Annotated in this window: 54 protein-coding genes and 1 tRNA gene (1 of these 55 cut by a window edge); 28 read left to right on the top strand and 27 right to left on the bottom strand. The window is 68.3% G+C overall.

Features of this window, described 5'->3' with window-relative positions:
- Positions 1–471, bottom strand: the 5' portion of a protein-coding gene (arsH, locus tag Q8N19_RS10050) for an arsenical resistance protein ArsH (protein WP_305590259.1). It extends 270 nt beyond the left edge of the window; 471 of the gene's 741 nt are visible here — the first part of the coding sequence; it begins with the start codon at positions 469–471; its stop codon lies beyond the left edge, outside the window.
- Between the two features lie 96 nt (positions 472–567).
- Between arsH and Q8N19_RS10045 the strand changes: the two genes are divergently transcribed.
- Both Q8N19_RS10045 and Q8N19_RS10040 read left to right on the top strand, forming a co-directional pair.
- Entirely contained in the window at positions 568–1,062 is a 495-nt protein-coding gene (locus Q8N19_RS10045) for an arsenate reductase ArsC (protein WP_305590257.1), read from the top strand.
- A 37-nt stretch (positions 1,063–1,099) separates the two neighbouring features.
- The gene (locus tag Q8N19_RS10040) at positions 1,100–1,828 is read left to right on the top strand and encodes a dienelactone hydrolase family protein (protein ID WP_305590255.1); all 729 of its coding nucleotides are present in this window, start codon (positions 1,100–1,102) and stop codon (positions 1,826–1,828) included.
- A gap of 3 nt (positions 1,829–1,831) precedes the next feature.
- Here Q8N19_RS10040 and Q8N19_RS10035 read toward each other — a convergent pair whose 3' ends face one another.
- Positions 1,832–2,299, bottom strand: a complete 468-nt coding sequence (locus Q8N19_RS10035; protein ID WP_305590253.1) for a hypothetical protein — start codon at positions 2,297–2,299, stop codon at positions 1,832–1,834.
- 105 nt (positions 2,300–2,404) lie between these two features.
- Between Q8N19_RS10035 and Q8N19_RS10030 the strand changes: the two genes are divergently transcribed.
- Positions 2,405–2,578: a hypothetical protein gene (locus Q8N19_RS10030; RefSeq protein ID WP_305590251.1), complete on the top strand. Its 174-nt coding sequence runs from the start codon at positions 2,405–2,407 to the stop codon at positions 2,576–2,578.
- A gap of 12 nt (positions 2,579–2,590) precedes the next feature.
- Here the strand turns inward: Q8N19_RS10030 and Q8N19_RS10025 are convergent, their stop codons facing one another.
- From Q8N19_RS10025 to Q8N19_RS10015, 3 genes are all read right to left on the bottom strand, one after another.
- Entirely contained in the window at positions 2,591–3,727 is a 1,137-nt protein-coding gene (locus Q8N19_RS10025; RefSeq protein WP_305590249.1) for a PHB depolymerase family esterase, read from the bottom strand.
- A gap of 91 nt (positions 3,728–3,818) precedes the next feature.
- The gene (locus tag Q8N19_RS10020) at positions 3,819–4,493 is read right to left on the bottom strand and encodes a spermidine synthase (protein ID WP_305590247.1); all 675 of its coding nucleotides are present in this window, start codon (positions 4,491–4,493) and stop codon (positions 3,819–3,821) included.
- 99 nt (positions 4,494–4,592) lie between these two features.
- Complete coding sequence (locus Q8N19_RS10015) at positions 4,593–5,849, bottom strand: cytochrome P450 (RefSeq protein WP_305590245.1); 1,257 nt, start codon at positions 5,847–5,849, stop codon at positions 4,593–4,595.
- A gap of 106 nt (positions 5,850–5,955) precedes the next feature.
- Here Q8N19_RS10015 and Q8N19_RS10010 point away from each other — a divergent pair, with 106 nt between their 5' ends.
- The gene (locus Q8N19_RS10010) at positions 5,956–6,762 is read left to right on the top strand and encodes an RNA methyltransferase (RefSeq protein WP_305590243.1); all 807 of its coding nucleotides are present in this window, start codon (positions 5,956–5,958) and stop codon (positions 6,760–6,762) included.
- Here the strand turns inward: Q8N19_RS10010 and Q8N19_RS10005 are convergent.
- The gene (locus Q8N19_RS10005) at positions 6,759–6,905 is read right to left on the bottom strand and encodes a hypothetical protein (RefSeq protein ID WP_305590241.1); all 147 of its coding nucleotides are present in this window, start codon (positions 6,903–6,905) and stop codon (positions 6,759–6,761) included. The genes Q8N19_RS10010 and Q8N19_RS10005 overlap by 4 nt on opposite strands.
- 153 nt (positions 6,906–7,058) lie before the next feature.
- Here Q8N19_RS10005 and Q8N19_RS10000 point away from each other — a divergent pair, with 153 nt between their 5' ends.
- On the top strand, positions 7,059–7,646 hold the full coding sequence (locus Q8N19_RS10000) for a TetR/AcrR family transcriptional regulator (protein WP_305590239.1): 588 nt from the start codon (positions 7,059–7,061) through the stop codon (positions 7,644–7,646).
- Between the two features lie 4 nt (positions 7,647–7,650).
- On the opposite strand, the gene Q8N19_RS09995 is transcribed toward Q8N19_RS10000, so the two are convergent.
- Positions 7,651–8,166, bottom strand: a complete 516-nt coding sequence (locus Q8N19_RS09995; protein WP_305590237.1) for a CinA family protein — start codon at positions 8,164–8,166, stop codon at positions 7,651–7,653.
- 102 nt (positions 8,167–8,268) lie between these two features.
- Between Q8N19_RS09995 and Q8N19_RS09990 the strand changes: the two genes are divergently transcribed.
- Together Q8N19_RS09990 and Q8N19_RS09985 are read left to right on the top strand one after the other, a co-directional pair.
- Complete coding sequence (locus Q8N19_RS09990; protein ID WP_305590236.1) at positions 8,269–9,276, top strand: FAD-binding oxidoreductase; 1,008 nt, start codon at positions 8,269–8,271, stop codon at positions 9,274–9,276.
- Between the two features lie 58 nt (positions 9,277–9,334).
- The gene (locus Q8N19_RS09985) at positions 9,335–10,159 is read left to right on the top strand and encodes a transglycosylase SLT domain-containing protein (protein WP_305590234.1); all 825 of its coding nucleotides are present in this window, start codon (positions 9,335–9,337) and stop codon (positions 10,157–10,159) included.
- A 541-nt stretch (positions 10,160–10,700) separates the two neighbouring features.
- On the opposite strand, the gene Q8N19_RS09980 is transcribed toward Q8N19_RS09985, so the two are convergent.
- Together Q8N19_RS09980 and Q8N19_RS09975 are read right to left on the bottom strand one after the other, a co-directional pair.
- Positions 10,701–11,900: a CaiB/BaiF CoA-transferase family protein gene (locus Q8N19_RS09980; RefSeq protein WP_305590232.1), complete on the bottom strand. Its 1,200-nt coding sequence runs from the start codon at positions 11,898–11,900 to the stop codon at positions 10,701–10,703.
- A 112-nt stretch (positions 11,901–12,012) separates the two neighbouring features.
- Positions 12,013–13,806 carry an ATP-binding protein gene (locus Q8N19_RS09975; protein WP_305590230.1) on the bottom strand — a complete coding sequence of 598 codons (1,794 nt, stop codon included), beginning with the start codon at positions 13,804–13,806 and terminating at the stop codon, positions 12,013–12,015.
- Positions 13,807–13,967: 161 nt separating this feature from the next.
- Between Q8N19_RS09975 and Q8N19_RS09970 the strand changes: the two genes are divergently transcribed.
- Complete coding sequence (locus Q8N19_RS09970; RefSeq protein ID WP_305590229.1) at positions 13,968–15,107, top strand: DUF2336 domain-containing protein; 1,140 nt, start codon at positions 13,968–13,970, stop codon at positions 15,105–15,107.
- Between the two features lie 48 nt (positions 15,108–15,155).
- On the top strand, positions 15,156–15,941 hold the full coding sequence (locus Q8N19_RS09965; RefSeq protein ID WP_305590227.1) for an NUDIX hydrolase: 786 nt from the start codon (positions 15,156–15,158) through the stop codon (positions 15,939–15,941).
- 18 nt (positions 15,942–15,959) lie between these two features.
- Here Q8N19_RS09965 and Q8N19_RS09960 read toward each other — a convergent pair whose 3' ends face one another.
- The 3 genes from Q8N19_RS09960 to Q8N19_RS09950 form a co-directional block, all read right to left on the bottom strand.
- Positions 15,960–16,451 (bottom strand): Hpt domain-containing protein, encoded by a 492-nt coding sequence (locus tag Q8N19_RS09960; RefSeq protein WP_371133826.1) that lies wholly within the window; start codon positions 16,449–16,451, stop codon positions 15,960–15,962.
- A gap of 121 nt (positions 16,452–16,572) precedes the next feature.
- Positions 16,573–17,355: an NAD kinase gene (locus Q8N19_RS09955; RefSeq protein WP_305590224.1), complete on the bottom strand. Its 783-nt coding sequence runs from the start codon at positions 17,353–17,355 to the stop codon at positions 16,573–16,575.
- A gap of 66 nt (positions 17,356–17,421) precedes the next feature.
- The gene (locus Q8N19_RS09950; protein WP_371133831.1) at positions 17,422–18,549 is read right to left on the bottom strand and encodes a DUF2336 domain-containing protein; all 1,128 of its coding nucleotides are present in this window, start codon (positions 18,547–18,549) and stop codon (positions 17,422–17,424) included.
- A gap of 128 nt (positions 18,550–18,677) precedes the next feature.
- Between Q8N19_RS09950 and glpK the strand changes: the two genes are divergently transcribed.
- The 4 genes from glpK (at position 18,678) to Q8N19_RS09930 (ending at position 25,514) form a co-directional block, all read left to right on the top strand.
- A complete protein-coding gene (glpK, locus tag Q8N19_RS09945; protein WP_305590220.1) occupies positions 18,678–20,174 on the top strand; it encodes a glycerol kinase GlpK in 1,497 nt (498 codons plus the stop codon).
- 74 nt (positions 20,175–20,248) lie between these two features.
- Positions 20,249–21,016 carry a class II aldolase/adducin family protein gene (locus tag Q8N19_RS09940; RefSeq protein ID WP_305590218.1) on the top strand — a complete coding sequence of 256 codons (768 nt, stop codon included), beginning with the start codon at positions 20,249–20,251 and terminating at the stop codon, positions 21,014–21,016.
- Positions 21,017–21,252: 236 nt separating this feature from the next.
- Positions 21,253–22,395, top strand: a complete 1,143-nt coding sequence (locus Q8N19_RS09935) for an efflux RND transporter periplasmic adaptor subunit (protein ID WP_305590216.1) — start codon at positions 21,253–21,255, stop codon at positions 22,393–22,395.
- A complete protein-coding gene (locus Q8N19_RS09930; RefSeq protein WP_305590214.1) occupies positions 22,392–25,514 on the top strand; it encodes an efflux RND transporter permease subunit in 3,123 nt (1,040 codons plus the stop codon). Before Q8N19_RS09935 ends, Q8N19_RS09930 begins: the two co-directional genes overlap by 4 nt.
- Before the next feature lie 192 nt (positions 25,515–25,706).
- On the opposite strand, the gene Q8N19_RS09925 is transcribed toward Q8N19_RS09930, so the two are convergent.
- A complete protein-coding gene (locus tag Q8N19_RS09925) occupies positions 25,707–26,252 on the bottom strand; it encodes a cytochrome c family protein (protein ID WP_305590212.1) in 546 nt (181 codons plus the stop codon).
- A gap of 242 nt (positions 26,253–26,494) precedes the next feature.
- On the opposite strand from Q8N19_RS09925, the gene Q8N19_RS09920 reads away from it, so the two are divergent.
- The 4 genes from Q8N19_RS09920 (at position 26,495) to Q8N19_RS09905 (ending at position 30,611) form a co-directional block, all read left to right on the top strand.
- Positions 26,495–26,851, top strand: coding sequence for a CZB domain-containing protein (locus Q8N19_RS09920; RefSeq protein ID WP_305590210.1), 357 nt, complete (start codon positions 26,495–26,497; stop codon positions 26,849–26,851).
- A gap of 148 nt (positions 26,852–26,999) precedes the next feature.
- Positions 27,000–28,415: a murein L,D-transpeptidase gene (locus Q8N19_RS09915; RefSeq protein ID WP_305590208.1), complete on the top strand. Its 1,416-nt coding sequence runs from the start codon at positions 27,000–27,002 to the stop codon at positions 28,413–28,415.
- A gap of 34 nt (positions 28,416–28,449) precedes the next feature.
- Positions 28,450–28,977: a YcbK family protein gene (locus Q8N19_RS09910; protein ID WP_305590206.1), complete on the top strand. Its 528-nt coding sequence runs from the start codon at positions 28,450–28,452 to the stop codon at positions 28,975–28,977.
- A gap of 83 nt (positions 28,978–29,060) precedes the next feature.
- Positions 29,061–30,611 (top strand): class I adenylate-forming enzyme family protein, encoded by a 1,551-nt coding sequence (locus tag Q8N19_RS09905; RefSeq protein ID WP_305590205.1) that lies wholly within the window; start codon positions 29,061–29,063, stop codon positions 30,609–30,611.
- Positions 30,612–30,632: 21 nt separating this feature from the next.
- Here Q8N19_RS09905 and Q8N19_RS09900 read toward each other — a convergent pair whose 3' ends face one another.
- The gene (locus Q8N19_RS09900; RefSeq protein WP_305590203.1) at positions 30,633–32,531 is read right to left on the bottom strand and encodes a DEAD/DEAH box helicase; all 1,899 of its coding nucleotides are present in this window, start codon (positions 32,529–32,531) and stop codon (positions 30,633–30,635) included.
- An 80-nt stretch (positions 32,532–32,611) separates the two neighbouring features.
- Positions 32,612–32,687, bottom strand: a tRNA-Thr gene (locus Q8N19_RS09895).
- A gap of 284 nt (positions 32,688–32,971) precedes the next feature.
- On the opposite strand from Q8N19_RS09895, the gene Q8N19_RS09890 reads away from it, so the two are divergent.
- From Q8N19_RS09890 to Q8N19_RS09880, 3 genes are all read left to right on the top strand, one after another.
- Positions 32,972–34,201, top strand: a complete 1,230-nt coding sequence (locus Q8N19_RS09890) for an acetyl-CoA acetyltransferase (protein ID WP_305590201.1) — start codon at positions 32,972–32,974, stop codon at positions 34,199–34,201.
- A 79-nt stretch (positions 34,202–34,280) separates the two neighbouring features.
- Positions 34,281–35,099 (top strand): DUF1295 domain-containing protein, encoded by an 819-nt coding sequence (locus tag Q8N19_RS09885; RefSeq protein WP_305590199.1) that lies wholly within the window; start codon positions 34,281–34,283, stop codon positions 35,097–35,099.
- A gap of 86 nt (positions 35,100–35,185) precedes the next feature.
- A complete protein-coding gene (locus tag Q8N19_RS09880; protein ID WP_305590197.1) occupies positions 35,186–36,148 on the top strand; it encodes a helix-turn-helix domain-containing protein in 963 nt (320 codons plus the stop codon).
- Here Q8N19_RS09880 and Q8N19_RS09875 read toward each other — a convergent pair.
- The gene (locus tag Q8N19_RS09875; protein ID WP_305590195.1) at positions 36,145–36,558 is read right to left on the bottom strand and encodes a nuclear transport factor 2 family protein; all 414 of its coding nucleotides are present in this window, start codon (positions 36,556–36,558) and stop codon (positions 36,145–36,147) included. The two genes, Q8N19_RS09880 and Q8N19_RS09875, sit on opposite strands and share 4 nt — an antisense overlap.
- Positions 36,555–38,033, bottom strand: a complete 1,479-nt coding sequence (locus Q8N19_RS09870; protein ID WP_305590193.1) for a carotenoid oxygenase family protein — start codon at positions 38,031–38,033, stop codon at positions 36,555–36,557. The genes Q8N19_RS09875 and Q8N19_RS09870 overlap by 4 nt, the downstream gene beginning before the upstream one ends.
- Positions 38,034–38,356: 323 nt before the next feature.
- On the opposite strand from Q8N19_RS09870, the gene Q8N19_RS09865 reads away from it, so the two are divergent.
- Positions 38,357–38,539 carry a YdcH family protein gene (locus tag Q8N19_RS09865; protein ID WP_305590191.1) on the top strand — a complete coding sequence of 61 codons (183 nt, stop codon included), beginning with the start codon at positions 38,357–38,359 and terminating at the stop codon, positions 38,537–38,539.
- 53 nt (positions 38,540–38,592) lie between these two features.
- Here Q8N19_RS09865 and cysD read toward each other — a convergent pair whose 3' ends face one another.
- From cysD to Q8N19_RS09850, 3 genes are all read right to left on the bottom strand, one after another.
- On the bottom strand, positions 38,593–39,528 hold the full coding sequence (cysD, locus tag Q8N19_RS09860; protein WP_305590189.1) for a sulfate adenylyltransferase subunit CysD: 936 nt from the start codon (positions 39,526–39,528) through the stop codon (positions 38,593–38,595).
- A gap of 7 nt (positions 39,529–39,535) precedes the next feature.
- Positions 39,536–40,969, bottom strand: coding sequence for an NADP-dependent isocitrate dehydrogenase (locus tag Q8N19_RS09855; RefSeq protein ID WP_305590187.1), 1,434 nt, complete (start codon positions 40,967–40,969; stop codon positions 39,536–39,538).
- Positions 40,970–41,072: 103 nt separating this feature from the next.
- Complete coding sequence (locus tag Q8N19_RS09850) at positions 41,073–41,603, bottom strand: gluconokinase (protein WP_305590185.1); 531 nt, start codon at positions 41,601–41,603, stop codon at positions 41,073–41,075.
- A 76-nt stretch (positions 41,604–41,679) separates the two neighbouring features.
- Here Q8N19_RS09850 and Q8N19_RS09845 point away from each other — a divergent pair, with 76 nt between their 5' ends.
- Positions 41,680–42,699 (top strand): SDR family oxidoreductase, encoded by a 1,020-nt coding sequence (locus tag Q8N19_RS09845; protein WP_305590183.1) that lies wholly within the window; start codon positions 41,680–41,682, stop codon positions 42,697–42,699.
- On the opposite strand, the gene Q8N19_RS09840 is transcribed toward Q8N19_RS09845, so the two are convergent.
- The gene (locus Q8N19_RS09840) at positions 42,664–44,496 is read right to left on the bottom strand and encodes a glycoside hydrolase family 15 protein (RefSeq protein WP_305590181.1); all 1,833 of its coding nucleotides are present in this window, start codon (positions 44,494–44,496) and stop codon (positions 42,664–42,666) included. The two genes, Q8N19_RS09845 and Q8N19_RS09840, sit on opposite strands and share 36 nt — an antisense overlap.
- Positions 44,497–44,667: 171 nt before the next feature.
- Here Q8N19_RS09840 and Q8N19_RS09835 point away from each other — a divergent pair, with 171 nt between their 5' ends.
- The 5 genes from Q8N19_RS09835 to Q8N19_RS09815 are packed head-to-tail and all read left to right on the top strand — an operon-like array spanning position 44,668 to position 50,176.
- Positions 44,668–45,927 (top strand): D-arabinono-1,4-lactone oxidase, encoded by a 1,260-nt coding sequence (locus Q8N19_RS09835; RefSeq protein ID WP_305590179.1) that lies wholly within the window; start codon positions 44,668–44,670, stop codon positions 45,925–45,927.
- An 11-nt stretch (positions 45,928–45,938) separates the two neighbouring features.
- Positions 45,939–47,090, top strand: coding sequence for a DSD1 family PLP-dependent enzyme (locus Q8N19_RS09830; RefSeq protein WP_305590178.1), 1,152 nt, complete (start codon positions 45,939–45,941; stop codon positions 47,088–47,090).
- A 27-nt stretch (positions 47,091–47,117) separates the two neighbouring features.
- Positions 47,118–48,527 (top strand): amidase, encoded by a 1,410-nt coding sequence (locus tag Q8N19_RS09825; RefSeq protein ID WP_305590176.1) that lies wholly within the window; start codon positions 47,118–47,120, stop codon positions 48,525–48,527.
- An 11-nt stretch (positions 48,528–48,538) separates the two neighbouring features.
- A complete protein-coding gene (locus tag Q8N19_RS09820) occupies positions 48,539–49,003 on the top strand; it encodes a GNAT family N-acetyltransferase (RefSeq protein WP_305590175.1) in 465 nt (154 codons plus the stop codon).
- 51 nt (positions 49,004–49,054) lie between these two features.
- Positions 49,055–50,176 carry a glutathione S-transferase family protein gene (locus Q8N19_RS09815; protein ID WP_305590173.1) on the top strand — a complete coding sequence of 374 codons (1,122 nt, stop codon included), beginning with the start codon at positions 49,055–49,057 and terminating at the stop codon, positions 50,174–50,176.
- Between the two features lie 10 nt (positions 50,177–50,186).
- On the opposite strand, the gene Q8N19_RS09810 is transcribed toward Q8N19_RS09815, so the two are convergent.
- Genes Q8N19_RS09810 through Q8N19_RS09785 form a run of 6 tightly spaced genes read right to left on the bottom strand, consistent with a single transcriptional unit; the run spans position 50,187 to position 54,637 of the window.
- Complete coding sequence (locus Q8N19_RS09810) at positions 50,187–50,366, bottom strand: hypothetical protein (protein WP_304753770.1); 180 nt, start codon at positions 50,364–50,366, stop codon at positions 50,187–50,189.
- Positions 50,363–50,539, bottom strand: coding sequence for a hypothetical protein (locus Q8N19_RS09805; protein WP_305590171.1), 177 nt, complete (start codon positions 50,537–50,539; stop codon positions 50,363–50,365). Before Q8N19_RS09805 ends, Q8N19_RS09810 begins: the two co-directional genes overlap by 4 nt.
- Before the next feature lie 55 nt (positions 50,540–50,594).
- Positions 50,595–51,386, bottom strand: coding sequence for an ABC transporter permease (locus Q8N19_RS09800; RefSeq protein ID WP_305590169.1), 792 nt, complete (start codon positions 51,384–51,386; stop codon positions 50,595–50,597).
- Positions 51,386–52,336, bottom strand: a complete 951-nt coding sequence (locus Q8N19_RS09795; RefSeq protein WP_305590167.1) for an ABC transporter permease subunit — start codon at positions 52,334–52,336, stop codon at positions 51,386–51,388. Before Q8N19_RS09795 ends, Q8N19_RS09800 begins: the two co-directional genes overlap by 1 nt.
- Positions 52,333–53,490, bottom strand: a complete 1,158-nt coding sequence (locus Q8N19_RS09790) for an ABC transporter ATP-binding protein (protein ID WP_305590165.1) — start codon at positions 53,488–53,490, stop codon at positions 52,333–52,335. Before Q8N19_RS09790 ends, Q8N19_RS09795 begins: the two co-directional genes overlap by 4 nt.
- 34 nt (positions 53,491–53,524) lie before the next feature.
- Positions 53,525–54,637: a polyamine ABC transporter substrate-binding protein gene (locus Q8N19_RS09785; protein ID WP_305590163.1), complete on the bottom strand. Its 1,113-nt coding sequence runs from the start codon at positions 54,635–54,637 to the stop codon at positions 53,525–53,527.
- A 129-nt stretch (positions 54,638–54,766) separates the two neighbouring features.
- Between Q8N19_RS09785 and Q8N19_RS09780 the strand changes: the two genes are divergently transcribed.
- Positions 54,767–55,054 (top strand): DMT family protein (locus tag Q8N19_RS09780; RefSeq protein ID WP_371133830.1); only part of this gene is annotated, 288 nt, incomplete at its 3' end.

Genomic DNA, 55,054 nt, shown 5'->3' with positions numbered 1-55,054 from the left:
CCGTCCCAGCAGGCGCAGCGCGTTGACCGCGTTGAACGACTGCGACCCGCCGCTGACCTGCATGACCGCAAGGGTGCGGCCCTGGGTGGGCCTGACGCTGCCGACCTCCAGCGGAATCCAGTCGATCTGCGCCTTCATGATCCCGGTAATGGTCCCGTGCCGCTCAGGGCTGCACCACACCTGGCCCTCAGACCACAGGGACAGGGCGCGCAGTTCCTGGACCTTCGGATGGTCGGGGGAGACGGAGTCGGGAAGGGGCAGGCCGGCAGGATCGAAGGTCCGGGTCTCGGCGCCCAGTCGCTGCAGGATGCGCGCGGCCTCTTCAGTGGCCAGACGGCTGTAGGAGCGCTCTCTCAGCGAGCCATAGAGCAGCAGGATGCGCGGCGGATGGGAGGCCCGCCGCCCAGGCTCCAGCTGCTCGATCTGCGGGGGCGGAAGAAACTGTGACTGAAGGGCGGGAAGATCAGACATCGGGCCTCAAGAGAACGGAACTGGCGGCTTCAAAGCGCGTGAAATTTCCTATATCCCGGAACCATCGAAACCAACCTTGGCTACGGGACCGCGCGCATGACTGAGAAGACCTACAACGTCCTGTTTCTCTGCACCGGCAATTCCGCACGCTCGGTGATCTCCGAAGCGATCCTGAACAAGGAAGGGGCGGGGCGGTTCAAGGCCTTTTCCGCGGGCTCCATGCCCACGGGCCGGGTGAACCCCCATGTCCGGCCGATCATTGAGGCCCGCGGATTTGGCCTGGAGGACTTTCGATCCAAAAGCTGGGACGAGTTCGCCACCCCAGACGCGCCCCGGCTCGATTTCATTTTCACCGTCTGTGACAACGCCGCCGGCGAGGTCTGCCCCATCTGGCCGGGCCAGCCCATTTCAGCCCATTGGGGCGTCGAAGACCCCGCCGCTGTGGAAGGGACCGAGGCTGAAATCGCAGCCGCCTTCGCCGAAGCCGCCCGGCTGCTGGGGAACCGCATTCGCCTGTTCGTGAACCTTCCGCTCGCCTCGATTGACAAGATGTCCCTGCAGGCGAAGCTGAAGGACATCGGCCAGGCCTGAGGCAGGTCAGGGTCAACATCCCCCTCGGAGCTCCGCCATGATCGAACAGACCCACGAGATCGCGACTCCGGACGGCCCCATGACCACCTTCGTGGTCCATCCCGAACGGGGTGGGCCTCATCCGGTGATCCTGTTCTTCATGGACGCCCCGGCCATCCGTGAGGAGTTGCGCGACATGGCCCGGCGCCTGGCCACGGTCGGCTACTACGTCATGCTGCCCAACCTCTATCACCGGGCCGGCGTACTTGAGATCGGCGACCTGAATGACGAGGCGACCCGGACCCGGATGGTCGACCTGATGAACGGCCTGACCATCCCTATGGTCATGGCCGACTCAGACGTCCTGCTGGCGTTTGCAGATCAGGATCCGGCGGCGGGCGAAGGCCCCGCCGGCTGCCTCGGCTACTGCATGAGCGGTCAGTTCTCGATCAACGCCGCGGCCCGACATCCTGAGAGGATCGCCGCGGCGGCCTCGCTCTACGGCACCTATCTGGTCACCGATCGCGACGACAGTCCCCACAAGGTCGCCCACAAGACCGAGGCCGAGCTCTATTTCGCCTGCGCCGAGACCGACCGCTGGGCGCCTCTGGAGACCGTGCGCGCCTTGGCCGAGGCCCTGGAGACCCGCGAGGCGCCCACCGAGGTCGAACTCTATCCGGGCACGTCCCACGGCTTCGCCTTCCCCCAGCGGGCGGCCTATGACAAGGCGGCCGCCGAGCGCCACTGGGAGCGGCTGATCACCCTGTTCGGCCGCAATCTGGGCTAGGGTTCACCGCCGATTGACGGTCAGGGCCACCACGGCGGCGCCGGCGGCGACGATCAGGGCGTCCTCCAGCAGGCCGCTGGGGGTCTGGCCCATCTTCGCCATGGCCCGCTTGCGGCCGGCCAGGGTCAGATAGGCCAGGGGGACCACCGTAGTCACGGCCACCGCCGCGCCAGCCCGTTCGCGCCCCCGAGGCGCCAGGGCCGCGCCCGCGATGCCAGCGCTCATCACCCGGGCCAGCAACCCGAGGAAGACCGTCCGGTCAGGCGCCGACTTCATCTTGTCGCCGAAGAGTTCGCCCACCCCCATGGCCAGGGCGCCGAACTTGAACAGCGGATGGTCCAGCAGGACCAGGGCGCCGGGCGTGCGACGGCCGGCGAGCCTGGCCGTCGCCAGGGTGGCCATGGGGGTCATCGACCGGGCGCTGGCGACGGCGCCGATGAGGGCGGAGGGGAGGAGGCCTAGCGATTTCATCCCGGCTAAACCCCGAAGCCGGGCCAAGGTTCAGCCCCGAGGTCAGGAGGGATCGCATGGGGCGTGGCTGGCGTTGCACCTGGCGACTGACCACTGGAGAGCGCCATGCCTGATCCTGAAATCCTGCCCGACCCTGATGGCCAGCCCCCGACCCAGCCCAGTGAACTGCCGGCCGGGGGGCGACCGGGCCTGGACATTCCCGAACTGCCGGACGAAGGCGACCCGTTGGAGAACGACGTGGAGATTGGCCCCGGCGGGCTTGAGATCGGCCCCAGATAGAGGGGCCTCGCCTCAGCCCATGAGACCCGCGCTTCTCAAGGCCTTGGCGATCACCGCCTGCACAGAGGCAGGGACGTGGCCTGAAACCGACCGCATGACCATTTCGCCCACCCCCTCGTGTTTGGCCTCAGGCGTGGGCGTGGGCGCGGCTGTGGCGTCCGACGCCGCTGCTGCCGCATCAGGGGCCAGCCCCCAGAAGCGGAGACTCTCCAGGGCGGCGGAGACGCCGGCTTCAAGCATGTAGGGAGCCGTCGCGCCGACGCCTTCCGGTCCGCCCGTCGCAAGCGGCGTCCCATGGCCGAGGTCATCGATCAGATGGCGCTCCAACAGGACCACGCCGTTCTGGGGTGAACGCCAGATGGCCTGGCTGCGACCAGCCAGGGACAGGGTTTCGTCGGGCTCAACGGCCAGCCCCAGCGTCCCGGCCCACTGGCGGACGAGCGCCTCGGCGTTGGCGGGAGTCACGGTGGAGTCTGCGGCCCCCTGCCAGATGGATACCCGAGGCGTCCGGTCGCCCTGGGGGCCGGCCCCGAGCACGAGGGCGGCCAGGGCCGCGGCGTCCCGATCGTCAGACCGCCGCATGACCTGCAGAGCCTCGCCGACGCTGGTGGCGACGCCATAGGGCAGGCCAGCGACAATGGCCCCGCCAGCGAAGACATCGGGATAGGTCGCCAGCATCACCGCGGCCATGGCCCCTCCGGCCGACAGCCCAGAGACGAACACCCGACCGGCGTCGGCCTCGAACCTGGCCGTCGCATGGGCTGTCATGGCGGCGATCGAGGCGGCTTCTCCCCCGCCTCGGGTGATATCGGACGGGGAGAACCAGTTGAAACAGCGGTTGGGATTGTTGCCGGAGACCTGCTCGGGGGCCACCACGGCGAACCCGAAGCGATCGGCGAGGGTGAGCCAGCCAGAGTCTTGCGCGAAGGCTTCGGCGCCCTGGGTGCAGCCGTGCAGGACCACGACCAGCGGGGCGTCACTGGGCAGGCCCTGCGGCGTGTAGCTCAACATCCGCAGGCCGCCGGGGTTTGTCCCAAAGGCTGTCGTCTCCACCATCCGTCGCGGGCGGTCAGCCCCGCGCCGGGATGTCCCGGCGGCGACCAGTCTGGCGCGCTTAAGCATGGCGGTGGTGTCTGCGAGGCTCGGCATAGCGGTTCCTGTTGGCGGTAGCGTACAGAGAGGTAATGCTGCGGTGCAGCATTAAGTCGCCTTGGAGCCGTATTTCTTTTTTCCCCGACCCCTAGCCCCGCACGCCGAGCCAGATCACGTGGCGGGCGCCACGGCCGCCCTTGCGCGCCGGGACCTTGACCACCTCGGTCGCCAGCCCGGTGCGCTTCATCCGGCGGGTGAAGCCCTCGTCCGGGGCGGAGGACCAGACGGCCAGAACGCCGCCGGGGCGCAGGGCGGCCCGGGCGCGGGCGAGGCCAGGCAGGTCATAGAGGCCGTCGTTGGCCCGCCGCGTTAGGCCTTCGGGGCCATTGTCCACATCCAGCAGGATGGCGTCCCAGGCAGCCGGCGCCGCGTCGATCAGGGGGCCGACGTCGCCGGTGTGTATGTTGACGCGGGGATCATCCAGGCAACCCTGAAAGACCTCGCTCAGAGGGCCGCGAGCCCAGGCGACCACCTCAGGAACCAGCTCGGCCACCGAAACCTGGGCGTCCGTTGGCAGGACGGCCAGGGCGGCGCGCAGGGTGAAGCCCATGCCGAGGCCCCCGATCAGCACCCGTGGGGCCGCGCGCCCGGCCAGCCGGTCCCAGGCCAGCGTCGCCAGCGCTTCTTCCGATCCGCTGAGCCGGCTGTTCATCAGCTCGATGGACCCGGCCATGATGGAGAATTCGACGTCGCGGCGCATCAGGCGCAGTTCGCCGCCCCCGTCGGGCATTTGGGCGGTGTCGAGGCAGATCCAGGGCTTCATGGCCTTCGCATACCGCCTGCCGGCGGCCCCGCCAAAGCAAAAGCCCCGCCGCCTGGAGGGGCGACGGGGCTTCGGACGTCCGCTGGAGACGGGCGCTGACTAGAGGCGCGAGGGGATGACCACCTTCATGGATTCATAGCCCTTCACGAAGGTCGAGAAGACGCGCTTGGGCTCTTCCACCACCTGGATGTCGGGGAAGCGCTTCATGATCTCTTCCCAGATGATCTTCAGCTGCAGCTCGGCCAGGCGGTTGCCCACGCAGCGGTGGATGCCGAAGCCGAAGGAGATGTGCTGACGCGGACGCTCGCGGTCGATGATGTAGCTGTCGGGGTTGTGGATGACCTCGTCGTCGCGGTTGCCCGAGACGTACCACATGACGACCTTGTCGCCCTTCTTGATGGTCTTGCCGCCCATTTCGAAGTCCTGGGTGGCGCGGCGACGCATGTGGGCCAGCGGGGTCTGCCAGCGGATGGTCTCCGAGACCATGGACGGGATCAGCTCGGGATTGGCCCGCAGCTTGGCGTACTGGTCGGGGTTCTGGTTCAGCGCATACAGGCTGCCGGTGATGGTGTTGCGGGTGGTGTCGTTGCCGCCGACGGTCAGCAGCACGATGTTCCCGAAATACTCCCGGGGGGTCATGTTCCGGGTCTCAGGGCCATGGGCCAGCATGGAGATCAGGTCGCCGGCCGGCTCCGCATTGACCCGCTGGTTCCACAGCTCAGTGAAGTAGCCATGGTACTCGATGAAGATCTGCATCTTCTCTTCGAGGGTGTCGATCAGCCCATGGCCGGGCACCGCGGTGACCACGTCGGACCAGTAGGTCAGCTTGCGGCGGTCTTCCTGCGGCATGTCGAACAGGGTGGCCAGGGTCATGGCCGTGAGTTCCATCGACACCTTGTCGACCCAGTCGAACTCCTCGCCGATCGGCAGGCTGTCGAGGATCTTGGCGGCGCGCTCGCGGATCAGGGGCTCGAGGATCGCCAGGTTCATCGGCGAGACGGCGGGGCTGACGGTCTTGCGCTGGACGTCGTGCTTGGGCGGGTCCATGGCGATGAACATCGGCAGCGGACCTTCTTCCCCATCCTGGTCGGCGATGGTGATGCCGGGCTCGGAGGAGAAGACCTGGTGGTTGGTGTCCACCGCCATGATGTCGTTGTACTTGGTGATCGACCAGTACGGCCCGTACTCGCTCTCGGCGGTGAAGTGGACCGGGTCTTCCTTCCGCAGCCGCTCGAAGATCGGCCACATGGCGTTGGCCTGGAACAGCTCAGGCTGAGCCGGATTGAGCTGATCAAGGGGGGTGGCGTAGGCCTTGGCCCGCGCGTCCTTCAGAATATCAACCGTACCGTCAGCCATGGGAATCCTCCAGATTTTGACCCACGATAGGCTAAAGATGACGCCGGCGTCAACTTTTCCTGTTCGCCCAGGGCGGGATTCTTCGCCGCAACTTGAGGAGCGCCGCTTGCCGCCGTCTTTCACGGTCATCTCGGACCCCGCCGATCCCCGGGTGGAGCCGTTCCTGGACGTCCGCGAGCGGGATCTGGTGGGACGCCGGGGCCTGTTTGTGGCCGAAGGCGAGGTGGTGTTGCGGCATCTGCTGACCTCGTCCCTCTGCGAGCCGGTGGCCCTGCTGGCGGCCGCAGATCGGGCGGATCGCCTGGCCGAACTGATCGGCGCGAACGGTCCGGCCGCGCCGGTCTATGTGGCTGAGCAGCGTGTCATGGACGCCATCGTCGGTTTCCCGATCCACCGGGGTCTGCTGGGCCTTGGTCGGCGGCGGGCGATACCGAGTGCGAGCCGTCTGATCGAAGCCCTTGCTCCCCAGGCGCGGGTCGCCGTGGTCCATGGCATCGGCAACCACGACAATATGGGGGGGCTGTTCCGCAACGCCGCAGCCTTTGGCCTGGACGCCGTCCTTCTCGATCCGACCTGCTGTGATCCGCTGTACCGCAAGGCGCTGCGGGTCTCCGTCGGCGCAGCGCTCATCATGCCCTACGCCAGGCTGGGGCCAGCCGACGATCTGGTGGCGCTGTTGGAGGAGGCGGGGTTCGAGGTGGTCGCCCTAAGCCCTTCTGGGCGACAGGACCTCAAGGACTATCGCCCGGCGAAGCGGACGGCTGTGGTGTTTGGGGCCGAGGGGCCGGGATTGCCGCCCGACATCCTGAGTCGCTGCGCAACCTTGCGCATTCCTATGGCCGGCGGCTTCGACTCGCTGAACGTCGCCACCACCAGCGGCATCGTCCTGCATCACCTGACCAGCAGGCTTTAAAGCGCGGCGGCCGGCGCCAGGATCAGCATCCAAAGGAGCGCCGAGGCGGTCAGCACGAAGATGACGCTGCGCCGAACCGGCCAGCGCCCACGACCGTCCTGCTCGCCGCTGTGATAGGTGTCGTTCCGGATCGCCTGGGCCATCGTCCTTCATCCAGTTCTGCAAGTCACAGCAAAACGCCGCGCCTCCAGGCGGGTTCCAAACCGCCGCAGGTCCGGCCCCTGGACTTCGCTTCGGTTGTCCGGCTCAATCATTGGTGAGCGAGGGTTTTGCGTAACACCAGGGTTGGGAGCCGTATGGCCTGGTCCGACGTCGCCGCCCGTCGGCGCTATCATGTGGGAAACCTCCGGGCGCAGCTGCTCGAGGAGGCCCGCGCCATCGTGGAGGAGGGGGGCGTCGCCCAGCTGAACCTTCGCACCCTGGCCGGACGCGCCGGCATCGCCGCAGGCTCGGTCTATCATCACTATTCCGGCAAGGCTGAGCTCCTGGCCGAACTGGCCGCCGCCGGGTTCCAGGAGCTGGAGCGCCGTCTCACGGCCGCCCAGGACTCCGCGGTGGAGGGCACGCGGATCCGCACCCTGGCCCGGGCCTATTTCGCCTATTCGAAGACCGACAGCGCCATGTTCGGGCTGATGTTCGATCCTGCGGTGGCGACCCATCCGGGCGTTGAACAGGCCAGGACCCGTTGTTTCGCCGTGCTCCAGGCCGCCGTCGCCGTGGCCCTGCCGGCCCGCAAGGACGCCGATCAGATCGACAAGATCGCCTGGGCGGTCTGGGCCTGCGGCCATGGGGCCGCCTCTCTGCGGGCCTCCGACGCCGATCGCGCCGACGAGCTCATGGAGGATGTGATCCAGGGGCTGGAGCTGCTGTTCGGACGGCGCTGAACCGTCAGACGGCCAGGATATCCTCACGCATCATGCGCAGCGCGGTCTCGAGAGCCGCCTGGCGCACCCTGGCCCGGCCGATTTCGCCAAACCGCATCCGTAGGTGGCGTGGACTTGAGCCCCGGCGGGCGCTGGCGAAGTGAACCAGTCCGGCCTCTTCCTCCGGCGAGGGGCCGGCGTCCGTAAAGCCGGTGATGGCGGCGACCACGTCGGCCTGAGACCGATCCAGCGCCCCCTGGGCCAGCGCCAGGGCGGCGGCCTCCGAGACGGCTCCTTCGATGTCGAGAATCGACTGGCGCACCCCCAGCAGTTCGTGTTTCGCCGCATCCGTATAGACGACGAAGCCCCGCTCGAAGGCGTGGCTGCAGCCGGGAATGTCGGTGAGCAGGGAAGCGAGCAGCCCGCCGGTGCAGCTCTCCGCCGTGGCGAGCTTGAGGTCCCGGTCGCAGGCCAGCCGCAGAACATCATGCGCCAGGTCATCGATCGGCTTGGGAACGGTCAGGGAGAGCGCTTCGGCCATGGGCTGAACCTCCGTGCGGGACTGCTGCAACCCGGAGTGATAGCCGCCGGTTCCGCTTGATTTTCCGCCCCCAGATGGGTCGTTAGCCGCATGAGCTCCCCTTTGAGAGTCGCCGTGGCCGGCGCCGGCGTCTTCGGACTGGCCAGCGCCCTGTCGCTCGCCCGGGCCGGGGCGGTGGTCACCGTGCATGACCCAGGGCTGGACCAGTCCAACGCCTCCGCTGTGGCCGCAGGGATGCTGGCGCCGCTCAGCGAAGCCCTGACCGATCCCACAGTCGCGCCCCACCTTGACCTTCTGATGGCCGCCCAGGACCTATGGTCTGACTTCGCCGCCACCCATGGCCTTGAGCTGGACAGGTCCGGCGCCGTTCTCGTCGGCGATGATGCGCGGCGATCGGCCCTTAGCGCGGCGGCTGCGGAATTGGGGGTCTCCCTGCCTGCTGCGGATACCGCCGCCGCCCCCGCCCTGGCGGGAAAAGGAGCGCGCGGCTGGGGCGGCCTGAGGGTTCCCGGCGACTGGCGGGCCGACGCAGCGGATCTGCGCCTCCTGATCCAGGCCGCCCAGGGTCTGGGGGTCACGCTCGTTTCCGAGCCGCTGAGACCTGGCGAGCAAGACCTGCTGGTGGTGGCCACCGGCGCCTCTCGCGATTTCCTGGACGCCGCCCCGGAGCTGGCGGCCCTCACGCCAATCCGGGGGCACATCCTGCGTTATGGCGCCCTCGACTATCAGGGCCCGGTCCTGCGGGGGCCGGGCGCCTATGCCGCCCCGTCGCGCCATGGCCTGCTGGTTGGCGCCACGATGGAGGTGGGGGAGGGCCGCGAAGGCGTTGATCTGGAGGTGGCCGCTGGCCTCGCCGTCCAGGCCGAAGCAGTCTTTCCTGGGCTGATCGGCCGGGCCTGGACGGCGGCGGCGGGCGTGCGGGCCGCCACCCCGGACGGTCTCCCCCTGGTCGGCCTCTCCGCCAACCCTGGGGTCATCCTGGCCTGCGGGGCCCGGCGCAATGGTTGGCTGCTCGCGCCCCTGGTCGGGGCGATGGTCGCGGCCCTGGCGCTGGGCGAGGCGCCGGGCCCCTGGGCCGCGCGGCTGAATCCGCGACGCTTCGCCACCTGAGACGCCTCGGCGAACGTGGTTAGCGGGCCGTTAACCATGTGTGCGCCATTCAGGAACCATGTCCGTCCAGGGTCTCAGAGGTGTGGTCGAAACCGCCATCCAGCGCGCGTCCAGCGCGACGGGGGTGGATTTCACCTTCCTAATGGGCACCGCCCACCGGGAGAGCGGCTACAATCCCACCGCCAAGGCCAAGACCTCCTCGGCCGCAGGGCTCTTTCAGTTTGTCGAGCAGACCTGGCTGGCGACGTTGAAGCAGCATGGCTCCAAGTACGGCTACGCCCGCTACGCCGACCTGATCCAGAAGGGGTCAGACGGCCGCTACCGGGTCGCCGGCGCCGAGGCGCGCAAGACGGTCATGGACCTGCGCTTCGACCCTCACGCCGCCTCTCTGATGGCCGGCGAACTGACCTCGGACCACGCCGCCTACCTCAAGGGGCGGGTTGGGCGCACGCCCACCGCCGGCGAACTCTACGCCGCCCACTTCCTGGGTCCGCATGGTTCAGCCAAGCTGATTGAAGCCACCCGCTCGCAGCCTGGCGCCAGTGCGGCGTCGCTGTTCCCTGAAGCCGCCCGGGCTAATCGGTCGATCTTCTACAAGGGCGGTCGCCCGGCCACGGTGGCGGAGGTCTACGCCAATCTCACCCGCACCGGCGGGGCTGGACAGGCGGTCGGGCCCCGGGAAAGCGCCCCGCAGGACACCGGCTTCATCCAATATGCCTCGGCCCGCCGCGCCGAGGCCATGCGCGAGCAGGAGGTCCTGGTGGACTTCATCCTGCGCGGCTCTCAGCCTGCCGAAGGCGCCGGCGTGGGTCAGAGGCTCGGCGGCTCGCTGTTCTCCACCGAAATGCTGCGCATGCTGTCCGAGGCCCGCGACGATAGCTAGGCGGCGCAGACAAATTGGTGACGGTCAACTTTTGCAGGCTTAGCCTGGGGTTATGATCCCGAAGCCGACCTTGGCCGCCGCCATTGTGATGGGGCTAGCGGCTCCCTCCGCCGTAGTGGCCGAAGTTGCATGCTATGACGCTAAGGTCCGAGCTCGAGCCACTGATCAAATACCTAGCGAGATACCCGGCTGCGGCGTCGACTGCATTATTGTGTCCTGGCCCTGGTTCGTGGACTTGCGCGTGAAACGGATCATCGACGGCGCCCTCTCCGCCAAGAGAGTCAGGGTGTTGACGGTTCAGCATACCTATCACGTCGCACGCGAGACCACTTGGCTGCTTCGCAGGAATGCCGCTGGCGGCTTTAATGCCCTGTCTGAGGAAGACGGGGCGCCGCTGGCTCGATGTCCAACTGAAGTCGCCCCTGTCGAGCCCCACATCCGGCCAAGTGACGGACAGACCCTCGACGACCTCCGCGACACAGGCATTCGGTTGTTCGGCCGCCATGCCAAGTGATTGCTCCCAGCCCCAGACGAGCTGAAACTAGGCGACCGCCGCGCCCGCCTGCAGCATCGCATCGATCGCCTCAGCCCCGTAGCCCAGTTCCGCCAGAACCTCTCGGGTGTGCTGGCCGAGGCCAGGGGGCGGCGGCCTTCGGCTGAGATCGACGCCGGGGAACTGAGCCGGCGCGGCCGGCGAGTCTCCAAAGCCGCCTTGCGCGTTTTCCACCTGCACCAGTGCGCCGGAGGCGCGGACCTGCGGATCAGCGGCCACCTCGGCCGGCGTCTGCACCGGCGCCCAGACCAGATCGGCGGCGTCCAGCCGGGCGGTGACCTCGTCCCACGCCAGGGCGCCGAAGGCCTGGTCGAACTCGGCGGTCAGGGCCGCGGTGTTGTCCTTGCGCAGGCGGCCCGAAGCGAACCGCGGATCCTCCAGCAGGTCTGGCCGGCCGGCGGCCTTGGCCATGACCGCCCAGTCCACCGATCCGCCCCGGGGGTTGGTCACGAACCAGCGGCCCTCGGCGCTCTGGAAGAAGTTGGCCAGGGGGTTGAGCGGCTCGCGCCGCGAGCGGTTGGACGACAGCCGGCCAAAGCGCAGCTGCACCGCCAGGTCCGAGCCTACCGTATAGGTCCCCGTGGCCAGCAGGGAGGTCTGCACCATGCGCCCGACGCCCGTCTGCTCGCGCTCATAGAGGGCCGCCAGGATGGCCGAGGTGGTGGCCAGCGACGTGATGTGGTCGCCAAAGCCGGTGCGCAGCAGGAAGGGGTCTTCCCCCTTGGGCGTGGTCATCCGCGCCACCCCGGCGCGGGACCAGAAGGCGGTGACGTCGAAGCCGGGCTTGTGGGCGTCGGGTCCTTCCATGCCGTAGCCGGTGACGAGGGCATAGATCAGCCGCGGATTGGCCGGGCGCAGGCTGGCCTCATCCAGGCCCGCGCGCTTCAGGGAGGCTGGCCGGACATTGGTGATGAAGACGTCGGCGCCGGCCGCCAGCTTCGCCACGGCCTCGCGCCCCTCGGGCTTGCCGATGTCCAGGACGATGGAGCGCTTGCCCCGGTTGTCCATCTCGAAGGTGGGGTTGGCGCCCAGGTCGCTCTTGGCGTCGGCGAAGACGTGCCGCATGTCGTCGCCGCCCGGCCGCTCGATCTTGATCACCTCGGCGCCCCAGTCCCCCAGGATGCCGGCGGCGCCGGGCGCGGCGATATAGGTGGCGAACTCCACCACCTTCAAACCCTTGAGTATCACGAGCGCTCCGTCCTCCGCCTGTGGCCGCGCCTTGACCGGCGCAGCTCCCTGTTGGCGCCATACTGACCGGGGCCGGCGAAGGGGGAAAGGCGTTCTGCGCGGTGACCCTGCGTCAGGCGATCTTGCGGGCGAGGCTCCGGCGGGAGGCGGCGGTGGCGTCGGCCACGGCCCGGGCCACGGCGGTGACGCTGACCGGCTTGCGCAGCACCGCATCGGCGCCGGCCCGGGTGCATTCCAGGGCCTCGCCGGCATCGCCGCCGATCACCGCAATGATCGGCAGGTCGCAGGCCGGGGCGTCGAGGGCGCGGATGGCGGCGGTGGCCTCCGGCCCGTCAAGGCCAGGCATCCGGCCATCTATCAGGGCCAGGTCGAACTCGCAGACCCGGGCAAGGTCCACCGCCCGACGGCCGTCCTGGGCGTGGACCACCTGGTGGCCCAGCTGCTCCAGCACCGCGCGCATCATGGCGGCGTTCAGGCTGTCGTCCTCAGCCATGAGAATCCGCAGCGTGCGCCCCTCGGCGGGCGCCTCGTCGGGCGCTTCGAAGGTGAGATCCAGAGGGGCGGCGGCCAGGGGGTCGAAGGGCAGGATCAGGCCGAAACAACTGCCCACCCCAGGGGCGCTGGTGGCGGTCAGCTCCCCGTTCATGAGCCGGGCGAGCTGCCGCGAGAGGGACAGGCCAAGGCCGGCGCCCGGCACACCTGCGCTCGTACGCTCCACCCGGTGGAAGGCCTCGAAGGCCTGGGCGAGTTCGCCGTCCGACAGGCCTGGGCCGGTGTCGGCGATCTCGATGAGCACGCGGCCCTCTGGCGTCAGGCTGAGCCGCGCCTCCACCCGGCCGCGGACGGTGAACTTGATGGCGTTGCCGACCAGGTTGGCGAGGATCTGCCGCACCCGGGCCGGATCACCCAGGGCCGCGCCGGGGCCTGCGGCCAGTTCAGGGGCCACATAGACGCTGAGCTCCAGACCTTTGGCGCCCGCATGGGGGCGGTTCAGCAGCATCAAGTCGCGGACGAGGCCCGGCGCGTCCAGTGGCCGGACGTCAACCGCCAGACGACCAGCCTCGGCGGTCTCTGAGTCCAGGGTGGTGTTGAGTACCGCGATCAGATCGCTGACCGCGTCCAGGGCCGCCGACAGCTGCTCCCGCGATGGGGCGGCCCGACCATTGCGCCCGGCGGCGGCGGCCAGGACGTGGGACACCCCGGTCAGGCCGTTGCGGATTTCGTGGCTGAGAGTGGCGACGAGGTCGGACTTGGACTGGGCCAGCCGGCTGGCCTCCTCGACCTTGCCCGCCCGCTCGGCGATCAGCACCTCGCGCTCGGCGGCCATGGCGAACTGCCGGCGCAGCACCCGGTTGAGCATCAGGGCGAGGGCGAAGGCCAGGGCCACGCCGCCCCAGGCCAGGGTGGCGGCGTTCTGACTGTGCGGACTGGCGAACAGGGCGATCAGCGGACCGGCGGCGGCGGCCGCGCCCACCACCAGCAGGCTGGGCAGCCAAGGCGCGGTGAAGAAGATGCAGATCACCGCCGCGGCCGTGGCCATCAGCAGCAGGGTCTCACGCATGGGGCCCGCGCCGTCGGCGAAGGCGGCGACCTGGGCCACACAGCCGGCCCAGACCAGGCCTGTGACAATATGGACCCGCGAGCGGGCCCGCAGATCTTCCGCGCCCGGGGTGCGCAGCCAGCTGACGGCGGCGTAGGTCGCGCCGCAGGCCATGGCGAACAGGGCGAAGCTGGCGGTCATCCAGGCGGCGTTGTCGGCATAGGAGCCGGCCCAGACGAAGACCGGCATGCTGACGACGAAGGCCACCAGCGCGTAGGGCAGCAGCGCGGCCTGGGCGTCCAGGGCCTGTTGCGCCACAGATGCGCCGCCGCGTGGGGCGAACCGAGCAGAATCGTTGGATGACACGGGCTTGGTCCTTTGCGGTGACGCCCGCGAAGGTAGTGGGTCAGGGTTGGCGGGGGGTTACGCAACAGCGTTAATCCACAGGCGGGTGCGAAACCGTCCGTTAAGCCTAATCGACCATTGTCATGAGACGGGGCGGGAGTCCCGGCGCAGGGGAGGGGCACATGACCACGACGCGGGCGGCGCTCACCGAGGATGACATACGCACCCTGGTGAAGGGCGCGACCCCGGACGAGCGGGCATTGGTGGCGCACAAGCTGTGCCGGCGCATCGACACCCTGCCTTTGACGCCCGAAGAACAGGTCCTGGCCCAGGACATCCTGCGGGTCATGGCCCAGGACGCCGCCGAGCTGGTGCGCCGGGCCCTGGCGGTAACCCTAAAGAGTTCGCCGCTCATTCCCCACGACGTGGCTCTGAAGCTGGCCAGGGATGTGGAGAGCGTCTGTCAGCCGATTCTGAGCTTCTCGCCGGTCTTCACCGATGAGGAGCTGGTCGAGATCGTCCGTCTCGGCGGACCGGTCCGCCAGGTGGCCATCGCCAAGCGGCCACGCCTGTCGCGCCGCCTGACTGACGTCATCGTGGAGACCGGGGTGGAGCGCGCCGTGGAGGTCGCCTGCTCCAACGACAACGCCGATTTCGCCGACCAGACCCTGATGAATGTTCTGGCCCGCTTCGAGCGGTCGGAGCGGGTGCTGGCGGCGGTCGCCTACCGTCAGACCCTGCCGCTGTCGGTCACCGAGAAGCTCATCGACCTGGTGGGCGATCAGGTCCGCGACCACCTGCTGGCCCATCATCCGGTCTCACCGGAGCTGGCCCTGCAGATCGCCACCGGCGCCAAGGAGCGGGCGACGCTGGATCTGGTGGACCAGGCCGGCCGCGCCGCCGACCTCAAGGCCTTCGTCGCCCACCTGCACCGCAACGAGCGCCTGACGCCATCCCTGCTTCTGCGCGCCCTGGCCCACGGTCATATGGCCTTCTTCGAGTGGGGCCTGGCCGAACTGGCCGGGGTGCCACACCACCGCACCTGGCTGATGATCCATGACGCTGGCCCCCTGGGGTTGAAGGCCATCTATGAGCGCGCCGGCATGCCCGCCCGCCTGCTGCCGGCCTTCCGAGCCGGGGTGGACACCTTCCACGCCATGGAATTTGAGGGCGGCGCCCGGGACCGCGACAAGTTCCAGAAGAAGATGCTCGAACGCTTCCTCACCCAGCCCCATGTGGGCGCCCGAGAGGACGCCGACTATCTCCTCGATCGCATGGACCGGATGGCCGAGCGCGCTGCGCCGGCGTTGCAGTCGGCCTGATCCGAGCTTTTCCTTGGCGAATGGGTGCGCCGGGCTCAGATATCGCCCATGACCCATGATCCCGCGGGCGGCCTGGTGCGTCCGGCCTCGACCCTGCTCCTGATCCGCGACGACCCCGCCTTTGAGGTGCTGATGGTCGAGCGGCACCATCAGATCGACTTCGCCTCAGGGGCGCTGGTCTTTCCAGGCGGCAAGTCCAGCCCTGGCGACCATGATGAGGCCTGGCGCGAACACGCCCTCGGCTGGGTCGAGCATGGCGCGGATCAGTCTGGCCTGCGGATCGCGGCCATCCGTGAGGTGTTCGAGGAGGCCGGTCTGTTGCTGGCCCGCCGGGCCGATGGCGGCCCGCTCGAGGTCGAGCCTGCGCCCCTTGAGCTGCGCAAGTCGGTGGATCGGGGCGAGACGCCGTTTTTGGATGTGGTGCGGGCGGCAGGCGCGCAGCTGGACCTGTCGGCGCTGACCGTCTTCGCGCGCTGGATCACCCCGCCGGTGACGCCGAAGCGTTTCGACACCTGGTTCTATGTCGCCCATGCGCCGGCCGACCAGCTGGCGGTGTGCGATGGGCGCGAGACGGTGGACGCCTGCTGGTACGCGCCCAACGAGGCGCTCGGCGCGGCCGAGCGGGGGATCCGGAAACTGGTCTTTCCGACCCGGATGAACCTGCAACGGCTGGCCCGGGCGGCCAGCGCGACGGCGGCCATCGATCAGGCCCGGGCGCGGCCTCTGGTGACCGTGCAGCCGGAAATCCACGAGGGCCCCGACGGCCGGCGATTAGTCCTGCCTGAGAGCGCCGGTTATGGCGCGGTCAGTGAGCCGTTTATCCCAGGAATGTAGGGGTTTGGAGGAAGGTCCTCAGACGAGGCCCGAGGCTGACACCCGGCGCTCGAGCTCTTCGACCAGGATCTTGCCCACCGGATGGTCGTCGGTCTTGATGCCGTCGCGGACCGCGGCCTTGATGCCGTCGATATGGGCGTCGATCAGGACCATCGGCGCTTCCATGCGCTTGTCCTTGTCGTCGATCAGCTTGCACAGCGAACCGGCCATGCGGGTGATCAGCGGGAATTCGTAGGTGGCGCCGAGGCCCTTGAGGTCGTGGGCCCGCAGATAGAGGGTTTCCAGGGTCTCAGGCGTGGCGCCGTCTGTTTTCACCTGCTGACGGGCGGCCTCCAGCTTGGTGACCTCATCCTGCAGCCAGGCGGCGAAATTGCCTGAGAGGCTCTTGAGCGCAGCTTCAGCCTTGGCGATCGCGCTGGCGTCGACCGCGCCGAAACGTCCCCCGACCTTCAGGCGAAGCGTATTGGGGACCTGGATCACCTGACCCGTATTCTGCTGACTCACTGCCATCTCCTTTTGGGATGATTGCCAACGATTCTAGGCAGGATAGCTTAACAACGAATGAGGCGATTGCGCGCTAAGTCTCGCTATGCATGTGACGAAAGCGTCGGAGGATAGGCGGCTTTCTCAACTAGGCCGAGAACTGCTCGGCCAGAACCCGTTCTTCGAGGCTTCGACCTGCGTCAAACAGCATCACCAGGCTGATGTCGCGGTTCTCCGCCACATGCACTTCTAGCACGTCACGAACTTCGAAATTGTCGGCCACCGCGCTCACGGGCCGCTTGTCGGCTTCCAGGATCTCGAAGCTCACGCGGGCGGAGTGCGACAAAAGCGCGCCGCGCCAGCGACGGGGTCGAAAGGCGCTGATCGGGGTCAGGGCCATCACCTTGGCGTCGAGGGGGATGATCGGGCCATGGGCTGAGAGATTGTAGGCCGTGGAGCCGGCCGGCGTGGCCACCAGGGCGCCATCGCAGGACAGCTCATTGAGGCGAACCTTGCCGTCCACTGAAATGCGCAGCTTGGCCGTCTGGCGGGTCTGGCGAAGCAGGGACACCTCATTGATCGCCAGCGCCCGATGCTGGCGGCGGCGGGAATCCACCGCCACCATGCTCAGGGGGTGAATCAGGGCCCGCTCGGCGGCGTTGATCCGGTCGAGCAGGTCGTCGGGGCTGTACTCGTTCATCAGGAAGCCCACTGATCCCCGGTTCATCCCGTAGATCGGCTTGGGCGCCCCCATATTGCCGTGCAGGGTCTCGAGCATGAAGCCGTCACCCCCCAGGGCGACGATCACCTGGGCCTGGTCCTGCGGCACTTGGCCATAGCGTGCGGTGAGCGCCTTCAGGGCGTCCTGGGCCTCAGGCCGGTCGCTGGCGGCGAAGGCCACCCGGGTCACAAAGGGTTCGGCTCGGAACATGGGCCGCCAAAAGCGTGCAGGGGGCCGTGCTTGTCAAACCCCGATCTTGCAACAGGAACGGGCGGCTCAGCCGGCCTTTGGAGTCATGGTGCGTCGGAAGGCCATGGCAGCCAGGTCCGGGGCGAAGGGACCAAAGGCCGCCAGGGCGCGACGGGTCCCTTCGCCGCCGCCGCCGGGCTGGCCGCCATTGAGTTCGCGGACCAACTCCAGAATGGTGGGAAAGGCGCTGCGGTCGATCCCCACGGCCGCGCAGGCCAGGGCCAGATGTTCGGGTTGCTCGCCGTCCAGGGCGCGCCGCACCATGTCGGGCGGAAAGTCGCCCAGCGTCGCCAGGGCGCCGGCGAACAGAGATAGTTTTCCCTCCCGCAGAGCGCGAAGCAGGTAGCCCGGGCGCAGCTGACCGGCGGCCACCAGCTTGGAGATCAGACGCCGCTCCATCTCCTCGCGTTCGCCGTCCTGCTCCCAGACGATGGCGTCGGCGGTTGGGTCGGCGCCGGGCGCGCCGGCATGGGTCTCGCCCACCGCCTGGCCAAGGGCGGCCTCCAGCGCCGCGGGGTCGAGGCGAAATCGGGTGGTGAGGGCCTGGCGCAGGGCCTGGCCGACCCAGACATAGAGCTGCAGGGCCAGATCATCGGTCAGCTCAGGCCGACGCACCAGGGGAGAGCGCAGCGCCGCCACCCGGCGCGCGGCCTTCACCAGCAGGGCCATGTCCTCAGGTCCCAGCGCCGTCTGGACATTGCCGGCGAGCGCCGTGAGGACGGCGGGCTCGCCCTGTTGCAAGATGGCCGAGACCACCGGGGATGCGAGCCCCGGACGGCGCGCCACCTCGATCTGATGCTCGATGGTGGCCTCGATCAGCAGGCGAACCAGATCCTGGTCGTCCAGAAGGGGGCTCGAAGCGATGATGGGGCGGGCGATCTCGATGTCGTCGAGGGCCAGGACGTTGATCAGGGCGGCCGGCGCCCAGTCCACGTGGGCCAGCTTCTCGGCCAGGCGGCGGCGGATGTCCCGTTCGGCCTCCACCACCAGGCTCATGAAGATCGAATTGAGCAGATCCTGAACCGCCGGAGCGGACATGACCTGGGCGCTCTCGGCCACATCACACAGCTCCACGACCGCCAGCAGCAGTCGCTCCCGGTCCGCGGGCGTTCGACTCCTGGCCAGGCTGAGGATCTCTTCCGTCCGCGCGAGCACGCTCAAGGCGATCTCCAGGTACTAGGCTCGTTGCGGGGAATCTGAAGCTCGCACATGAAAACATGCTTAAACCGCGGCCAACCAAAATGCCGCAGGGGCCGCCCAGTTGGCGCCAGGAGGAGATGCAAGTGACCAGCCCCCTTATCCTGGCCCTCGACCAGGGCACCACCAGCACCCGCGCCATTCTGTTCGATCTGGCCGGCAAGGCGCTGGGCGAAGCGTCCGCGCCCCTGGCGCAACACTATCCGGCTGATGGTTGGGTGGAGCACGACGCCGTTGAGATCTATGAGGCGGCGGTCCGGGTGATGGGCGCGGCTGTCGCTGACGCCGGCGCTGACATGGCGCAGGTGGCGGCCATCGGAATCACCAACCAGCGCGAAACGGTCGTCCTTTGGGACAAGGCGACAGGCGCCCCGGTCCACCGGGCGGTGGTCTGGCAGGATCGGCGGACCGCCGAGGCGTGCGAGTCCCTGCGCCAGCGCGGGGTCGAGGACCATGTGACCGATGTCACCGGCCTGCTGATCGATCCCTATTTCAGCGGGACCAAGCTCGCCTGGCTGCTGGATCATGTCCCCGGCGCCCGGGACCGCGCCGAGGCCGGCGAGCTGCTGGCCGGGACCATTGACACCTGGTTGATCTGGAAGCTCACCGGCGGGGCCGCCCACGTCACAGACGCCACCAACGCCTCCCGCACCCTGCTGTTCGATATCCGGGCCCAGGCCTGGTCAGAGGCGATGCTGGAGCTGTTTAATGTCCCCCGCGCCATCCTGCCGGAGGTGCGTGACTGCGCCGGTCTGTTTGGCGAAACCCTGCCGGAGCTTCTGGGGCGGTCGATCCCGATCTGCGGCGTCGCCGGCGATCAGCAGGCGGCTCTGATGGGGCAGGGTTGCATCGCGCCGGGTCAGATGAAGGCGACCTATGGCACCGGCTGCTTCCTGCTGGTGAACACCGGGACCCACGCGCCGCGCTCCCAAGCCCGGTTGCTGACGACGGTGGCCGCGCGGATCAGCGGCCAGACCACCTATGCCCTGGAAGGCGCCATCTTTATCGCCGGCGCGGCCATTGGCTGGCTGGTGGAGGGGCTGGGGATTGAGAGCCCGGCGGCCGCCGAGGCCCTGGCGCGGAAGGCCAGGCCCGGAAACGGTGTCGTCCTGGTGCCCGCCTTCACCGGTCTTGGGGCCCCCTGGTGGGACGCCGAAGCTCGCGGCGCCCTGACCGGCCTGACCCGGGACGCCGGCTTGGCCGAGATCGCGCTCGCCGCCTATGACGCCTGCGCCTACCAGACCGCTGACCTGATCGAGGCCATGCAGGCCGATGCGCCAGACGCCTTTGGCGCCGGCACGGAGCTTCGGATTGATGGGGGCATGTCCCGTAGCCCCTGGTTCGCCCAGCGGCTGGCCGACCTGACCCACCAGAGCGTCGCCCGGGCGAGCTATGAGGAGACCACCGCACTTGGGGCGGCTCTCTTCGCAGGCCTCGGGGCCGGGCTCTATCCGGATGTGGAGGCCGCCGCAGCGGCCCGGCCGCGCACCGAGCCTGCTGAGCCGACCCTGTCCGCCTCGGAGCGGGCGGCCGGCCGCGCGCGCTGGCGCGACGCCGTTCGCCGGGCGCTGAGCCACGGGTGAGCGTCCTGGCCCTTGACGCTAGGAACCGCGGGGAGGACTTTAGCGTCGAAGAACAAGAACCAAGGGAGGCCGCCATGGCCGATGGATCTGCTGGCGTCATGTCGCTGCAAGGCAAGGTGAGCACCGAGGAGTGGCAGGCTCGGGTTGAGCTGGCCGCCCTCTACCGGCTGGTGGCCCTGCATGGGTGGGACGACCTGATCTACACCCACATCTCTGCGCGTATTCCTGGCCCCGAACACCACTTCCTGATCAATCCCTACGGGATGCTGTTCGAGGAGATCACCGCCTCGTCCCTGGTGAAGATCGACCTTGCGGGCAACATCCTCCAGGACACGCCCTACTTCATCAATCCGGCGGGCTTCACCATCCACTCGGCCATCCATGAGGCCCGGGAGGACGCCAAGTTCGTGATGCATCTGCATTCGGACCAGGGCGTCGCGGTGGCCGCCCAGCGGGAAGGCCTGCTGCCCCTGTCGCAGCATGCCCTGATCGTTCTGCCGCGTCTGGCCTATCACGACTATGAAGGCATCGCCCTGAACCTGGACGAGCGTGAGCGTCTGGTGGCCGACATTGGCGACAAGACCCTGATGCTGCTGCGCAACCACGGCACGCTTTCGGTGGGCGACTCCGCCGCTGACTGCTGGATCGGCATGTTCTATCTGGAACGGGCCTGCAAGCAGCAGGTCATGGCCTTGTCGGCGGGCCGGGAGAACGTGCTGTTCGCCCCGGAAGCCGCCCAGGCCGAGGTGAAGTCTCAGGTCGCTCGGGGCATCGGCGGCAAGCTCGCCTGGCCGGGCTGCCTGCGCCGGCTCGATCGCGAATCGCCCGGCTACGACGCCTGAGGCCGCGGCGAACCGGGGGCGGCCCGCGCCCGGATCGCCGATCGCTAATTTCATAGGCGCCGCCGTGCATCTTTTCGGCTCGCGCGCCCGAACACTATAACCAATGGCCATACGTTTCCGTCGCGAAACGTATGGCCATCTCTATGTCATCAGACCAAGCCTATGCCTGAAGGCTGAGTCCCGTAGTCCATGTCCCGCTTGTCACACGCTCCATCTCCGGGGCGACGGAGCCCCCATTGCTGAGACGTCACTTCTTCCTCGTCGGCGCGCTGGTGATCCTGGGGCTGATGGTGGTGGTCGGGGGCCTGCGGATGGGCTTCGGCGCCGCCACCCCACAGGCCAAGGGGCCGGGCGGACCAGGCGGACCCGGGGGTGGGGGCGTCCCGGTCGCCGCGACCCTGGTGCAGAACCACACCTTCAACGACACCGTGGAGCTGCTGGGCGTGGCCAAGGGGCGGCAGTCGGTCACCCTGACCGCAGCGGCGACCCAGCTGGTCGAGCGGGTGCGGTTCACCGACGGCCAGTATGTGGCCCAGGGCGCGGTTCTGGTGGAGCTGAAGGACGCCGAACAGAATGCCGGGGTCGAGCAGGCCCGCGCCCGGGTCGCCCAGGCTGAGCGGACCCTGGAGCGCTGGCGCACCCTGGCTGAACGCGGTTTCGCCTCCAAGGCCGCGGTGGACGAGCATGAAGCCGCCTACCTCACCGCCCAGGCCGATCTCTCGGCCGCCCAGGCCCGTCAGGGCGACCGGCTTATCCGCGCGCCCTTCGCCGGCGTAGTCGGCCTGACCGACATCGCGCCCGGCGCCCTGGTCAACCCGGGTGCGGCTATCGTCACCCTGGATGACCTCTCGGCGGTGCGCGTCGATTTCCAGGTGCCTGAACGCTATCTCTCCGGTCTCGCCGCCGGCCAGACCATCCGCGCCCGGACCGACGTCTATCCCGACATGGTGATCACCGGGCGGATCGACACCCTGGACACCCGGGTGGACGAGGCGACCCGCGCCATCACCGCCCGGGCCATCTTCCCCAACCCGGACGGCTATCTGAAGCCCGGCATGATGATCCGCGTGGCCCTGTCCCGGGGGCAACGCGAAAGCCTGGCCGTCCCCGAAGCGGCGCTCGCCGTGCAGGGCGCATCGGCCTTCGTCTTTGTGATCTCTCAAGGCGAGGGGCCCACCCGGGCCGAGCAGCGCCCGGTGGTCTCCGGCGCCCGCCAGGACGGTTTCGTCGAGATCCGGGACGGCCTCGCGGCCGGGGACCGGATCGTCGCCAACGGCGTCAACAAGGTGACCGGCGGCCAACCCGTCCAGGTGGCTGAAACCCTGGATGCGGCTGATGTGGCACGTGTGCAGGTCGCCAGCGAACGGCCAGGCGCATGACGCTCTCCGACCTCTCCGTCCGCCGCCCGGTCTTCGCCGCCGTCGCCTCGATCATCCTCTGCGTCGTCGGCCTGGCCTCCTTCACCCAGCTGACGGTCCGGGAACTGCCGGCGGTCGATCCCCCGGTCATCTCGATCAGCACCGACTACCGGGGCGCCTCGTCTGAGGTGATCGAAGAGCGGATCACCGAGGTCATCGAGCGCCAGGTCGCCGGGATCGAGGGCGTCGACCGGATGACCTCCGGCTCGCGGGACGGCTCCTCGCGTATCAACATTCAGTTCAAGCTCAGCCGCGACCTCGACGCCGCGGCTAACGACGTGCGTGACGCCGTCTCCCGGGTTTCGGCCAACCTGCCGCTGCAGGCCGACCCGCCGCAGATCCGCAAGGCTGACGCCGACGCCCAGCCGATCATGTTCCTGGCCCTGTCCTCGACCACGCTCAACCGGCTGCAGCTGACGGACTACGCCCAGCGCTACATCGTCGAGCGCGTGTCCACCGTGCCGGGCGTGGCCCAGGTCGGCGTCGGCGGCGCCCAGAACTACGCCATGCGCATCTGGCTCGATCCCCAGGCGATGGCCTCGCGCGGCATCACGGTCAACGACGTCGAGACCGCGCTGAACTCGCAGAACCTCGAGCTGCCGGCCGGTTCCCTGGAGTCTGCGGCCAAGGACTTCACCATCCGCGTCGCCCGCGGCTATTCCACCCCTGAGGAATTCGCCAACCTGCCGGTCCGCACCGCCGAGGGCGGCGGCTACGTCACCCGCCTGGGGGATATCGCCCGGGTGTCGGAGGAGGCGGACGAGCGGCGCCGGATGTTCCGCTCCAACGGCCGCGATCAGGTGGGCATCCCCATCACCCGCCAGTCCCAGGCCAACGATCTCGAAATTTCGGACGGCGTCCGGGCCATCCTGCCGGAACTGAACCGCGGCCTGCCGGAGGGCACGAAGCTCGACGTGGCGGTGGACTTCACCATCTTCACCCGGCACGCCCTCGAGGAGGTCTGGTACACCATGGCCATCTGCCTGGCCGTGGTCGGGTTGGTGAACTTCATCTTCCTGGGCACCTGGCGGGCGGCCATCATCCCGACCATCGTCGCCCCGATCTGCATTCTCTCGACCTTCATCGTCCTGGCGCCGCTCGGCTTCTCGCTCAACCTGTTGACCCTGCTGGCCCTGGTCCTGGCCATCGGTCTGGTGGTCGATGACGCCATCGTGGTGGTGGAGAATATCCAGCGACGGATCGACGAGGGCGAGCCCGCCCCGGTGGCGGCCCAGCGGGGCACCCGTCAGGTGTTCTTCGCCGTGGTCGCGACGACGATCGTCCTGATCTCGGTGTTCGCGCCGCTGATGTTCCTGCCGGGCTACATCGGCCGGCTGTTCGTGGAACTGGCCGTGGCGGTCGCCGCGGCGGTGGCCTTCTCATCCCTGCTGGCGCTCAGCCTGTCTCCGATGCTGGCCTCGCTGCTCCTGCGGCCGGCCCAGGGTCAGGGCTATGTGGCCCGCACCGTGGACGGGGCCATGATGCGGCTTCGGGCCTCCTACCATGCCTCCCTGGACTTCCTGCTCGGCCGCCGCTCCGCCACCTGGGCGACTGGCGTGCTCGTCGTCGTTCTGGCCGTGGCGGCCTTTGGCGTCTTCCGGTACCTCCCGAGCGAACTGGTGCCGGAGGAGGATCGCGGCCGGGTCGATATCTCCATCTCCGGTCCGGAGGGCGCGGGCTACGATTACACCTTCGAGGCGGCCAAGCAGATCGAGGCCCGCCTGATGGAGCTCTATGAGGAGGGGACAGTGTCCCGTTACCTCATCTCCATGCCCCGGTTCGGCGGCCTGCAGTACAACACGGCCAACGCCAATGTGAATGTCGGCGAGGGACGCGATGCGATGGATTCCAATGAGCTGGCGGCCCAGCTCAACAAGGAGTTCTCCGCGATCACCTCGGTGCGGGCCACAGCCTTTGTCCGTCCCGCTCTGCGCGGCAGCGAAGGCAACAGCGTCGACCTGGTCGCCATCGGCGCCGACTACGAACAGATCGCCGCCTGGCTGCGGCCGATCCAGGCTGCGGCGGAGAACAATCCGGGCCTGACCCGGGTGCGGATGGACTACGAGCCCACCTCGCCGCGGCTGCTGGTGACGATCAACCGTGAACAGGCCGCAGCGCTCGGCGTCTCGACCCAGGCGGTGGGCCGGGCGCTCGAAACCATGTTCGGCTCGCGGCGGGTGACGACCTATATCCGCGACGGCCGCGAGTTCGACGTCATCCTGCAGACCAACCGCGATCAGCGGATGAGCCAGGAGGATCTGAACAACCTCTATGTCCGGTCAGACTCCGGCGCCGTCATCCCGCTGGCCTCGGTGGTCACCACAGAGGTTCGTGGCGACACCCCCGATCGCGAACGGACCGACCGGTCAAGGTCCATCGATCTCACGGCCCAGCTGAACCCCGGCTACACGATCGGCGACGCCATCGCCTTCTTCGAGGCCGAGGTGGCCAAACAGCCCGGAGGCGTGGCGGTGCTGTGGGGCGGCGGGGCGCGGGACTATCTGGAGGCGGGCGGGGCCGTGGGCCTGGCCTTCGGCATGGCCCTGCTGCTGGTCTTCCTGGTTCTGGCCGCCCAGTTCGAAAGCTGGATCCATCCCGGCGTCATCATGCTCACTGTCCCGGTGGCGGCCCTGGGGGGGCTGTTTGGCCTGCTGGTCGCCGGCTCCACCATAAACACCTACAGTCAGATCGGACTGATCATCCTGGTGGGCATCGCCGCCAAGAACGGCATCCTCATTGTGGAGTTCGCCAACCAGCTCCGCGACGAGGGTCTGTCCATTCGCGAGGCGGTGATCGAGGCGGCCACCCTGCGCCTGCGGCCGATCATCATGACCTCGATCTCGGCGGCGGCCGGGGCTGTCCCCCTGATCGTCTGGGGTGGGGCTGGCGGCGAGGCCCGTCGCACCATCGGCGTGGTCATCTTCTTCGGGGCGATCTTCGCCACCCTGCTGACCCTGTTCATCGTGCCGATCTTCTACAACCTGCTGGCCCGCTTCACGAAGTCGCCGGAGCACATGGCTCGGCGGATCGAAGCCTTCGAAGAGGCCGAGCAGGCCAGGGTCGCCAACGCCGCCGAATAATCGCTGAGAAAGAAAGGCCTTCCTCCCGAGGGGAGGAAGGCCAAGTCGTCAGGATTGGGGGTGCTCCTGGGCCGGGGTCCAGGAGCGGTCATCGGGATCGACAGATGCAATGCAATCTCGACCCACCCAAGGTGGGCGTCTGACGGGCGACCGTCAAGATTGCATAGACCAAAAACACGCGTTTCGCGCGTATTAGAGGTCTGCCTCCGCCGCAGGGGCGGCTTCGGTCGCCACAGGCGTGGAAGATGCGGCGAAGCCAGACTCCACCTTCAGATAGGCGATGAGATCCAGCCGCTTCTTCGCATCAGCCAGGCCGGCGAAGGTCATGCGATTGCCCGGCAGATAGGTTCGCGGGTTGGCGAGCCAGGCGTCGAGGCGTTCGGCGTCCCAGGTGAAGCCCGCCGTCTGCAGGGCCTCGGAATAGCGATAGCCCTCCACGGCGCCGGCGTTGCGGCCGAAGACCCCATGGAGATTGGGGCCGGTCAGGTTGGGGCCGCCCTCGGCGACCGTATGGCAGGACCGGCAGAGGCCGAACTGCCGGCGGCCATTCTCCAGGTCGCCGGTGTTGTAGGGGGCGGGGAGGGCGGCCAGCAGGGCCTGCTGCTCGGCGGCCGTCGGCTGGGCCGCCGGGGCCTTGGCGGCCTCGGCCGACGTGGAGGCCTCTCCGCCGCCCTGACCACAGGCCGATAGTCCGAGCAGGCAGGTGGCCGCCAGGGCCAGCTTGGATGGATGAAGCATTTGGATATGCGCGCCCCTTGCGAATTGTGGCGGCAAGCTAGCCCAGTCCCCGCGCCATGCAATGGCGCTTGCGCCGTGGGCGGCCAGGAAAGGCGCGGGGTGAGGCCCTTGCGAGCGCTGCCCTGGCCATACGGCCTAGCCCATCAGGCGGGGCGCACCGGTGAAGCTTTGTTAGGCCTGCAAACCTCAAAAGATGCCTCAGCCGCAAAAGGCGGCATGCTCACGTCGGAGGACGAAACCCCATGAATCTCGACCATGCCGTAGCCGCCCATGCCGAATGGAAGATCAAGCTGCGCACCGCCATTGAGACCGGCGACACCCTCGACGCGGCCAGCATCCAGGCTGACAACTGCTGTGAGCTTGGCCGGTGGCTGCATGGCGACGCCAAGCGGCTGCTGGGAACCCGCCCGGCCTATCAGGAAAGCCTGCAGCGCCATGCCGAATTCCACCGGGAAGCCGGTCGCGTGGCCGAGGTCATCAATCGCCGCCAGGCCGATCAGGCCCGAGCCATGCTGGAAAGCGGCGGCGCCTATGCGGCCGCCTCCAGCGCCGTAGGCCTGGCCCTCACCCGCCTGAAGCGCGAGATGGCTCAGGCCTGAAACCGGGACAGCTCGGCGGCGTGCTAGATCCCTTTCCGATCTGATTGTTTCATTCAGATCGGATTAAAAGGGCTCTAAATCATGAAGTTAGAGCTTTTTTGATCCGATAACCGCGTCACACCTCTCGGAAAATGCTCTAGCGTAAGGGATGACCTGGCTTCCTCTGTGCGCCGCCATCCTCCTGATCTCCAGCGCCGTGAGCGCCGCGGCCGCCCCGCTGACCGTCCCTGAGCGGGCGGCCGTGCTCGACCTTCTGCGCCAGGCCCCTGAGCCGCCCGCTGCGCTCGCGGGTCCCATCGGCTCCGATGAGCTTGTCGCCGAACTGCTGGCCTACGCGGAGCGGGAGTCGGGACGTCTCAACCGGCCGATCGAAATCAATCCCCTTTGGACGCTGACGCCGGCCCGTCGGGACGTTCCAGCGGAGTGGGCCACAGCCCAGGCGCAGGGCGCGGTGGAGGCCTGGATCGCCGGCCTCTCGCCCGCTGATCCCCGCTACAGTCGTCTTGCGGCGGCGCGGCGCGACTATGCGGCCAAGGTCGCCGCCGGCGGCTGGGGGACCTTGCCCGCCGCAGGCGTCCTGCGTCCCGGGGATGTGGGACCCCAGGTCGAGGCCCTGCGCGCGCGGCTGGCGGCGGAGGGGTTCGAAGCGCTGGCTGCTCCCGCAGCGGTCACGGCGACGGCAAGGTCGCCGATCGTCTATGACACAGACCTTGAGACGGTGGTCCGCCGCTATCAGGCCCTACGCGGTCTGGAGCCCGATGGCGTGGTCGGTCCGGCCACCCTTGCGGCCCTGAACGTAGGCGCCCAGGCGCGGCTGGCCCAGATCGACGCTAATCTGGAGCGGTGGCGATGGCTGCCCCGTCCGCTGCCCGCCACCCGGATCGAGGCTGATGTCGGCGCGGCCCGTGCGGCGCTGTTCATCGAGGGCGCGGCCGCCCTCGACATGCGCATCATCGTCGGCGCGGCCTCCAACAAGACGCCGATGTTCGCCTCGCGGATCGAGACGGTGGTCCTCAATCCCCCTTGGAACGTGCCATCCTCCATCGCCCAGGGCGAGATCCTGCCCCGGGCCGCGCGGGACCCGGGCTATCTGGCGCGCAACAACTTCATCTATCGAGATGGCCGCCTGCAGCAGCGGCCAGGACCCAACAATTCCCTGGGCCAGGTGAAGTTCGACATGCCGAGCCCGTTCGGCGTCTATCTGCACGACACGCCGGGCCGCGCGGCGTTCGCCCGGCCTGTCCGCACCCTCAGCCACGGCTGCATGCGCCTTGAAAAGCCCCGGGAGTTGGCGACCCTGCTGCTGGCCAGCCAGGGCTGGACACGAGAGGCCATCGACGCCGCCATCCTCCAGGGCGAGACCCGGCGGGTCGATCTGGCGCAGCCGGTTCCGGTGTTCGTGGTCTACAACACCGCTCTGGTCGACGAAGATGGTCTCTATCTCCTGCCCGATCCCTATGGCTGGGACGCTCAGCTCACCGCCGCCCTGCAACGGCAAGCCCTGGCGCAGCTTGGCCGCGACATGGTGCCGCCACAGAGCGAATGCGCCTCCTCAGCGGGCTAGGGCCTGCTAGGCTTGGCGCTCCAGGAGAAGTCCCATGTCTCTGAACCGACGCGTCCTCCTCGGCGCCGCGCTCACCTTGCCCCTGGCGACGCCAGCCCTGGCCACGAGCCCTGCGCCCCGCAACCTTTCGGTCTTGAACCTGCACACCGGCGAGCGCCTGGCGGCCACCTACTGGGAGGCCGGCGCCTATGTGAAGGACGCGCTGGCCGGCCTGGCCAGGGTGCTGCGTGACCATCGCACCGGTGAGACCCACGCCATGGCGCCGGGGCTCCTCGATCTTGTGGCCAGCCTGCAGGCGGAGTTCGGCGCCCAGCCGGTCCAGGTCATCTCCGGCTACCGCTCGCCGCGCACCAATGAGGCCCTGCGTCAGTCGGGCAGCGGCGGGGTCGCCAAGCGCAGCCTGCACATGGACGGCCTGGCCATGGACATCCGTATGCCCGGCGTCGACCTCGCCAGATTGCGGGATGCGGCCTGGGGGCTGCAGGCCGGGGGCGTCGGCTACTATCCAGGCTCCGACTTCGTCCATGTGGATGTCGGCCGCGTCCGACGCTGGAACGGCTGAGACGCAAGCCGGCGCGGTTGCCGCCCGGCGGACTTCCGCGATATGCCCACTCCCGAAAACACATCCGGGAAAGGGACGCGCCGATGACCACCGAAGAACTCATGGCCCAGGACTTCGGGACCCTCTCTGCGCTGATCGCCGCCCAAGGGCGCGATCGTCCGACCCATCCCGCCCTGGTGGATGGCGAGCGCACCCTGGACTATGCCGGGCTGAACACTCTGATGGACCGCATCGCCGCGGCCCTGCAGCGCGACGGGGTGGGTCCCAACGAGGCCGCAGCCATCTGCGCCACCACCTCGCTGGAATATGCCGCGGTCTTCATGGGCGCCCTGCGGGCCGGGTCTGCGGCTGCGCCCCTGGCGCCGTCGTCCACGGCCGACAGCCTGGTAATGATGCTCAACGACTGCGGGGCCAAGGTCTTCTTCCTCGACGAGGGAGTCGCCGCCCTGCTGGAGCCGGTGGCCGATCAGATCAAGGCCAAGCGCGTGGCCCTGGACGGCTCCTCGGCCGGGGTCGCCTTCCAGGACTGGCTGGCGGCCGAGGGCGCCACGCCCCATGCCGTGGAAGTCGGGCCCAACGACCCGTTCAACATCATTTATTCCTCCGGGACCACCGGCACGCCCAAGGGGATCGTCCAGCCGCACGCCATGCGCTGGGGCCAGGTGCGTCGGGGCATCTACTCGGTCGATGCGGTGACCATGATCTCGACGCCGCTCTATTCGAACACCACCCTGGTCAGCTTCCTCCCCACCCTGGGCAATGGCGGCACGGCCGTCCTGATGCCGAAGTTCGACGCCGAGAAGTTCCTGAAGCTGTCGGCCAAGCACCGGGCCACCCACGCCATGCTGGTGCCGGTCCAGTACCGCCGGATCATGGAGCGGCCGGACTTCGACACCTATGACCTGTCGAGCTTTGTCCTGAAATTCTCCACCTCGGCCCCGTTCTCGCCGGAGGTGAAGGCCGATGTGCTGAAGCGCTGGCCCGGCGGCCTGATCGAGTTCTACGGCATGACTGAGGGCGGCGGCTCCTGCATGCTGGTGGCCCACGAGCATCCCGACAAGTTGCACACGGTCGGCCAGCCCATGAACGGGCACGACATCCGGCTGATCGATGAGGACGGCAAGGAGGTCCCTCAGGGCCAGGTGGGGGAGGTGGTCGGCCGCTCGGGCGCGATGATGGTCGGCTACCACAACCAGCCGGGCAAGACCCGCGACGCCGAGTGGTACAGCCCAGACGGCCTGCGCTTCATCCGCACGGGCGATGTGGGTCGCTTTGACGAGGACGGCTTCCTGACGCTCATGGACCGCAAGAAGGACATGATCATCTCGGGCGGCTTCAACATCTATCCCAGCGACATGGAGCTGGAACTGGCCAAGCATGAGGACGTGCTGGAATCGGCCGTGGTCGGCGTGCCATCCGACCGCTGGGGCGAGACGCCGGTGGCCTATGTGACCCTGCGCCCGGGCAAGACAGCGACGCCGGACGACATCAAGGCCTGGCTGAACGCCCGGGTCGGCAAGACCCAGCGCCTGGCTGATGTGGTGCTGATCGACAATCTGCCTCGCAGCCACATCGGCAAGGTCCTGAAGAAGGACCTGCGCGACAGCTATAAGGGACCTGCGCTCAATGCCTGAGCGCAGGTCGCCTGATCGGGTCTAGTCCCGGGGCTTGCGGGGCTTGCCGGGTCCCTTGGGGCCCTTGGGCGCGGTGGGGTCCCAGGGCTTCTTAGGACCCTTGGGGCCGGCGAAGCCTGCGCCCGGAGGACCGGTGCGCGGGCCCCGGGGCGGCGGGCCGTCGCCGCGGGGACGATCCCGGGGCGGACCGCGGTCGGGGCGGGCGTCGCCGCCTTCAGAACGCGGGCCAAAGTCGCGGCGCGGCGGACGGGCGTCGCCGCCTTCCGGACGGCCGCGGGGCGGGCCAGGGCGACGGGGCGGCGCGGCGCCGGGGGGCTCGCTCGCCTCCACCGGAATTTCCATGTTCGGCCCGGCGGCCTTGACCGCTTCCCGGAACCGGCTCTCGGCCTCCTTGGAAATCTCGAACTTGGTCTCGCGGTCGAAGATGCGGATCTGACCGATGTCCTTCTTGGTCACGTGACCCAGGCGGCAGATCATCGGCAGGATCCACTTGGGATCGGCGTTCTTGCTGCGCCCGATGGGCATGCGGAACCAGACGCCGTCGCTGATCGCCTCGGGCCGCGGGCCACGCTCGGGGCGCGGGGGACGGGCCTCCGACGGCGAGCGGTCGCGGACGTCGTCAAACAGCTCTTCCGGCGCCGGCATCCGCGCCCGGTGCAGGCGCACCAGGGCCGCGGCCACGGCTTCGGCGCCGCGTTCGGCCAGCAGCTTCTGGGCGAGCGTCAGGTCTTCGCCGGTCAGGGCCTCGTTCAGCATCGGGTCGGCCAGCAGGCGTTCCTGGTCGCGCAGGCGGATTTCCTCGCCGGACGGCGGCCCGACCCATTCGGCCTCGACCCCAGCTGAAGCGAGCAGCTGCTCGGCCTTGCGGCGGCGGGTATAGGGCACCACCAGGACCGAGACGCCCTTGCGCCCGGCCCGGCCGGTGCGGCCGCTGCGGTGCAGGAGGCCGGCCTTGTTCACCGGCAGTTCGGCATGGATGACCAAGCCAAGGTCCGGCAGATCGAGGCCGCGGGCGGCCACGTCGGTGGCCACGCACGCCCGGGCATGGCCATCGCGCAGGGACTGCAGGGCGTCGGCCCGTTCCTTCTGGCTCAGCTCGCCCGACAGCTGGACGGCCGAGAAGCCGCGCTCGCGCAGGGCGCCATAGAGGTGACGCACCGCCTCGCGGGTGGCGCAGAAGATCAGGGCGCCGGGGGATTCGTAATAGCGCAGCAGGTTGACGACGGCCTTCTCGACCTCGTTAGGGGCCACGCGGACAGCGCGATAGGCGATGTCCCCATGGGCCTCGTCCCGCCGGGTGGTGTCGATCCGGGTGGCTTCCCGCTGATAGCGGCGGGCGAGCGTGACGATGTCCTTGGCGATAGTGGCCGAGAACAGCAGGGTCTGGCGCTCCACGGGAGTGGAATCCAGGATTTCCTCCAGGTCCTCCCGGAAGCCCAGGTCGAGCATCTCGTCGGCCTCGTCGAGGACGGCGACCTTCAGGGCCGAGAGGTCGAGATTGCCCCGCTCCAGGTGGTCGCGCAGGCGGCCAGGGGTGCCGACGACGATATGGCAGCCGGCGGCCAGCGCCCGCTGCTCGCGCCGGGCGTCCATGCCGCCGACGCACGTGACCACCCGGGCCTTGGCGTGGGCGTAGAGCCACTCCAGTTCGCGGCTGACCTGAAGGGCCAGTTCTCGCGTCGGCGCGATCACCAGGGCCAGCGGGGCCGCGGCGTATTCAAAGTGCTCGGCTTCACCCAGCAGGGTGGTCGCTGCGGCCAGGCCGAAGGCGACGGTCTTGCCGGATCCGGTCTGGGCCGAGACCAGCAGGTCGCGGCCTTCGGGCGCGTCAAGAACAGCAGCCTGGACGGGGGTCGGGGTCGCATAGCCTTGCGCCTCGAGCGCCCGGCTAAGCGCCGGGTGCGTGGCGGGAAATGACATCGGAATCCTCTTTCCGGTGGTGAGCCAGCGCCGGTCGGCGCGGGCGTCCTCTGTCTTGATATCGCCTGGGGACGAAGAAATGGTGCCGGTTGCAGGACTCGAACCCGCGACCTTCGGTTTACAAAACCGCTGCTCTACCAGCTGAGCTAAACCGGCGAACCTAGCAATATCAAAGAGATCGCCGTGCGACCCCGCCCGAGCGCGTCCCCATTTGGATGGGCGACGGAACGAAAGACCAGACCACAAGACGTTTGTGCGGCGACCGATGCCACGTCGTCGCACCGGCGCCAAGGCCCATCGCCTAAGGGAAGGCGCAGGCCGGTGCGGCCAATTGTACGCCCAGCCAGGTCCGTCTCCGGTCCGACCCTTGGCGGAATGCAGGTTGCTTGTATAATCAGACGGACAAATCAGAAGAGCCGCAGCGGCTGGAGGAGACGACCATGGTCTATATTCTGGGCGGCTGGCAGAGCGACTTCGCGGCCAACTGGGCCCGTCAGGGCGCGGACCTGGCTGACGCCTTTTCCGAAACGGTCGGCGCGGGCCTGGCGGCGGTAGACCTGGAGCCCCGCGACATCGAGACCGGCCATGTGGGCAATTTCGTCGGCGACCTGTTCGCAGGCCAGGGTCTGCTGGGCGGCTTCTTCGGCCTGGTGCATCCCGACTTCGATGGCCTGCCCACCTCCCGCCATGAGGCCGCCTGCGCCTCGGGCAGTGTGGCGATCCTGGCGGCCACGGCCGAGCTGGAAGCCGGGCGCTATGATCTGGCCTGCGTCGTCGGTCTGGAGCAGATGCGGAACGTATCCGGCCAACAGGCGGCCCAGAATCTGGGGGCCGCGGCCTGGACCGGCCATGAGTTCCAGGACGCCACCTTCCTCTGGCCCCGGGCCTTTTCCGACCTCGCCGATGAGTATGAGCGCCGCTACGGACTCGATTCCGCGCACCTGATGCGCATCGCCCAGATCAATTTCGAGAACGCCAAGCGCAATCCCAACGCCCAGACGCGGCAGTGGGCGTTTGGCGAGGACAGCTTCACCCTGAACGACGAGGCCAATCCCGTGGTGGAGGGCCGCACCCGCAAGCAGGACTGCGGTCAGGTGACCGACGGCGCGGCCGTGGTCTTCCTGGCGTCCGACCGCAAGGCCGCCGAATATGCCGCCCGCCGGGGGATCCCGCTTGAAAGCCTCGCCCAGATCAAGGGCTGGGGCCATCGCTCGGCGCCCATCTCCTATGACGCCAAGGTCCGCGCCAGCGCCGACCAGCCCTATGTCTTCCCGCAGGTCCGCCGGGCCATCGAAGACGCCCGCCGTCGGGCCGGCGTCACGGCGCTTGACCAGATCGACGTGGTCGAGACCCACGACTGCTTCACCATCACCGAATACATGGCCATCGATCATCTGGGCCTGACGGCGCCTGGCGAGGCCTGGAAGGCGGTGGAGTCCGGCATGATCGAGATTGGCGGCGCCCTGCCGGTCAATCCGTCAGGCGGGCTCATCGGCCTCGGTCATCCTGTGGGCGCCACCGGCGTGCGCATGGCGCTGGACGCCTGCAAGCAGGTCACCGGCCAGGCCGGCGACTATCAGGTCGAGGGCGCCCGCACCTGCCAGACTCTCAATATCGGCGGCTCCACCACCACGACGGTTAGCCTGATCGTGGGAACTGAGGCCGCCTGACCCTTGTGGGCCGGGCGCGCGTCGAGTAGCTTGCATAGAAAGACGGACTAAGACCCCTCGAGTGAGGGGCGGGGGAACCATGCTTGAAATCGTGACGGTCCTGGCGATCAACGCCGGGGTGGTGCTGGCGCTGTTCATCCTGGCCTGGGCGGCCTGCTGGGCCATGCGCGACCCGACGCCAGTAGACAGCCTCTGGGCCCTTGGCATGGGTGTCGTGGCCGTGACCACCTTCATCCAGACCGGCGGCGATACCGAGCGGCGCCTGGTCCTCACGGTGATCTGCGCCCTCTGGGCCGTGCGCCTGGGGGGCTACCTCCTGTGGCGCTGGCGAGACCACGGGCCTGACCGCCGTTACGTCCGCATGATGCAGAAGGCCAAGGCCGAGCGCGGCTGGAACTATGGCTACGCCTCCTTCCGCCTGGTCTTCCTGCTGCAGATGCCGCTGCTCTGGCTGGTCTGCCTGCCTGTGCAACTCGGCCAGATCGCCGACGAGCCGGCGAGCCTTGGGGTGATCGGCTATGTGGGGGCGGGGATCGCCATTTTCGGCATTCTCTTCGAAAGCCTGGGCGACTGGCAGCTCGTCCGCTTCCAGAAAAACCCGGACAATGCGGGCAAGGTGCTGGACACCGGCCTGTGGCGCTACACGCGCCACCCCAATTATTTCGGCGACGCCTGCGTCTGGTGGGGCCTGTGGCTGGTGGCGGCGGAGACGACCCCTGGCCTGTTCGCCATCGTGGGGCCGATCTACCTCGTCTACACCCTGACCCGCTGGAGCGGCATGCCCACCGTCGAGGGCCGCATGCGTCGGCGCAAGCCGGCCTATGAGGACTATGCCCGCCGCACCTCGCCCTTCATTCCCTGGCCGCCCAAGCCCGCCCAACCTCTGGAAGAGGTCTGAGGGCAGGGGCCCAGGCGCGGCGTACCGCGGGTTGACAAGGGGGCGCCATGCTCCAAGGGTCCGGCCGCCCATAACGCCGAGATCCCATGGCTGATTCCAGCTCTAGCCCGTTCCCGGACGAACGCCGTACGACCCAGCTCGTGCAGGCCAATTCCGCCACCCGGGCCCTGAACATTCTCGGCGATCGCTGGACCCTGATGATCCTCTATCTGGCGTTCCAGAGGGTCCGGCGGTTCGAGGATTTCCAGGGCAGGATCGGCGTCGCCCGGAGTCTCCTCACCGACCGGCTGCGGCGTCTGACGGCGGCCGGTGTGCTGGAGAAGGTCCGCTACCAGGAGCGGCCGGTGCGGGAGGAGTACCGCCTGACCGAGATGGGCCGCGACCTCTACAGCCTGGCCCTGATGATCATCGGGTGGGAGAAGCGCTGGTTCTTCGATCCGACCCACCCGGCCCACCAGGTTCGCCATACCTGCGGCAAGCCCTTCACCCCGGAGTATCGCTGCAGTTGCTGCGGCGAGGTGGTCACCGCACGGGACGTCTATGTGATCGACGGGCCTGGCGCCGGCGTCGAGCCGAGCCAGCCGCCCCGGGCGCAGCGGCGCTCCATCGTGCCCGCCGACGCCCTCAATGTGGGAAATCCCATGCTGGACCGCGCCTTCCAGGTGCTGGGCGACCGCTGGACCTCACATGTGATCGCCTCGACCTTCATGGGGCGCCGGCGGTTCGGGGATCTCCAGGCCGCCCTGGGGATCGCCCCCAATATCCTGTCTGACCGGCTCGCCCGGCTTGTGGACCTCGGCGTGCTGCGCAAGATCCTCTACCAGGACAAGCCGCAGCGCTGGGAATACCGGCTGACCGATCAGGGCCGGGACCTCTATCCCCTGATCGCCGAGCTCAACCGGTGGGGCGATCGCTGGCTCGACGGCGGCAAGGGACCGCCGCTGATCACCTATCACCGGCCCTGCGGTCAGCCCCTCAAGGCGAAGATCACCTGCGACCAGTGCGGCGAGCTGGCAGGCCTCGACAGCGTCGCGGCCCTGTCTGGCTAAAGCGTCGCGGACGCGACCTTGGGCCGTCTGGCCTGGGCGGCCAGGGGCGCGCCTGCGGCGGGATCGAGATATTCGTCCAGGCGGGTGATGCGGCCGTCCTTGGCCTGGACCACGACGCAGGCGGGCATGGCGAACGGCTGGCCGTCAGCCAGGACGCCCTCCAGCACATGCTGCTGCATAAAGCCGTCGGCCAGGATCTCTCGCCGCACGATCCGGTAGCGCCGCTCGGGCAAGGCGCGGATCAGCCAGGCCAGAACCCGCAGGTTCTGGTCCACCGTCTGCTCGATCTCATCATTGTTGTGCCAGAGCTTGGCGTCGGGCGCGTAGATGCCGCGCACCGCTTCAACGTCGCCAACCTCTAGAGCGCTGATGAACCGCTCGGCCAGGGCCAGGTGTTCCTGTGGGCTCATGCCGCCGAAACCCCATGGCGCAGGAAGTCCCGATCGGCCCAGACGCTGTGGGTGCCGCTGCAGACCTTGTGCGGCAGGGCGATCCGGACCACCGGCCCGGCCTCGATCTTCTGGGCGTCGATCAGCACGCACTCGGAGGTTCCCGCCGCCTCGTCGATGATGAAGCTGACCAGATAGCCGTCATCCTCCGCCGTGGCGCCGATGCGCGGCACGAAGGGCGCCTCGCTGGCGAACTTGCCCTCGGGCAGGGTGAAGGACCAGGACTCCCCGGTCTCCAGGTCGTGCTTGACGAAGCCGTTGAACAGGAACCAGCCGGGCTTGGTGGTGGTGGAATAGGCGTAGCGATAGGGCTTGCCCGCATAGCGCTGGTTGAACATCCCGAATTCCAGGATGCGCTCATCGAGGTGATGCTCGCGGGTCTCGCCGGTCTTCAGATTGAATCGCCACCGGTGCAACTTGGGCTTGAAGCTGTGCTCGTCCAGATAGGCCATCATGTGGGCCAGGCCCCGGGGCGCGTCGGGCAGGGGGGCCGGGCAGGGGTCTTCCTGGAAGTAGCCGTCCATGACGATCTCGTCGCCGTCCTCATAGGCGTTCAGCCAGTGCAGGACATAGGTCGGCGCGGCCTCGAACCAGCGGATATCGGCCTCGCTGCCGTAGCGGGGTATGACGGCGAAGCGGGAGGGCAGGCCCTCATGCATGCGCACCACATGGATGTTCTGCGCCAGCAGGTCCTGATCCCAGAACACCGGGAAGTCGTTGAGGATGGAATAGTTGGCCGAGAACGCCATGTCGTGCGGCAGGCGCGGGCCGGGCAGGGGGACGGGCGTGTAGTGGACCCGCTTGCCGTCCTTATCGACCACCCCATAGTGCATATAGGGCGCCTGCTTGGAGTAGTTGAAGAACAGGAGTTCGCCGGTGGCTTCGTCCACCTTGGTGTGGGCCGAGACCCCGTCCAGGGGCGCCCAGCTGGCTACGCCGCCCTGTTCCAGGGTCTCGGGATCGAGCCAGTAGGCCTCGCCGCACTGATAGAAGGTCGAGACGATCTTGCCCCCGTGGATCACCACGTCGGTGCTGGAGGAGTCCTTGAGGCTCCCATGGGCGCCGAAGCCCGGGCGCACCGAGACTCCAGGTCCATCGGCCAGACCGCCCCACAGGGCCTGACCGGCTTCCTGTTCGGCCTCGAAGCAGCGGGTGCGGACGAAGCGGTTGCGATAGTCGGCCTTGCCGTCCTTGAAGCTGATCATGTGGATCATGCCGTCCCCGTCGAAGGGGTGGTAGCGGCCGAGGGGCTGATGGGCCTGGTTCTCGGTGTTGCGCACATAGACGCCGTCGATATCGGTCGGGATGACACCCTCGAGGACCTGCAGATCCTCGGCGTTGACCTCTTCATGCAGCGGCGTCCAGGCCCCGGTCAGATAGGGGTGGTTGGTGGGCTGCAACGAGGTGCGGACCGGCGGCAGACGCTCCAACTTCATGACCTGGGCTCCTGATTTTGGCGCTCCTCTGCGGGAGCCAGCCCGAAACCTAGCAGGAAGGTCTTTTTACGCAAGCGACGTGGGTGCTGACTGTTGGTCAGTCCTCATCATGACCATGACCGATCGGCATGTTGGTTTGGCTTGAACCCCTTGGCGGCTGTGATCTGATTGGCCTCGCGGGCCGGGCCCCTCTGGCGATCATGGGATCGCGATGTCGGACCGCAGCGGGCGCGCCCGGCTGCGATCAGGGTCATTGAGCTGTCCCCCCATGCTCCCCGGACCCGGCGGCCGGCGGCGCGCCTCACAAGTGTGAGGAGCCCATTGTGAACTACATCCGTATGAACCGGCTGCGCAGCGAACACCGCTGGCTCGACCACGAGATCCGGCGGGAGGAGCGGCGCGCCCACCCCGATATCGAGCGCATCCGGGAGCTGAAGCGGCGTAAGCTTTCGGTGAAGGACCAGCTCGTCTTCGCCGAGGCGGGCCTCCACCCCGTCCGCGCCTGACGCCCGGCGGCCGGCCGGGTTCGCCAGTCCCCGGCCGGCCGTATCGGGCGCTGCTAGAAGTAGCCCCGACGCTTCTTGGCCTCCAGGGAGCTTCCCTCGTCGCGGTCGATCATCCGGCCCTGCCGCTCGGACCGTGGATCAGCCAGGGTCTCGATGAGGACTTGCGAGATTGTCGTCGCCTCGGACTCCACCGCTCCGGTCACCGGCCAACAGCCGACCGTTCGGAACCTGACGGTCCGGGTGACCAGTTCCTCGCCGGGCGCGAAGACAAAGCGGTCATCGCCGACGACGATCAACATCTCGTCTCGAATGACCGTCGGTCGCAGGGCGGCGAAATAGAGTGGCGCGAGCGGCAGTCCACGCACCAGGATGTAGGTCCAGATGTCGCTTTCGGTCCAGTTGGACAGGGGAAAGACCCGAGCGCTCTGACCTGGCCCAAGCCGGGTATTGTACAGGCTCCAGAGCTCTGGACGCTGCGCCCTGGGCTCCCAGCCATGTCCAGGCTGGCGTATCGAGACCACCCGTTCCTTCGCCCGGGACTTTTCCTCGTCCCGGCGGGCGCCGCCGAAGATGATGTCCGCCTTGAACTCATCGAGGGCCGCTTTCAGCGGCCCGGTGCGCATCACATCGGTATAGACGGCTGAGCCATGGGCGAAGGGGCTAACCCCAGCCTTAAGTCCGTCTTCGTTGCGCCGGACAAGCAGCTCGAACCCATAGTCGGCGGCGAACTGGTCTCGAAAGGACAGGGTCTCCTTGAACTCGAACGTCGAGTCGATGTGCAGCAGCGGCGCCGGCGGGGGCGACGGATAGAAGGCCGCCGCCGCCAGGTGCGCGAGGACGGTCGAGTCCTTGCCCCCCGAGAAGAGGATCACCGGCCGCTCGGCGCCAGAGATCGCCTCGCGAAAGATGTGGATCGCCTCGGCTTCCAGCCGCGCCAGATGCGGCGGCAGATCGATGCGGGGCGTGTGTGGCGGAGAGGGCGTTGGCATCGCGCGCCTACTGACCCTGACCGAGGCTGAACCCCGGTTGGCCGTCAAAGGCGCAGAGGTTCTCCGTCTTGATGAACTCCAGACCCGCCTCGGCGGCCCGCACGGTCAGCGCCGCGATGTCCTTCAGGGGAACGGATGAGCCGCCGTTCATGAAACGGCACCGCCAATGATCGACGCAGTTGGTTTCCGACAGCCCCTCCGGCCATACCTTGACGCCGCGATTGGTGATCATCTTCAGGCCCAGGGGACCCCGTTCCAAAGTCTTGAGCTGGGCCGCGAGCGTGTCGACGTCTCCGCGCCAGTCGATGAAGAGGTCAACGCCAACGGTGGTCTTCTCCGCCCGCGGCGCCGGCGCATGGTTGGAGATCGGCGCCGCCGGTGTCCGCCGCGTTGAGACGGGCTTCAGGGACTGGGGCAATCGTCCCATTCGGCTGATGACGCCGGCTGCAAACGCCTGAGTGCCCAGGGTCTCGACGGTCCCCTTCATGTCGGGCGTGCCCAGTCCATCCTCGAGCGCGCAAAGCCAGGCATTGTGGATCCGTGCCGCAGTCTCGCCCTGGCCGACATGGTTCAGCATCATCAGGCCCGCCAGCAGCAGACCCGACGGGTTGGCGACGTCCTGGCCGGCGATGTCAGGGGCCGACCCATGCACGGCTTCGAACATGGCGCAGCGGGCCCCGATATTGGCAGAAGGGGCTAACCCGACGGAGCCCGCCACCTGGGCGGCGATATCGGAGATGATGTCGCCATAAAGGTTCGGCGCCAGGATGACGTCGAAGGCCTCTGGACTGTCAGCGATCCGGGCGGCGCCGATGTCGATAATCATGTGGTCCTGAGCTATCTCCGGATAGTCCTGGCCCACCTCCTCGAACACCTTCCTGAAGAGACCATCGGTCAGCTTCATGATGTTGTCCTTGGTCATGCAGGTGATTTTCCGCCGACCCTGGCTGCGGGCATATTCGAAGGCGTAGCGGGCGATCCGCTCGCAGCCTGGCCGGCTGACCAGCTTCAGGCACTGGACCACATCCTGGGTCTGCTGATGCTCAATGCCGGCATAGAGGTCTTCCTCATTCTCCCGGATGATCACCAGGTCCATGGCCGGATGCCGGGTGGCGACAAACGGCGCATAGGCCGTACAGGGCCGAACATTGGCGAACAGGCCGAGGCTCTTGCGGATCGTCACATTCAACGACTTCATCCCGCCGCCCTGTGGCGTGGCGACAGGCGCCTTGTAGAACACCCCCGTCCGCCGCAGGCTTTCCCAGCCCTCAGGGGTGACGCCAGCGGTGTGGCCTTCGCGCCAGACGGCTTCGCCAAGAGGGATGACTTCGGGCGCCAGGCGCGCGCCGCCAGCCTCGAGAATGCGCAGGCACGCCGACATGATCTCCGGACCGACGCCGTCGCCCTGGGCGACCGTGATGGGGGTGGGGGCGATGACCATGGCGTGCTCCTTCAGGAACGAGTGCGACGCCAATGGCTGTAGGCTCTGGCGGACGATTTCCCTCGTGAGTTGTCGGCATGCCCATGATGAGCTTCGGCAATCGTCAGGGGGGCGCAGGCCGCCCCCGCTCATCGCCCATTTTGCGCACCACAGCCTGGATGATTTCCGAGAGCGCCTGATCCGCATCGACCACCAGGGCGCGTTCCTCGAGCGCGGGCGGCTCCAGGGCGGCGAACTGGCTGGCGAGAAGGGACGGGGGCATGAAGTGGTCCCGGCGGCGCATGAGTCGCTCGGCCAGCAGCTCTGGCTCGGCCTTGATGAAGACGATCTGCAGGTCGGCCGCCGCCTGACGTAGCTGATCTCGATAGGCCCGCTTCAGCGCTGAACAGGCGACCACCGCGGGCCTGGCCTCGGTCCGGCGCGCGGCGATCCAGGCGGCGACGGCCGCCAGCCACGGACGGCGGTCCTCATCGTCCAAGGGCACGCCCCGCGCCATCTTGGCGTGGTTGGCGGGCGGGTGCAGGTCGTCGGCGTCGAGGAGGGCCCAGCCCAGACGCTCGGCCAGGGCGCTGGCGATCGTCGTTTTACCGGCGCCCGAAACGCCCATCACCAGCAGGATCGGGGTCATGGTCATGCGAGCCTAACGCTGGCGGCTCCGGCAAGGTCCGTCCAGCCCCGGAACCGCGCGCCGCGTCAGCCCTTTCTCCCCCATGCGACAGAACACACAGGATGCGCTTTCTGGCCGGGTCATCGCCATCACCGGCGCCTCGGCCGGCATTGGCCGGGCCACGGCCCTCGCGGCGGCCCGTGCTGGGGCTTCGCTGCTGCTGATGGCGAGGAGCGAGACGGCCCTCGAGACGGTGGCGGCCGAGGCCCGAGGATTGGGTGTCCGCGTCCACGTGGCGCCCCTCGACGTCGCCGATGCAGAGGCGGTCAGACAGGCCGCCCATGCCGGGGAGCAGGCGCTCGGGCCCATCGACGTCTGGATCAACAGCGCCATGGTCACGGTCTTCTCTCCGGTGTCCCGGCTGGACCCTGAGGAGATTGCCCAGGTGACCCGGGTGACCTACCTCGGCTCGGTCCATGGGGCGCTGGCGGCGCTTGAGGTGATGCGGGGCCGTGATCGCGGCGTGATCGTGCAGGTCGGCTCGGCCCTGGCCTATCGGGGGATCCCCCTGCAGGCGCCGTACTGCGCGGCCAAGCACGCCGTTCGCGGTTTTCTGGACTCCCTGCGGACCGAGCTGATCCACGAAAGGTGCGGCGTGCAGATCAGCGAAGTGCAGCTGCCGGCGGTGAACACGCCCCAGTTCGACTGGGCCCGGGCGCACACCGCCCGACGGCCGCAGCCGGTCGGCGACATCCACGCCCCCGACGTCGCCGCCCAGGCTATTCTCAAGGCGGCCCGCCATCCGAGGCGGGAATACTGGCTGGGCGCCAGCACCGCCCAGACCATCATCGGCCAGACCCTCGCCCCGCAGCTGATGGACCGCATGATGGCCGACATGGCCTGGGAGGGGCAGTTCAGCGACGCGACCTTCCCGCCCGGCTATCAGGACAACCTGTTCGCCACGGTGGAGCCGCCGCACCGAACCGAAGGACGCTTCTCGGAGGGACAGATGACCGACGCGCCGCTGATCTCGGGTGATGTCGCGCGGGTCGCGGCGGTCGCCGCAGGCGCCGCCGTCTTCGCCGGTCTAGGCCTGCTGATCGGCCGCCTGGGGCGGCGTTAGCTCCCGGTCCTGCGGCGCGTCAGGTCGCGCTGCGGCCTTCAGGCGGGCCAGGTTGAACGCGGTGTCGATGATGGCGAAGTGCGAGAAGGCCTGCGGGTAGTTTCCCAACTGGCGGCGGGCGGCCGGATCATATTCCTCGGCCAGGAGGCCGAGATCATTGCTCAGGCCCACCAGGCGCTGGAACAGAGCTTCGGCCTCATCGCGCCGGCCCTGCAGAATGAGGTTGTCGGCCAGCCAGAAGCTGCAGGCCAGGAACACCCCTTCGTCGCCCTCCAGCCCGTCATCGGAGGCCTCTGGGTCATAGCGCAGCACAAGGCCGTCCCGAGTCAGGCCCTGCTCAATGGCGGCCACGGTTGAGATCATCCGGGGGTCGTCAGCGGAAATGAAGCCCACCAGCGGCATCAGCAGCACTGCGGCATCCAGGGACTCGCCATCATAGGATTGCACGAAGGCGCCGAGATCGGCGCTATAGCCCCGGTCGCAGACCTCCTGATGGATCTCGTCCCGCAGGGCCTTCCAGCGGTCCGCGGGTCCTTGCAGGCCAAAGTCCTCCACCGCCCGGACCGCACGGTCGAAAGCCACCCAGGCCATGACCTTGGAGTGGACGAAGTGGCGGGGGTCGCCGCGGACCTCCCAGATGCCTTCGTCAGGGCGCCGCCAGACCTCCTCCAGCTGGACCATCAGGGCTCCTTCCAGCTCCCAACGGTCCTCCCGCAAGTCGAGTTCGAAGGTGCGCGCCTGGTGCATGGTGTCCATGATCCAGCCGAAGGCGTCGATCTGGAACTGTTCGGCCGCGCCGTTGCCGAGCCGCACCGGCCGGGACCCTTCATAGCCGGGCAGCCACTCGGCCTCCCGCTCACCCAGCCGTCGCTCGCCGGCTATTCCGTAGACCGGCTGAAGCGCCTTCGGGTCGCCCGCCACCGACCGAAGCACCCACTCGCACCAGGCTTCGGCCTCCTTGCGATAGCCGGCGTTCATCAGCGACAGCACCGAGAAGGAGGCGTCCCGCAGCCAGCAGAACCGGTAGTCCCAGTTGCGCTCGCCGCCGATCTGTTCGGGCAGGGACGTGGTCGGCGCCGCGATGATGCCTCCCGTGGGGGCGTAGATCAGCGCCTTGATGGTTATGAGGGACCGGTTCACCGCCTCGGCCCAGGGACCCTCATAACGGCTCTGCGCCGACCAGCCGCGCCAGAAGGCCAGGGTCCGATCCAGGGACTCCTCCGCCTCACACGGTTCGGGCGTGTAGATGTGGGATGGCTCGTAGCTCAGGATGAAGCTCAGGCTGTCGCCGGCCTCCACGGCGAAGGCGCCGCGCACATCTCCGTCCTCGAAATCCAGTGGGCAGGGCGCGCGCAGGATGACCGAGTGCGGTCCCGCCACCGCCCGCAGCGTTCCCGGCGCGATCTGATGCAGCCACGGCTTGACCGCCCCGTAGTCGAACCTGGGGCGGAGCATCAGCTGTAGCTGGCCGCGCCCTGCCAGACCCACCACCTGCCGGATCAGCTTGGGGTCTCCCTCGCGGGGCTCCATGAAGTCGATCAGGCGATAGGAAGTCCCGTCGGGGGCCTCAAAGTCCTGTTCAAGGACGAGGCTGCCATCGTGATAGCGCCGGGCGATCGGCGCGGCGCCCTTGGCGTCAATGCGCCAGAAGCCATGCCGCTCATCCCCAACCAGGGCGGCGAAACAGGCCTCGGAGTCGAAACGGGGCCAGGCCAGCCAGTCGATGGAGCCATTTCGCCCAACCAGTGCGGCGCTTTCACCGTCGCCGATCAACCCGTAGTCCTCGATCTTCTGCATATCGCCCCATTCGTCTGGCCCAGCTCGACATTCTGGCCGCCCGAGCGAGGCTAACGGGCGCATGGCGCATTCGGTTCGCAGGGCCGGCGCTTTCTGGCCTGGACGGCGCCCGGGGGGATCGGGTTCACTGACCCTGCTGCGGGCCTCGACGCTGCGCAGCGGGGAGGGATCATGGCCAACTGGACCAACTGGTCGGGCAGCGTAAGCGCCCAGCCGGCGCAATTTGCGCAGCCCAGGACTCTGGAAGACCTCCAGGCCCTGGTGCGTGGGGCAGGCAAGGTGCGGGTGGTCGGCGCGGGCCATTCCTTCACGCCGCTCTGCGAAACCGACGGCCTGCTGCTGAACCTGTCGGAGCTGGAGGGCGAGCTGGTCATCGCCCCTGACCGCAAGACCGTCACCGCGCCCGCCGGCTGGAGCCTGAAGCGCCTCACCCGGGCCATGTGGGACGAGGGGCTATCCCTGGCCAATCAGGGGGATGTCAATCCGCAGTCCCTGGCCGGGGCCATCGGCACCGGCACCCACGGCACGGGCCGCGATCTGGGCAGCCTCTCGACGCTCGTCCAGGGCGTGCAGGCGGTCATGGCCGACGGGACGGTGGCCGAGACCAGCCGCGCCCAGAGCGCTGATCTCTTTGAAGGCCAGCGCCTGTCCCTTGGCCTGTTCGGCGTGATTACGGCGGCCACCATCGACGTCCTGCCGGCCTACAAGCTGGAGGAGCGGGTCGAGAAGAAGCCGATGGCCTGGGTCTATGAGAATTTTGATGATCTGGCCCAGCGCCACCGGCACGCGGAGTTCTTCGTCTTCCCCTATGCCGATGAGGCCATCGTCAAGACGCTGCATCCGATCGAGGCCGAGGACACGCCGCGGGGCCAGCCCAGCAACGAGGAGGACATCTTCCGGTTCTGCTGCGACATGACCAAGGCCTTCCCCTTCCTGGCCGGGCCGATCCAGCGGTTCATGACGCGGTCCTCGGGCGATGTGCACAAGGTGGGTCCGGCCTACCGCATCTTCCCGTCGACCCGGAACGTCCGTTTCGAGGAGATGGAGTACGAACTGCCCCGGGAGGCCGGGCTGCCGGCGCTCAAGGAGGTCATCGCCTGGATCCGCACGGGCCGTCGGCCGGTGGCCTTCCCGTTCGAATTCCGCTGGGCGGCGGCCGACGACATCTGGATCAGCCCGTTCAACAAGGGGCCAGGCGCCTCGATCTCCATGCACCAGTACGCGAAGATGCCCTGGCAGGAGGTGTTCGCCGCCGCCGAACCCATCTTCCGCAGCCACGGGGGCCGTCCCCACTGGGGCAAGCGCCACTTCCTGACGCGGGATGAGGTCGACGCCCTCTATCCGCTGGCCGGGCGCTTCCGGGAGGTTCGCCGCAAGGCCGATCCTGCGGGCAAGTTCCTGAACCCCCACCTCGCCGACCTGTTCAGCTGAAAAGAGCCCCCATGTCCGTCCTCTCCGACGACCGCCGCCTGCACGGGCATCTGATCGGCCAGCAGGGTTCGCGCCGCGCGCTCAATACGCCGGTCCTGGTGCTCGACCTGGACGCCCTCGACCGCAACATCGCCGCCATGGCGCAGCTGGCGACCACGGCTGGGGTTCGCCTGCGCCCCCACGCCAAGACGCATAAGAGCGTCGACATCGCCCGCCGGCAGGTGGCGGCCGGCGCCTTTGGCCTCTGCTGCGCCAAGCTAGGCGAGGCCGAGGCCCTGGCGGCGGGCGACATCGAAAACCTGCACATCACCTCGCCGGTGGTCTCGGCCCCGGCCATCGCCAGACTGATCGCGCTCAACGCCCGCAGCCCTGGCCTGTCGGTGGTGGCCGACCACTCGGACAATGTGGCGGCCCTGGCTGCGGCGGCCTCGGCCGAGGCTCCGCTGACCGTCTATGTGGACGTCGACCCGGGCATCCGCCGCACCGGCGTGGCGACCGACGAGGCCGCCGTGGCGCTCGCCCGCCAGATCGCCGCCGCCCCGTCTCTGATCTACGGAGGCGTCCAGAAGTACTGCGGCCGCGAGCAGCACATCGAGGACTACGGCGCCCGCCGCGAGGCGATCCTCGCCCAGACCGCGGTCCTGAAGGCCACCATTGCGGCCCTGGCGGCCGCTGGCCTGGCGCCGCCCGTGGTGACGGGCTGTGGCACTGGCACCCACCGGATCGATCTGGAACTGGGGGTCTTCACCGAGTGGCAGGTGGGGTCCTATGTCTTCATGGACGATCAGTATCTGGCCTGCGCCCTGACCGAGGCCGGCGCCTCGCCCTATGGGCGCAGTCTGTTCGTCGACGCCCGGGTGGTCAGCGCCAATCATGGCCCCCTGGTCACGGTCGATGCGGGCTTCAAGGCCTTTTCCACCGACGCCGCTCCCCCCCAGGTGGTGGCCGGCGCGCCGGACGGGGCGAAGTTCGCCTTCATGGGTGACGAGCAGGGGGCGGTCATCGCGCCGGGGATCGGTGAGACCCTCACAATCAGCGATCTGGTCACCCTGGCCGTGCCGCACTGCGACCCGACCGTGAACCTTTACGACAGCTACCATGTGGTCCGCGGCGACACCCTGGTGGACATCTGGCCCGTCACCGCCCGCGGTCGCAGCCGCTAGCCCCGCCCGACCATCAGGAGACGCGCCATGAGGTTCGAGGACTATCGCCGCCACGACATGACCGCCCTGGCCGACCTGGTCGCCCGCCGGGAGGTGTCGGCCGCCGAACTGCTGGAGACCGCCCTGACGCGCGCTGCTGTGGTCAATCCGCAGATCAACGCCATCACCCAGGACCTGTCCGACTTCGCCCGCAGCGAGCTTGCAAGCGCGACGGGGGGACCATTCGGCGGCGTGCCCTTCCTGCTCAAGGACCTGGGCGCCCAGCTGGCCGGCACGGTGACCACCGGCGGTTCCCGGGCCTTCAAGGACGCCCGCGCCGAGGCTGACAGCGCCATCGTGGCCGCCTATCGCCGGGCGGGTCTGGTGATCTTCGGCAAGACCAATACGCCGGAGTTCGGCCTGGCCCCGGTCACCGAGCCGGCCCTGTTCGGCGCGAGCCGCAATCCCTGGAACCTGGGCCATACGCCGGGCGGCTCGTCCGGCGGGGCTTCGGCGGCCGTCGCGGCCGGCATCGTCCCGGGCGCCCACGCCAGCGACGGCGGCGGCTCCATTCGCGTGCCGGCCTCGGCCTGTGGCCTGTTCGGCCTGAAGCCCTCCCGGGGGCGTGTGTCCTTCGCGCCCGCGGGCGAAGGCTGGGCGGGCGCCTCCATGCAGCACGCGTTGACCCGCTCAGTGCGCGACAGCGCCGCCCTGCTTGATGTGGTCTGCCAGCCCCAGGCGGGGGATCCCTACTTCCTGGCGCCGCCGGAACGACCCTTCGCCCAGGAGGTGGGCCGCGATCCTGGCAAGCTGCGGATCGCCTTCACCACCGCTTCCCTGGCCAGCCCTGAGCTAGATCCCCAGTGCGTGCAGGCGGTGCGTGAGGCCGCCGTCCTCTGCGCGAGCCTCGGCCATGATGTGACGGAGGCGAGCCTGCCCGGCGATCTCGCCACCCTGTCCCAGGCGGCCGGCGTGATCATCGCCGCCAGCGTCGCCGCCACCCTCGACGCCGAGGCCGAGCGTCGCGGCCGGCCCATCAGCGAGGACGAGGTCGAGTTCACCACCTGGATGAGCTATCGCCGCGGGCGGGAGCTTTTGGCCCCGCAATACGTCCAGGCGGTCGCCGCGGTGCATGCCTTCGGCCGGGCGGTGGCCGGCCTGTTCGCCGACTATGACATCCTGCTTCTGTCCACCGCCGGCCGGCCGCCGCCGCCGGTGGGCTGGCTGACCGAGGACCTCAGTCAGTACGCCCGCCGTCTGTTCTCATTCATGAGCAACACCCAGGCCTTCAACAATACCGGCCAGCCGGCCATGAGCGTGCCCCTGGCCTGGTGCGAAGAGGGCCTGCCCATCGGCCTGCAGTTCGTCGCCCCGATGGGCGAGGAGGCGAGGCTGTTGCGTCTGGCGGGACAGCTAGAGCAGGCCAAACCCTGGTTCGACCGCACAGCGCCGCTTTGAACGAGTCCGACATGATCCGCATTGCAGAGGCTGATGACGTGGAGGCCTGCGTGCAGTTGGCGGAAGCCAGACGGGCGCTCTATGAGACCTTCGAACCCCGCTTCTGGCGCCGGGCGGAGAACACCGCGGAGATGAGCCGCCTGTGGTTTGCGCATCTGTTCGCCAAGGCTGAGGTCCTAGCCCTGGTCGCGGAGCTCGACGGCGAGGTGAGAGGCTTCCTGATCGCCCAGCCGACGCCTTCGCCGCCGGTCTACGACCCTGGGGGGCGCACGGCGCTGATCGACGACTTCGTGGTCGAGCAGGGCAGGTGGACGACCCTCGGCGCTCAGTTACTGACTGAGGCGCGTCAGCGCCTGCGAGCCGCAGGTTATGCTCAGATCGTGGTCGTCGGGGCGCGCCAAGACGAGGACAAGACCGGCCTGCTGGAGGCGACGGACCTATCGCTGGCTTCCACCTGGTGGACCGCGGCCACCTAAGGCGCCGCTTGGCGGTGGAGCGGGTGAGTGGTGGGAGCTAAGGTCCGAGCCATGACTCGCCCGCACATCCTCTACGGCTTGCCGCACTCGCTCTATACCGGTCCGGCGCGGGCCTATCTGCGCAAGTCCGGCGTCGCCTTTGTCGAGCGGTCGGCCCGCGAGCCGGAGTTCCGTCAGCAGGTGATGCCGGCCATTGGCCGCTCGATCATCCCGGTGCTGGTCACGCCTGAGGGCCAGATCGTCCAGGACAGCGTCGACATCATCGACCATGTCGAGGCGGCCGGCGCGGCGCTCAGCGCCTATCCTGACCGCCCGCGCCAGCTGTTCCTGGCGCACCTGTTCCAGCTGTTTGGCTCCCAGGGGCTGCTGCGGGCGGCCATGCATTACCGGTGGAGCTATTACGACGTCCAACGCGCCTTCCTGGATCACGCCTTCGGCGTATCCGGCGCTGAGGACGACCCCAGCCGCGGCGCCATGCGCAAGATGCAGAGCTATCTGCCGGGCCTCGGCGTGCGGCCCGACACCATCCCGCTGATCGAACAGGGCTACCACGACCTGCTGGCCGCCCTGGAGGCTCACCTGTCGGTCCATCCCTACCTGCTGGGCGGCCGGCCCAGTATCGGGGATTATGGCCTGTTCGGCCCGCTGTTCGCCCATCTGGGCCGCGACCCCGTGCCCGCCGACATCATGAAGCGCCAGGCGCCGTCGGTCTTCCGCTGGATCGAGCGCCTGCATGCGCCCGACCTGGACATTCCCGACATGCCAGCCGCCGACGGCTGGCTGGCCGGCGACGCTGTGCCCGAGACCCTGGAGGCGCTCGTCGCAGAGATGGGTGCGGAGATGGGGGCGGAACTCGCCGCCAAGCTCGCCTGGCTGGAAGACCACTATCAGCGGCTGGCCCCGGCTGACGGCGAACCGGTCAGCGCCAAGCCGCACCAGCGGACGCTTGGCGTGACGCCCAGCCGCTATCGCGGGGTCCCCGACGAGGTCGGGGTGCAGCCCTATCTGCTCTACATGGTCCAGAGGACGGAAACCGCCCTTGGCGCGCTGGCCGGGGCGGACCGGGTGTGGGCCGACGACCTGCTGGCCCGCTCAGGGCTGGGCGCGCTGGGCGAACCCCGGCAGGCCCGGGTGGATCGCCGCAATCACATCGAGGTCTGGGCGCGGCCCTGATCGCCAGATTCTAGCGGCCCATCCAGGGCTTGGACTTGGACGAGGACTGATGGGCGGCGGCCTGTTCGCGCTGGAAACGCCCGCCCCGGGGCGGTTTCGGCTTGGCGTCCAGGGCGGCTTTCTTCAGCCGCAGGGCGCGCTGGATCGAGGTTTCGCCTTCAGGGCCGTCATCGGCGGGGGAGTCGCTCATTTTTTCGGTCCGGCATTGAGGTCTGGGCGGGCGGCGAGGAAGGCGGCCTTTTCGGCAGACGTGAGCACCTTGCCGGGCTTCTGGCGCGACACCCGCGGCTTGGGCGGCGCATAGACGTCCATGGGTGGGGCCGGGGCCTTGAGGTCTGACAGTCTCTTGGGCGGCGGCTTCATGGATCATCGCGCGGTGAAGGACCCCCGACTCCAGGGCCGTCCCACCTATGACACATCAGGGGGCGGCCGTCCGCCTGCGCATGTTCAGCAGATAGACGGCGATCACACCTGTGGCCACCAGACCGATCAGCAGGGTGGAGATGGCGTTGATCTCCGGGCTGACGCCTAAGCGCACGGCGCTGTAGATGCGGATCGGCAGGGTGGTGGCGCCCGGTCCTGAGGTGAAGCTGGCGATGACCAGGTCGTCCAAGGAAAGCGTGAAGGCCAGCATCCAGGCTGCGGCCACGGCGGGCGCGATATTGGGCAGGGTCACCAGGGCGAACGCCTTCCAGGGTGGCGCGCCCAGGTCCCGGGCGGCTTCCTCCAGGGCCTCGTCGAAGGAGACGAGCCGGGCCTGAACGACCACGGTGGCGTAGCAGAGGGTGAGCGTGGTGTGGGCGATCATCACCGTCCAGAAGCCCCGCGCCACGCCCACCGACACGAACAGCAGCAGCAGCGACAGTCCCAGAATCACCTCGGGCATGACCAGCGGCGCATAGGTCATGCTGGAGAACAGGGTGCGGCCCCGGAACCGCCCGGCTCGCACGAGGCCGAGCGCGGCCAGCGTCCCAAGAATGGTGGCCAGGGTCGCCGAAACGAAGGCCACCCGCAGGGTCACCCAGGCTGCAGCCAGCAGCTGTTCGTTCTGGAACTGGCTCACGTACCAGCGGGTGGAAAAACCGCCCCAGACCGTGACCAGTCGGCTCTCATTGAACGAGTAGATCACCAGCAGGACGATGGGCAGATAGAGGAAGCCCATGCCGAGCACGATGGCGGCGATGTTGAAGGCGCTGGGACCCCGCCGCATCAGCGCTGCTCCATCATCTTGGTCTGCTGGCGCTGGAACAGCAGGATGGGGATGACGAGGGTGGCCAGCAGCACGATGGCCACGGCGCTGGCGGCGGGCCAGTCGCGGTTGGAGAAGAACTCTGTCCAGATGGTCTTGCCGAGCATCAGGGTGCCGGAGCCGCCCAGCAGGTCGGGGATCACGAACTCGCCCACCATGGGGATGAAGCAGAGCAGGGCGCCGGCCATCACGCCCGGGATGGAGAGGGGGAAGGTCACTCGCCAGAAGCTCTGGAGCGGCGTGCAGCCGAGATCTGCGGCGGCTTCCAGCAGACCGGCCTCCTGCCGCTCCAGAACGGCATAGAGCGGCAGGACCATGAAGGGCAGATAGGCGTAGACCAGACCGATATAGACGGCCGTATCGGTGTTCAGGATGTCCACCGGCGGCAGGCCGATCTGCGCGAGGGCCATGTTCAGCAGGCCGGCGGGCTTGAGGATGGCGATCCAGGCATAGACCCGGATCAGGAAGCTCGTCCAGAAGGGCAGGATCACCGCCATCAGCAGGGCTTGGCGAACGCTGGGTCGGCACCTGGCCATGCCATAGGCCAGCGGATAGCCCACCAGCAGCAGGATCACCGTGGCCACGGCGGCGAACTTCAGGCTGGAGAGATAGGCCGCGAGGTAAAGGCCGTCCTGGCCCATCCGGGCATAGGCGTCGAAATCCAGGGCCCGGACGAAGGCGATGACGCCCCCCAGCCCCTGGCTCCAGTCCAGTCGCGGCGCATAGGGCGGGATGGCCAGGACCACGTCCGACAGGGACAGTTTGGCCACCAGCAGGAAGGGGACCAGGAAGAAGACCGCCAGCCACAGGAAGGGCGCATAGGCCGCCCGCGCCTCGGAACTCGGCTGACCCCGGGGGCGTCCCAGACCCTTCCACGGGCGACGCGGGCGCGGGGCGCCCGTCACGCTCATCGGGTGAGCACCACGGCGGAATCGGGTGCGAAGGTCAGCCAGACCTTATCGTCCCAATCGACGGGGCGATCCACGACGCGGCTGGCGTTGGCGCGGGCCGCCCGGATGGTGCGTCCGCCGGGCAGCTCCACCAGATAGGTGGTCCAGTCCCCCAGATAGCCGATGTCGGCCACGGTCCCTTCCAGGCGGTTGGGACCAGGCGGCGGGGGATCGAGGTGCACCCGCATCTTCTCCGGCCGCACCGCCAGCCAGGCGGTGGAGCCGATGGCGATCTCGTCGTCCTCGATGGCTTCCAGACCCTCAGGCGCTTCGGGGCTGACCAGGCGGATGATATCGCCGTCGTCCTCGATGACCTTGGCCTCGAACAGGTTCACATCGCCGATGAAGTCGGCCACGTAGCGGGAATTGGGGGCCTCATAGACCTCGGCCGGGCGGCCGATCTGGGCCAGCTGGCCGGCTCGCATCACCGCAATTCGGTCAGCGGTGATCATCGCCTCTTCCTGATCGTGGGTGACGATCAGGAAGGTCATGCCCAGGCGCTGCTGCAGGGCCATCAGCTCGAACTGGGTCTCTTCCCGAAGCTTGCGGTCCAGGGCGCCGAGCGGCTCGTCCAGCAGCAGCATGCGCGGCTTGGGCGCGATGGCGCGGGCGAGCGCCACCCGCTGCTTCTGGCCCCCCGACAGCTGGTCAGGTTTGCGGTGGGCGAGGCCCTCCAGCCGCACCAGGGCCAGCATCTCATCGACCCGGGTGGCGATCTCGTCCTTGGGCTTTTTCTGCTGCCGCAGGCCAAAGGCGACGTTCTGGGCCACGGTCAGGTGCGGAAACAGGGCGTAGGACTGGAACATCATGTTCACCGGCCGCAGGTGCGGCGGCCGGCCGGCCAGGTCTTCGCCGCCGAGGGTGATGCGGCCCAGGTCCGGCGTCTCGAAGCCCGCCAGCATCCGCATCAGGGTCGACTTGCCGCAACCCGACGGCCCCAGCAGGGCGAAAAATTCCCCCTCATAGATGTCCAGCGACACCGCATCGACGGCGGTTTCGCCGCCAAAGCGCTTGGTCACCTGATCGAAACGGACCAGCGGTTTGGCCGAGGGGTCCGCCCACGGGGCGAAGCTCGAGCGCACCGCGCCGATGTTCAAACGCGGCTTGGCGTTCACGAAAGGTCGAGCCCCCAGGGCGTGGCGCGGCGGGTCACTGGCCCGTCTGCACCCGGGTCCAGAGCCGGTTCACTTCGCGGACCAGATCCTGACCCTTGGCGGTGGTGACGAACAGACGCTCCATCACCTCGTCGCCGGGATAGATGCGCGGATCGTCGCGGACTTCCGGATCGACCAGGGCCGTGGCCGGCTCATTGGCGTTGGCGTAGGCGGTGTAGTTGGACGCCGTCGCGATCACGTCGGGACGCAGCATGAAGTCCAGGAAGGCGTAGGCCGCGTCCGGATTGGGGGCGTCCACCGGAATGGCGAAGACGTCGAACCACACCTGGCTGCCCTCGCTGGGGATCACATAGTCCACCTCGACGCCGGCGCCGGCCTCCGAGGCCCGATCGGCAGCCTGGAAGATGTCGCCGGAATAGCCGATGGCCACGCAGATATCGCCATTGGCCAGACCGTTGACGTATTCCGAGGAGTGGAACTTGCGCACATGCGGACGCACGGCCATCAGCATATCGGTGGCGGCCTGATAGTCGGCCACGGCCGTGGAATTGGGGTCCTTGCCCAGATAGTTCAGCGCCACGGCGTACATGTCCTCCGAGGCGTCCAGGAAATGGACCCCGCAGTCGGCCAGCTTGGAGATATTCTCGGGCCGGAACAGCACCTCCCAGGAGTCGATGGCCACGCCGGGCAGGCGCTCAGCCACCTTCTGCGGATTGAAGCCGATGCCGATGGTGCCCCACATATAGGGGACGGTGTAGCGGCCGCCCGGATCGAACGGCTCCATATAGGCCATGATCTTGGGCGACAGATTGCCGATATTGGTCAGCTTGGACTTGTCGAGCTCGGCGATGGCGCCGGCCTGGATATAGCGCGGGATGTTGTGGTTGGACGGGGTCACCACGTCATAGCCAGTGCCGCCCTGGAGCATCTTGGTCTCCAGCACCTCGTTGGAATCAAAGGTGTCGTAGACGATCTTCAGGCCCGTATCGCTGGTGAAGGCCTCCAGCAGCTCAGGATCGATATAGTCCGACCAGTTGTAGATCCGCACCGTATCATTGGCGCTCTGCCCCTGGCCGCAGGCGGCGAGGCCCAGCAAGGCCGCCGCGCTGGCCGCGGCCACGCCCGTCTTCTTCACCCAAGCCCGCATCACGCTCTCCCTCAGCAGCCCAGCACCTGCTTATAAGGCTGATGACGCGGGGGTTAAGTCCCCAATCGACGCCGCGAGCCCCGGAGACTTGTGATGCCCCCCAGCCTGGCGCCTGGCCTGACCCCTCTGATGGCCTTCGTGGCCCCGGTGATCCTGCTGGTGTTCTCCAATATTTTCATGACCTTCGCCTGGTATGGCCACCTGAAGGTCGAGCATCGGCCGCTCTGGATCATCATCCTGGTGAGCTGGGGCATCGCCTTCTTCGAATACTGCCTGGCCGTGCCCGCCAACCGGATCGGCAGGGATGTCTATTCGCCTGCCGAGCTGAAGACGATGCAGGAGGTCATCACGCTCGCGGTCTTCGCGGTCTTCTCGGTGATGTATCTGGGGGAGCGGTTCACCTGGAACCACGCCATC

This window comes from Phenylobacterium sp., from assembly GCF_030693405.1.
GTDB lineage: Bacteria > Pseudomonadota > Alphaproteobacteria > Caulobacterales > Caulobacteraceae > Phenylobacterium.
Note: the sequence above shows the minus strand (reverse complement) of the source record. Positions and strands in the feature narration are given on the sequence as shown.

Excerpts from the sequence above, each read along its gene's own strand:
- Q8N19_RS09795 (WP_305590167.1), bottom strand. The coding sequence starts at position 52,336 with ATGAGCGTGACGGGCGCCCCGCGCCCGCGTCGCCCGTGGAAGGGTCTG.
- Q8N19_RS09910 (WP_305590206.1), top strand. The coding sequence starts at position 28,450 with ATGTCTCTGAACCGACGCGTCCTCCTCGGCGCCGCGCTCACCTTGCCC.
- Q8N19_RS10035 (WP_305590253.1), bottom strand. The coding sequence starts at position 2,299 with ATGAAATCGCTAGGCCTCCTCCCCTCCGCCCTCATCGGCGCCGTCGCC.
- Q8N19_RS09870 (WP_305590193.1), bottom strand. The coding sequence starts at position 38,033 with ATGAAGTTGGAGCGTCTGCCGCCGGTCCGCACCTCGTTGCAGCCCACC.
- Q8N19_RS09900 (WP_305590203.1), bottom strand. The coding sequence starts at position 32,531 with ATGTCATTTCCCGCCACGCACCCGGCGCTTAGCCGGGCGCTCGAGGCG.
- Q8N19_RS09875 (WP_305590195.1), bottom strand. The coding sequence starts at position 36,558 with ATGAGCCCACAGGAACACCTGGCCCTGGCCGAGCGGTTCATCAGCGCT.
- Q8N19_RS09840 (WP_305590181.1), bottom strand. The coding sequence starts at position 44,496 with ATGCAGAAGATCGAGGACTACGGGTTGATCGGCGACGGTGAAAGCGCC.
- Q8N19_RS09930 (WP_305590214.1), top strand. The coding sequence starts at position 22,392 with ATGACGCTCTCCGACCTCTCCGTCCGCCGCCCGGTCTTCGCCGCCGTC.
- Q8N19_RS09785 (WP_305590163.1), bottom strand. The coding sequence starts at position 54,637 with ATGCGGGCTTGGGTGAAGAAGACGGGCGTGGCCGCGGCCAGCGCGGCG.
- Q8N19_RS10025 (WP_305590249.1), bottom strand. The coding sequence starts at position 3,727 with ATGCCGAGCCTCGCAGACACCACCGCCATGCTTAAGCGCGCCAGACTG.
- Q8N19_RS10000 (WP_305590239.1), top strand. The coding sequence starts at position 7,059 with ATGGCCTGGTCCGACGTCGCCGCCCGTCGGCGCTATCATGTGGGAAAC.
- Q8N19_RS09815 (WP_305590173.1), top strand. The coding sequence starts at position 49,055 with ATGACTCGCCCGCACATCCTCTACGGCTTGCCGCACTCGCTCTATACC.
- Q8N19_RS09880 (WP_305590197.1), top strand. The coding sequence starts at position 35,186 with ATGGCTGATTCCAGCTCTAGCCCGTTCCCGGACGAACGCCGTACGACC.
- Q8N19_RS09915 (WP_305590208.1), top strand. The coding sequence starts at position 27,000 with ATGACCTGGCTTCCTCTGTGCGCCGCCATCCTCCTGATCTCCAGCGCC.
- Q8N19_RS09850 (WP_305590185.1), bottom strand. The coding sequence starts at position 41,603 with ATGACCATGACCCCGATCCTGCTGGTGATGGGCGTTTCGGGCGCCGGT.
- Q8N19_RS09885 (WP_305590199.1), top strand. The coding sequence starts at position 34,281 with ATGCTTGAAATCGTGACGGTCCTGGCGATCAACGCCGGGGTGGTGCTG.
- Q8N19_RS09820 (WP_305590175.1), top strand. The coding sequence starts at position 48,539 with ATGATCCGCATTGCAGAGGCTGATGACGTGGAGGCCTGCGTGCAGTTG.
- Q8N19_RS10005 (WP_305590241.1), bottom strand. The coding sequence starts at position 6,905 with ATGGCCCAGGCGATCCGGAACGACACCTATCACAGCGGCGAGCAGGAC.
- Q8N19_RS10040 (WP_305590255.1), top strand. The coding sequence starts at position 1,100 with ATGATCGAACAGACCCACGAGATCGCGACTCCGGACGGCCCCATGACC.
- Q8N19_RS09835 (WP_305590179.1), top strand. The coding sequence starts at position 44,668 with ATGGCCAACTGGACCAACTGGTCGGGCAGCGTAAGCGCCCAGCCGGCG.
- Q8N19_RS09810 (WP_304753770.1), bottom strand. The coding sequence starts at position 50,366 with ATGAGCGACTCCCCCGCCGATGACGGCCCTGAAGGCGAAACCTCGATC.
- Q8N19_RS09805 (WP_305590171.1), bottom strand. The coding sequence starts at position 50,539 with ATGAAGCCGCCGCCCAAGAGACTGTCAGACCTCAAGGCCCCGGCCCCA.
- Q8N19_RS09890 (WP_305590201.1), top strand. The coding sequence starts at position 32,972 with ATGGTCTATATTCTGGGCGGCTGGCAGAGCGACTTCGCGGCCAACTGG.
- Q8N19_RS10015 (WP_305590245.1), bottom strand. The coding sequence starts at position 5,849 with ATGGCTGACGGTACGGTTGATATTCTGAAGGACGCGCGGGCCAAGGCC.
- Q8N19_RS09855 (WP_305590187.1), bottom strand. The coding sequence starts at position 40,969 with ATGGTCATCGCCCCCACCCCCATCACGGTCGCCCAGGGCGACGGCGTC.
- Q8N19_RS10020 (WP_305590247.1), bottom strand. The coding sequence starts at position 4,493 with ATGAAGCCCTGGATCTGCCTCGACACCGCCCAAATGCCCGACGGGGGC.
- Q8N19_RS09970 (WP_305590229.1), top strand. The coding sequence starts at position 13,968 with ATGACCACGACGCGGGCGGCGCTCACCGAGGATGACATACGCACCCTG.
- Q8N19_RS09965 (WP_305590227.1), top strand. The coding sequence starts at position 15,156 with ATGACCCATGATCCCGCGGGCGGCCTGGTGCGTCCGGCCTCGACCCTG.
- Q8N19_RS09800 (WP_305590169.1), bottom strand. The coding sequence starts at position 51,386 with ATGCGGCGGGGTCCCAGCGCCTTCAACATCGCCGCCATCGTGCTCGGC.
- Q8N19_RS09845 (WP_305590183.1), top strand. The coding sequence starts at position 41,680 with ATGCGACAGAACACACAGGATGCGCTTTCTGGCCGGGTCATCGCCATC.
- Q8N19_RS09955 (WP_305590224.1), bottom strand. The coding sequence starts at position 17,355 with ATGTTCCGAGCCGAACCCTTTGTGACCCGGGTGGCCTTCGCCGCCAGC.
- Q8N19_RS09825 (WP_305590176.1), top strand. The coding sequence starts at position 47,118 with ATGAGGTTCGAGGACTATCGCCGCCACGACATGACCGCCCTGGCCGAC.
- Q8N19_RS09995 (WP_305590237.1), bottom strand. The coding sequence starts at position 8,166 with ATGGCCGAAGCGCTCTCCCTGACCGTTCCCAAGCCGATCGATGACCTG.
- Q8N19_RS09985 (WP_305590234.1), top strand. The coding sequence starts at position 9,335 with ATGTCCGTCCAGGGTCTCAGAGGTGTGGTCGAAACCGCCATCCAGCGC.
- Q8N19_RS09905 (WP_305590205.1), top strand. The coding sequence starts at position 29,061 with ATGACCACCGAAGAACTCATGGCCCAGGACTTCGGGACCCTCTCTGCG.
- Q8N19_RS10030 (WP_305590251.1), top strand. The coding sequence starts at position 2,405 with ATGCCTGATCCTGAAATCCTGCCCGACCCTGATGGCCAGCCCCCGACC.
- Q8N19_RS09920 (WP_305590210.1), top strand. The coding sequence starts at position 26,495 with ATGAATCTCGACCATGCCGTAGCCGCCCATGCCGAATGGAAGATCAAG.
- Q8N19_RS09960 (WP_371133826.1), bottom strand. The coding sequence starts at position 16,451 with ATGGCAGTGAGTCAGCAGAATACGGGTCAGGTGATCCAGGTCCCCAAT.
- Q8N19_RS10045 (WP_305590257.1), top strand. The coding sequence starts at position 568 with ATGACTGAGAAGACCTACAACGTCCTGTTTCTCTGCACCGGCAATTCC.
- cysD (WP_305590189.1), bottom strand. The coding sequence starts at position 39,528 with ATGCCAACGCCCTCTCCGCCACACACGCCCCGCATCGATCTGCCGCCG.
- Q8N19_RS09925 (WP_305590212.1), bottom strand. The coding sequence starts at position 26,252 with ATGCTTCATCCATCCAAGCTGGCCCTGGCGGCCACCTGCCTGCTCGGA.
- Q8N19_RS09830 (WP_305590178.1), top strand. The coding sequence starts at position 45,939 with ATGTCCGTCCTCTCCGACGACCGCCGCCTGCACGGGCATCTGATCGGC.
- Q8N19_RS09940 (WP_305590218.1), top strand. The coding sequence starts at position 20,249 with ATGGCCGATGGATCTGCTGGCGTCATGTCGCTGCAAGGCAAGGTGAGC.